Source organism: Pseudoalteromonas sp. SMS1 (assembly GCF_021530565.1).
GTDB lineage: Bacteria > Pseudomonadota > Gammaproteobacteria > Enterobacterales > Alteromonadaceae > Pseudoalteromonas.
This window is the reverse complement of sequence record NZ_JAKGBI010000014.1, coordinates 57,672-115,342: the sequence shown is the minus strand read 5'-3', so window position 1 is coordinate 115,342 and position 57,671 is coordinate 57,672. Positions and strand designations below refer to the sequence as shown.

The 57,671-nt window shown below is 44.5% G+C and carries 51 protein-coding genes and 1 riboswitch (2 of these 52 cut by a window edge); of the genes, 20 read left to right on the top strand and 31 right to left on the bottom strand.

The genetic code is table 11. The features are described 5' to 3' along the window. A protein-coding gene (locus L1286_RS15560) for a sensor domain-containing diguanylate cyclase (RefSeq protein WP_235407970.1) crosses the window boundary here: on the top strand, positions 1-1,952 show its 3' portion. 619 nt of this gene lie to the left of the window's left edge; only the last 1,952 of its 2,571 coding nucleotides appear in the window; its start codon lies off the left edge, out of view; the stop codon is at positions 1,950-1,952. On the opposite strand, the gene rep is transcribed toward L1286_RS15560, so the two are convergent. Then, positions 1,941-3,953, bottom strand: coding sequence for a DNA helicase Rep (rep, locus tag L1286_RS15555; RefSeq protein ID WP_235407969.1), 2,013 nt, complete (start codon positions 3,951-3,953; stop codon positions 1,941-1,943). The two genes, L1286_RS15560 and rep, sit on opposite strands and share 12 nt — an antisense overlap. Before the next feature lie 180 nt (positions 3,954-4,133). On the opposite strand from rep, the gene ubiK reads away from it, so the two are divergent. Then, complete coding sequence (ubiK, locus tag L1286_RS15550) at positions 4,134-4,397, top strand: ubiquinone biosynthesis accessory factor UbiK (protein ID WP_235407968.1); 264 nt, start codon at positions 4,134-4,136, stop codon at positions 4,395-4,397. A gap of 68 nt (positions 4,398-4,465) precedes the next feature. Here the strand turns inward: ubiK and can are convergent, their stop codons facing one another. From can to ilvG, 8 genes are all read right to left on the bottom strand, one after another. Beyond that, a complete protein-coding gene (can, locus tag L1286_RS15545; protein ID WP_235407967.1) occupies positions 4,466-5,146 on the bottom strand; it encodes a carbonate dehydratase in 681 nt (226 codons plus the stop codon). Next, complete coding sequence (locus L1286_RS15540; protein ID WP_235407966.1) at positions 5,103-6,347, bottom strand: methyltransferase; 1,245 nt, start codon at positions 6,345-6,347, stop codon at positions 5,103-5,105. The genes can and L1286_RS15540 overlap by 44 nt, the downstream gene beginning before the upstream one ends. A 95-nt stretch (positions 6,348-6,442) precedes the next feature. Continuing rightward, positions 6,443-7,495 carry an ABC transporter substrate-binding protein gene (locus L1286_RS15535; protein WP_235407965.1) on the bottom strand — a complete coding sequence of 351 codons (1,053 nt, stop codon included), beginning with the start codon at positions 7,493-7,495 and terminating at the stop codon, positions 6,443-6,445. A 60-nt stretch (positions 7,496-7,555) separates the two neighbouring features. After that, positions 7,556-9,097, bottom strand: a complete 1,542-nt coding sequence (ilvA, locus tag L1286_RS15530) for a threonine ammonia-lyase, biosynthetic (protein ID WP_235407964.1) — start codon at positions 9,095-9,097, stop codon at positions 7,556-7,558. Between the two features lie 2 nt (positions 9,098-9,099). Continuing rightward, on the bottom strand, positions 9,100-10,956 hold the full coding sequence (ilvD, locus tag L1286_RS15525; RefSeq protein ID WP_235407963.1) for a dihydroxy-acid dehydratase: 1,857 nt from the start codon (positions 10,954-10,956) through the stop codon (positions 9,100-9,102). Positions 10,957-11,034: 78 nt separating this feature from the next. Next, complete coding sequence (locus tag L1286_RS15520) at positions 11,035-11,958, bottom strand: branched-chain amino acid transaminase (protein WP_235407962.1); 924 nt, start codon at positions 11,956-11,958, stop codon at positions 11,035-11,037. A gap of 21 nt (positions 11,959-11,979) precedes the next feature. Then, the gene (ilvM, locus tag L1286_RS15515) at positions 11,980-12,222 is read right to left on the bottom strand and encodes an acetolactate synthase 2 small subunit (protein ID WP_063356859.1); all 243 of its coding nucleotides are present in this window, start codon (positions 12,220-12,222) and stop codon (positions 11,980-11,982) included. Beyond that, positions 12,219-13,868 (bottom strand): acetolactate synthase 2 catalytic subunit, encoded by a 1,650-nt coding sequence (gene ilvG / locus L1286_RS15510; protein ID WP_235408013.1) that lies wholly within the window; start codon positions 13,866-13,868, stop codon positions 12,219-12,221. Before ilvG ends, ilvM begins: the two co-directional genes overlap by 4 nt. A 513-nt stretch (positions 13,869-14,381) precedes the next feature. Here ilvG and L1286_RS15505 point away from each other — a divergent pair. Continuing rightward, positions 14,382-15,260 carry a TraB/GumN family protein gene (locus L1286_RS15505; RefSeq protein ID WP_235407961.1) on the top strand — a complete coding sequence of 293 codons (879 nt, stop codon included), beginning with the start codon at positions 14,382-14,384 and terminating at the stop codon, positions 15,258-15,260. A gap of 128 nt (positions 15,261-15,388) precedes the next feature. Beyond that, positions 15,389-16,000, top strand: a complete 612-nt coding sequence (locus tag L1286_RS15500) for a hypothetical protein (RefSeq protein WP_235407960.1) — start codon at positions 15,389-15,391, stop codon at positions 15,998-16,000. On the opposite strand, the gene L1286_RS15495 is transcribed toward L1286_RS15500, so the two are convergent. Continuing rightward, positions 15,990-17,738, bottom strand: coding sequence for a response regulator (locus tag L1286_RS15495; protein WP_235407959.1), 1,749 nt, complete (start codon positions 17,736-17,738; stop codon positions 15,990-15,992). The two genes, L1286_RS15500 and L1286_RS15495, sit on opposite strands and share 11 nt — an antisense overlap. A 168-nt stretch (positions 17,739-17,906) precedes the next feature. Then, a riboswitch (Lysine riboswitch) is annotated at positions 17,907-18,083 on the top strand. 118 nt (positions 18,084-18,201) lie between these two features. Between L1286_RS15495 and dapA the strand changes: the two genes are divergently transcribed. From dapA to L1286_RS15475, 4 genes are read left to right on the top strand one after another with little or no spacing between them, the layout of a single operon-like run. Continuing rightward, positions 18,202-19,086, top strand: coding sequence for a 4-hydroxy-tetrahydrodipicolinate synthase (gene dapA / locus L1286_RS15490; protein ID WP_235407958.1), 885 nt, complete (start codon positions 18,202-18,204; stop codon positions 19,084-19,086). A gap of 10 nt (positions 19,087-19,096) precedes the next feature. Further along, positions 19,097-19,837: a 2,3,4,5-tetrahydropyridine-2,6-dicarboxylate N-succinyltransferase gene (locus L1286_RS15485; RefSeq protein WP_235407957.1), complete on the top strand. Its 741-nt coding sequence runs from the start codon at positions 19,097-19,099 to the stop codon at positions 19,835-19,837. Continuing rightward, complete coding sequence (locus L1286_RS15480; protein WP_235407956.1) at positions 19,837-21,042, top strand: PLP-dependent decarboxylase; 1,206 nt, start codon at positions 19,837-19,839, stop codon at positions 21,040-21,042. Before L1286_RS15485 ends, L1286_RS15480 begins: the two co-directional genes overlap by 1 nt. Before the next feature lie 2 nt (positions 21,043-21,044). Beyond that, complete coding sequence (locus tag L1286_RS15475) at positions 21,045-22,157, top strand: succinylglutamate desuccinylase/aspartoacylase family protein (RefSeq protein ID WP_235407955.1); 1,113 nt, start codon at positions 21,045-21,047, stop codon at positions 22,155-22,157. Between the two features lie 266 nt (positions 22,158-22,423). On the opposite strand, the gene trpS is transcribed toward L1286_RS15475, so the two are convergent. The 3 genes from trpS to rpe are packed head-to-tail and all read right to left on the bottom strand — an operon-like array spanning position 22,424 to position 24,801. Continuing rightward, a complete protein-coding gene (gene trpS / locus L1286_RS15470; protein ID WP_235407954.1) occupies positions 22,424-23,428 on the bottom strand; it encodes a tryptophan--tRNA ligase in 1,005 nt (334 codons plus the stop codon). Between the two features lie 9 nt (positions 23,429-23,437). Next, positions 23,438-24,112, bottom strand: a complete 675-nt coding sequence (locus L1286_RS15465) for an HAD family hydrolase (RefSeq protein ID WP_235407953.1) — start codon at positions 24,110-24,112, stop codon at positions 23,438-23,440. Further along, positions 24,112-24,801 (bottom strand): ribulose-phosphate 3-epimerase, encoded by a 690-nt coding sequence (rpe, locus tag L1286_RS15460; protein ID WP_235407952.1) that lies wholly within the window; start codon positions 24,799-24,801, stop codon positions 24,112-24,114. Before rpe ends, L1286_RS15465 begins: the two co-directional genes overlap by 1 nt. A gap of 172 nt (positions 24,802-24,973) precedes the next feature. On the opposite strand from rpe, the gene L1286_RS15455 reads away from it, so the two are divergent. Continuing rightward, positions 24,974-25,270: a hypothetical protein gene (locus L1286_RS15455; RefSeq protein WP_235407951.1), complete on the top strand. Its 297-nt coding sequence runs from the start codon at positions 24,974-24,976 to the stop codon at positions 25,268-25,270. Positions 25,271-25,297: 27 nt separating this feature from the next. Next, complete coding sequence (locus L1286_RS15450; RefSeq protein ID WP_235407950.1) at positions 25,298-25,489, top strand: DUF2970 domain-containing protein; 192 nt, start codon at positions 25,298-25,300, stop codon at positions 25,487-25,489. Positions 25,490-25,497: 8 nt separating this feature from the next. Here the strand turns inward: L1286_RS15450 and L1286_RS15445 are convergent, their stop codons facing one another. From L1286_RS15445 to L1286_RS15405, 9 genes are all read right to left on the bottom strand, one after another. Further along, complete coding sequence (locus tag L1286_RS15445) at positions 25,498-26,331, bottom strand: Dam family site-specific DNA-(adenine-N6)-methyltransferase (protein ID WP_235407949.1); 834 nt, start codon at positions 26,329-26,331, stop codon at positions 25,498-25,500. A 46-nt stretch (positions 26,332-26,377) separates the two neighbouring features. Beyond that, entirely contained in the window at positions 26,378-27,802 is a 1,425-nt protein-coding gene (locus L1286_RS15440) for an SPOR domain-containing protein (RefSeq protein ID WP_235407948.1), read from the bottom strand. Next, positions 27,802-28,872: a 3-dehydroquinate synthase gene (gene aroB / locus L1286_RS15435; protein WP_235407947.1), complete on the bottom strand. Its 1,071-nt coding sequence runs from the start codon at positions 28,870-28,872 to the stop codon at positions 27,802-27,804. Before aroB ends, L1286_RS15440 begins: the two co-directional genes overlap by 1 nt. A 27-nt stretch (positions 28,873-28,899) precedes the next feature. Next, positions 28,900-29,418 (bottom strand): shikimate kinase AroK, encoded by a 519-nt coding sequence (gene aroK, locus L1286_RS15430; protein WP_036975093.1) that lies wholly within the window; start codon positions 29,416-29,418, stop codon positions 28,900-28,902. Between the two features lie 152 nt (positions 29,419-29,570). Further along, positions 29,571-31,598, bottom strand: a complete 2,028-nt coding sequence (gene pilQ, locus L1286_RS15425) for a type IV pilus secretin PilQ (protein WP_442961738.1) — start codon at positions 31,596-31,598, stop codon at positions 29,571-29,573. Positions 31,599-31,610: 12 nt separating this feature from the next. Next, positions 31,611-32,147: a pilus assembly protein PilP gene (locus tag L1286_RS15420; protein WP_235407945.1), complete on the bottom strand. Its 537-nt coding sequence runs from the start codon at positions 32,145-32,147 to the stop codon at positions 31,611-31,613. After that, positions 32,144-32,749: a type 4a pilus biogenesis protein PilO gene (locus tag L1286_RS15415; RefSeq protein ID WP_235407944.1), complete on the bottom strand. Its 606-nt coding sequence runs from the start codon at positions 32,747-32,749 to the stop codon at positions 32,144-32,146. The genes L1286_RS15420 and L1286_RS15415 overlap by 4 nt, the downstream gene beginning before the upstream one ends. After that, positions 32,746-33,348 carry a PilN domain-containing protein gene (locus L1286_RS15410; RefSeq protein ID WP_235407943.1) on the bottom strand — a complete coding sequence of 201 codons (603 nt, stop codon included), beginning with the start codon at positions 33,346-33,348 and terminating at the stop codon, positions 32,746-32,748. The genes L1286_RS15415 and L1286_RS15410 overlap by 4 nt, the downstream gene beginning before the upstream one ends. Beyond that, on the bottom strand, positions 33,336-34,415 hold the full coding sequence (locus L1286_RS15405) for a pilus assembly protein PilM (RefSeq protein WP_235407942.1): 1,080 nt from the start codon (positions 34,413-34,415) through the stop codon (positions 33,336-33,338). The genes L1286_RS15410 and L1286_RS15405 overlap by 13 nt, the downstream gene beginning before the upstream one ends. 226 nt (positions 34,416-34,641) lie before the next feature. On the opposite strand from L1286_RS15405, the gene L1286_RS15400 reads away from it, so the two are divergent. Then, positions 34,642-37,089: a penicillin-binding protein 1A gene (locus tag L1286_RS15400; protein WP_235407941.1), complete on the top strand. Its 2,448-nt coding sequence runs from the start codon at positions 34,642-34,644 to the stop codon at positions 37,087-37,089. Positions 37,090-37,171: 82 nt separating this feature from the next. Here L1286_RS15400 and metL read toward each other — a convergent pair whose 3' ends face one another. Together metL and metB are read right to left on the bottom strand one after the other, a co-directional pair. After that, complete coding sequence (metL, locus tag L1286_RS15395; RefSeq protein WP_235407940.1) at positions 37,172-39,520, bottom strand: bifunctional aspartate kinase/homoserine dehydrogenase II; 2,349 nt, start codon at positions 39,518-39,520, stop codon at positions 37,172-37,174. Positions 39,521-39,525: 5 nt separating this feature from the next. Next, entirely contained in the window at positions 39,526-40,749 is a 1,224-nt protein-coding gene (gene metB, locus L1286_RS15390; protein WP_235407939.1) for a cystathionine gamma-synthase, read from the bottom strand. A gap of 331 nt (positions 40,750-41,080) precedes the next feature. On the opposite strand from metB, the gene metJ reads away from it, so the two are divergent. Further along, positions 41,081-41,401 carry a met regulon transcriptional regulator MetJ gene (gene metJ, locus L1286_RS15385; protein ID WP_235407938.1) on the top strand — a complete coding sequence of 107 codons (321 nt, stop codon included), beginning with the start codon at positions 41,081-41,083 and terminating at the stop codon, positions 41,399-41,401. 60 nt (positions 41,402-41,461) lie between these two features. On the opposite strand, the gene L1286_RS15380 is transcribed toward metJ, so the two are convergent. Both L1286_RS15380 and rpmE read right to left on the bottom strand, forming a co-directional pair. Beyond that, positions 41,462-42,703: a malic enzyme-like NAD(P)-binding protein gene (locus L1286_RS15380; protein ID WP_235407937.1), complete on the bottom strand. Its 1,242-nt coding sequence runs from the start codon at positions 42,701-42,703 to the stop codon at positions 41,462-41,464. Positions 42,704-43,304: 601 nt separating this feature from the next. Beyond that, positions 43,305-43,520, bottom strand: coding sequence for a 50S ribosomal protein L31 (gene rpmE / locus L1286_RS15375; protein WP_235407936.1), 216 nt, complete (start codon positions 43,518-43,520; stop codon positions 43,305-43,307). A gap of 256 nt (positions 43,521-43,776) precedes the next feature. Between rpmE and priA the strand changes: the two genes are divergently transcribed. The 5 genes from priA to L1286_RS15350 all read left to right on the top strand — a co-directional run bounded on the left by priA (position 43,777) and on the right by L1286_RS15350 (position 48,838). Beyond that, a complete protein-coding gene (gene priA, locus L1286_RS15370) occupies positions 43,777-45,948 on the top strand; it encodes a primosomal protein N' (RefSeq protein ID WP_235407935.1) in 2,172 nt (723 codons plus the stop codon). 6 nt (positions 45,949-45,954) lie between these two features. Beyond that, a complete protein-coding gene (locus tag L1286_RS15365) occupies positions 45,955-46,491 on the top strand; it encodes an SPOR domain-containing protein (RefSeq protein ID WP_235407934.1) in 537 nt (178 codons plus the stop codon). 75 nt (positions 46,492-46,566) lie between these two features. Then, positions 46,567-47,085 (top strand): ATP-dependent protease subunit HslV, encoded by a 519-nt coding sequence (hslV, locus tag L1286_RS15360; RefSeq protein WP_235407933.1) that lies wholly within the window; start codon positions 46,567-46,569, stop codon positions 47,083-47,085. Between the two features lie 11 nt (positions 47,086-47,096). Beyond that, positions 47,097-48,425: an HslU--HslV peptidase ATPase subunit gene (gene hslU, locus L1286_RS15355; RefSeq protein ID WP_235407932.1), complete on the top strand. Its 1,329-nt coding sequence runs from the start codon at positions 47,097-47,099 to the stop codon at positions 48,423-48,425. Positions 48,426-48,463: 38 nt separating this feature from the next. After that, positions 48,464-48,838 carry a gamma-butyrobetaine hydroxylase-like domain-containing protein gene (locus L1286_RS15350; RefSeq protein WP_235407931.1) on the top strand — a complete coding sequence of 125 codons (375 nt, stop codon included), beginning with the start codon at positions 48,464-48,466 and terminating at the stop codon, positions 48,836-48,838. A gap of 88 nt (positions 48,839-48,926) precedes the next feature. Here the strand turns inward: L1286_RS15350 and L1286_RS15345 are convergent, their stop codons facing one another. The 3 genes from L1286_RS15345 to L1286_RS15335 form a co-directional block, all read right to left on the bottom strand. Continuing rightward, the gene (locus L1286_RS15345) at positions 48,927-50,807 is read right to left on the bottom strand and encodes a methyl-accepting chemotaxis protein (RefSeq protein WP_235407930.1); all 1,881 of its coding nucleotides are present in this window, start codon (positions 50,805-50,807) and stop codon (positions 48,927-48,929) included. 107 nt (positions 50,808-50,914) lie between these two features. Beyond that, positions 50,915-51,961, bottom strand: a complete 1,047-nt coding sequence (locus L1286_RS15340) for an MJ1255/VC2487 family glycosyltransferase (RefSeq protein ID WP_235407929.1) — start codon at positions 51,959-51,961, stop codon at positions 50,915-50,917. After that, positions 51,958-52,482 (bottom strand): phosphatase PAP2 family protein, encoded by a 525-nt coding sequence (locus tag L1286_RS15335; RefSeq protein ID WP_235407928.1) that lies wholly within the window; start codon positions 52,480-52,482, stop codon positions 51,958-51,960. The genes L1286_RS15340 and L1286_RS15335 overlap by 4 nt, the downstream gene beginning before the upstream one ends. A 157-nt stretch (positions 52,483-52,639) precedes the next feature. Here L1286_RS15335 and rraA point away from each other — a divergent pair, with 157 nt between their 5' ends. Both rraA and L1286_RS15325 read left to right on the top strand, forming a co-directional pair. Beyond that, positions 52,640-53,149: a ribonuclease E activity regulator RraA gene (gene rraA, locus L1286_RS15330; RefSeq protein ID WP_235408012.1), complete on the top strand. Its 510-nt coding sequence runs from the start codon at positions 52,640-52,642 to the stop codon at positions 53,147-53,149. Between the two features lie 88 nt (positions 53,150-53,237). Next, positions 53,238-54,293, top strand: coding sequence for a formimidoylglutamase (locus tag L1286_RS15325; protein WP_235407927.1), 1,056 nt, complete (start codon positions 53,238-53,240; stop codon positions 54,291-54,293). Here the strand turns inward: L1286_RS15325 and L1286_RS15320 are convergent. Continuing rightward, the gene (locus L1286_RS15320) at positions 54,290-56,137 is read right to left on the bottom strand and encodes a GGDEF domain-containing phosphodiesterase (RefSeq protein ID WP_235407926.1); all 1,848 of its coding nucleotides are present in this window, start codon (positions 56,135-56,137) and stop codon (positions 54,290-54,292) included. The two genes, L1286_RS15325 and L1286_RS15320, sit on opposite strands and share 4 nt — an antisense overlap. Before the next feature lie 25 nt (positions 56,138-56,162). Next, positions 56,163-57,341, bottom strand: coding sequence for an imidazolonepropionase (hutI, locus tag L1286_RS15315; protein ID WP_235408011.1), 1,179 nt, complete (start codon positions 57,339-57,341; stop codon positions 56,163-56,165). Positions 57,342-57,495: 154 nt separating this feature from the next. Between hutI and hutC the strand changes: the two genes are divergently transcribed. Then, positions 57,496-57,671, top strand: partial view of a histidine utilization repressor gene (hutC, locus tag L1286_RS15310; protein ID WP_235407925.1) — the 5' portion only. Its footprint extends 535 nt past the window's final position; only the first 176 of its 711 coding nucleotides appear in the window; its start codon is at positions 57,496-57,498; its stop codon lies beyond the right edge, outside the window.

Here is a 57,671-nt window from a genome sequence, read left to right as displayed (position 1 = left end):
GTGCTCTGATGCAGAGTAATGATGCGCTCAATAAAGAAATTGAGCAACGCAAACGGGCGCTAGAGCGCCAGCAAATTCTTTTCAAAATTTCAGAATTGGCAACCCAATTCAGTGATATAGATGACGTCTACAAGCAAGTTCATAAAATTATTCGCTCTATTACCTTTGCCAATAACTTGTATATCGCATTGCATGATAAAAGTTCAAATTGGTTAAGCTTCCCCTATTGTGTCGATGAAGTAACCGAGTATCGACCAAGGCCCTTTGCAAAAGGCTACAGTGAACTGGTCATCACTACGGAGCGGAGTCAGCTGATAGACACAAAAAGAGCAGGTGTGCTAATTGAAGGCGGCGTGGTCAAAAGGCCACCAGACTATGATGATTTAGAAACCGCAACCAGTTGGTTAGGTGCTCCCTTAAAAACAGCGCAAGGCGTCATTGGGTTAATCGCTTGCCAAGCTTACAATCATGAGTACGAGTATAACCATGAAGATGTCGAGCTGATTTCATTTGTATCAAATCAAATTGCCTCGGTGTTACAAACCCATCTTGCCAATCAAGCATTAAAGGCCAGTAACCAAGAGCTCGAACACCGTGTCGCAGAAAAAACCAAGGCGCTTAGGCAAACCAATTTGCATTTACAAATGCAAATAGAAGAGCGGAAAAAAATCGAGCAGCAATTGTATCATGATGCACACCACGATCCGCTCACCAGCTTGCCAAACCGCAGTTTGTTTTTGACGCAGCTCGAAAAAACGTTACAAAAATACCAACGCTATCCAGAGCATAATTTTGCCGTATTGTTTATCGACCTCGACAAATTCAAAATCATCAATGATGAATTAGGGCATCAAGCGGGCGACCAGTTTTTGATCTGGGTAAGCAAAGCGTTCTCAGAATGTATTCGCGAGCATGACTTGCTTGCTCGTTTGGCTGGGGATGAGTTTGTGATCTTGCTTGATCATCTCACGGACAAGCAACAAGCAGAAGACGTTGCTAAACGCTTGATCAGGGTCATGCAACAACCATTTTGCATGAAAGGTGTCTGTATGCAAAGCGGTGCCAGCATAGGGATTACTTACAGCAATAAAAACTATAAAAATACCGATGAAATCATTCGTGATGCCGATGCGGCAATGTACTACGCAAAAAATGCCGGACGTGGACGTTACGAGTTCTATCACCCACTGCTTACAGCCTCCACCAGCACCACCAATAAGCCGACTGAGCGCCACCATCTGACCGCTTTACCGACACACTTTAGAAGCACAGAAATAGTTGATTTTGGCAACCAATCTCAACAGATCATTACACTCGAAGCATTTGGCGAACATCCGGTACTCGGTAGTACGAGTTTTGATATTTTGAAAAAATTTGCCGCAGCCCAAGATGAGCACCTTGATATAGAGTTAGACCTGTTACGCAAAGCCCAAGACATTGCGGTCAATTATCACCAAGATGTCCTATTTGCTTGCTCAACCATCATTCTTGAAACTTCTGCTTTTCATTTGTTGAAACAACAGCTCAGCCAAATTAGTTCGCGGTTATGCCTAGTGTTTGACGAAAATGAGGTGCGTTATGCATCCAGTGTGCAAATAGAAAATTTAAAAGAATTGACCCAGATGGGAGTGAGCATAGGCCTCAACGATTTTGCAAAAGACCGCTGTGATTTGGCTTTTTTAAGTAGTATCGACTTTAAGTACGTGCTGCTTAGCTCAGTATTCAGCAAGCGCGTGCTGCAACAAAACAGTTATGATATTCAGTTACAAGGGATTTTAGCGATCACCCAATTAAAAGCCATTCAGGTCATCGCTAAAGGGCCTGCCATCCTTAACTTCAGAAGTTTACTTGAAAAACATGGGTTGCAGCTATTTTTTGGTAAGCAGCAAACCCTCAAAGGCGCATTTAAAAATGACAACAAGGTCGATGAAAAAGAAACGCTAACGTTTTAACATCGCACGCAAGTTTGCGACTCTCGCTTGCCCTTTTTCCATGCGTTCTGATTGCGAAACAACGGCTTTCTTCCCTTCAAATTCCAGATCATCTTGCGGTAACTCTTGCACAAACCGACTCAATTCAGGCGTGATCTGTTCACCAAATTGACGGCGACTTTTCGCATACGTCAAAGTCAGAGTCTGCTGTGCTCGTGTGATACCAACATATGCCAGGCGACGCTCTTCTTCTACGTTGTCTTCATCAATGCTCGTTTGATGCGGCAATAGTCCCTCTTCCATGCCAACCATAAACACATGAGGGTACTCCAAGCCTTTTGAAGCATGCAATGTCAGGAGCTGCACTGCATCGCTTTCATCTTCTTCTTCGTTGCGCTCCATCATGTCTCTGAGTGTTAACTTGGTGACCACTTCAGCCAAGGTCATAGGAGGGTTATCTGCGTCACCAGTCAACATATCACTGATCCAACGATATAATTCGGAGACATTTTTCATTCTCATTTCAGCAGCTTTCGCACTGGTCGAAGATTCATAGAGGTACGTTTCGTAGTTGATCTCTCTGATCATATCTTTCACTGCTTCTAGCGTGTCTCCACGTATAGCACGGTCACTCAGTTCAACAACCCAACGCGCAAATCCACCTAACGCATTAAACCCTTTGCCTGTTAGACGTTGTGTCAGCTCTGGATCAAAACAGGCCTCAAACAAACTAATGTGTTTATCATTCGCGAGGCTACCTACTTTTTCTAATGTCACAGGACCAATTTCACGCCTCGGCGTATTCACAATGCGAATAAAGGCGTTGTCATCATCTTGGTTAACCAACAGCCTTAAGTAGGCCATGATGTCTTTAATCTCACTGCGCGCAAAAAACGACATGCCGCCACTTATTTTGTAAGGGATGCGGTTAGCCATAAGTGCTTTCTCAAACACCCGGGCTTGGTGATTACCCCGGTATAAGATTGCATAATCTTTATAACTCGTGCGCTTCATGAACTTGTGCGAAATGATCTCTGCGACCACACGCTCAGCTTCATGCTCTTCATCTCGCGTTGCAATGACTCTCAACGGATCACCATAGCCTAATTCACTGAATAATTTTTTATCAAATTCATGGGGATTATTGGCAATCAAAATATTGGCAGATTTCAAAATACGCCCTGCACTTCGATAGTTTTGCTCTAATTTGATTAATCGAAGTCCAGGAAAGTCTTTGCTCAGTAATACAAGGTTTTGAGGCTTCGCCCCCCGCCAAGAATAGATAGACTGATCATCATCCCCTACCACGGTAAAACGAGCGCGCTCACCCACCAATAACTTAACCAACTGGTACTGACTGGTGTTGGTATCCTGATATTCGTCTACCAGCAAATACCGAAATTGATCTTGCCAACGCCCCCTCACTTCAGCTGAGCTACCTAACAGCAGCGTTGGGATCATAATTAAGTCGTCAAAATCCAACGCATTATATGCACGTAATTGAGTTTGATAGCGGGCATATAGTTGTGCAAAAAGTGCTTTTTGTGGTTCACGGGCTTCTTGAATTGCGCGCTCGGGCAAGATCAGGTCATTCTTCCAGTTACCAATTTGCATTTTCAACAAATTCAGTAAATCTTTATCCTTTTCGAGCTCTTTCTCTGTCAGCTCAGCTAATAATTGCCCAGTATCCTGATCATCAAACAAGGAAAAGCCTGGCTTGAACCCCAGTGTTTTCACCTCTTTTTTTATGATTTGTAATCCTAATGTATGGAATGTCGAAATCCATAACCCCTTTGCATCTTGCTTGCCAAGCGTTTGAGCAACACGCTCTCGCATTTCTTTGGCAGCTTTGTTTGTAAAGGTCACCGCTGCAATATTACGTGCTTTGTACTCACATTGCTGCACAAGATAGGCAATCTTGTTTGTAATTACACGGGTTTTACCTGAACCTGCGCCTGCTAAAACGAGGCAAGGACCACTGATATATTTAACGGCTTCATCTTGCTTGGGATTAAGTTTCATAAAAGGTGTACACACTGACCAACTAAGCCGCTTAGTTTATCGTATAAAACCTGTAATACCAATTTATACCCTTTACCGTATGACCTTAATCAAGATGCCAATACAGTTCTTTAAAAGGCGTTTAATGGTCAATGACTTTGCGGTAAGATACAAACAATCAACCAGCTACGAGGTCCACTCATGATTAACCCTGCAAAAATCGAAGAGATTGCAAAGCAAATCTCAAGCAATATGCCGCAAGGTGTACGCAATTTAGCAGAAACGTTTGAAACAAGAACCAAGCAAGCCATTCAGGCAAAACTAACTGAAATGGATTTTGTCAGTCGCGAAGAGTTTGATATTCAGAGTAAAGTCTTGATAAGAACACGTGAAAAATTAACTGAACTTGAAGCTAAAGTGGCGGATTTAGAGGCGAAATTAGCGCAGCAAAATAACGCTGACTAATGAGTATAAACCAGCCCAATGAGCAAGCGACACAAACACGCTCGTTGCTTGCTCTTGGCGAAACATGGTTATTTAGACAAGCCTTGACTTCGTGTCAGCAGAGACACCATCGCCTGCTCATATTTCGAAATGACAGACTCTTCACACCCGACAGCATGAATGAGTTCATGTAGTAGCCCATCTGCCAACCCATATACCCAACCATGCACCTGAAGTGTTTGCCCGCGCGCCCATGCATCTTGCACAATCGCTGTCCGACACACATTGCGTACTTGCTCAATGACATTTAGCTCACACAGTACATCACTTTGCTGTGACTCTGACATGTCACGCAACACCGCTTGATGCTTCTCTTTCACATCGACGACATGTCGTAGCCAATTGTCAATCAACCCAAGTTTTACACCATCAAGCGCGGCTTTTACACCGCCACACCCGTAATGACCAACGACCATGATGTGCTTTACTTTTAACACTTCGACGGCATATTGCATGACCGATAAACAGTTGTGGTCGGTATGTACCACCACATTAGCCACATTGCGATGTACAAATAGCTCACCAGGCATTAAATCCACGATTTCATTGGCGGGTACGCGAGAGTCAGAACACCCAATCCATAGATAGTCCGGGTTTTGCTGCATCGATAGAGTTTTAAAGAACTCAGGATCACGCGCTTGTGTGCGACTCGCCCATTGTCGATTATTATTCAGCAGATGCGCTAGATGACTCTTCTCCTGTTGACACATTTTCCTCTCCCACACTGTGTTTCTGTTTTGCAGCTTGGATCAATAAGTTCCTGGGTGTTAGAGACTTTTCACAAAACTGCGTGAGCGCCACTTCGTATCCAAACTCCTGTAAATACAACGCTCTGTCTAACACTAGCCACATTTCTATTGCACGCCTAAACGCATGGCGTACAAGCTCGATACGTTCGGTTATTTGCTGCCTTTGACGCGCGGCTTCTAAATAAGCCGCGTAATCAATATATGCCGGTAATCTCACCCCTTTTTGCTCAGCTGCCCAAGCACAAAACGCTTTAAATTCACCAGAGAATATTGCCTTATTCACGGACGGTACACTGATGTATTTATCACTGCCTGTCACGTCACGTCTTATCGCATCGAATGCTAAGCGCCATAACACTTCCTTTTTACGTACTTTAGCCACTCTCGATGGTGCCGTGACCGTTTCCTGAAGTGCCAGCTTCATATCATTGTGCGTCAACGTTATTTGACTTCGCTTTGCCACTTCACTCATTGGCGCATATTGCGCAGGGGTAAATAAGTGATAGCAGCAAGGCGATAAACTAATTTTTTCACAACCAGCTTTGGCCGCTTCAGTCATAAAGTTTTGATGCAATTGACCACATGCATGTAAGGCCACCGCATGCTGTTGTGGTTTAAAGTAGTGCGCCACTGGATCTTGTAAGACGTCTGCACAGTGAAAGGTCATCGCCAACCCTTGCTGCTGAGCACTGTGCGCCCCTTGCGTACACAAATGCGCTTGTAACTCGACACTATCTACATGGGGTACACCCGTAAAAGCCAAGATACGACCTAAATGTCCCTTGCCAGCACACCATTCCAACACCGGAAGGTGTTGCTCATTTAAAGCCCCAACAAAATCTTGCAGCTGATTGACCTTACGCCCTTTAATGCCATTACTCAACCAAAATGGGAGTGTTGGCCGTCTGGATCCCACGGTGTCTACCGCAATCAAGGCCGAAATTTCGTTAAGCTGTGGGATATAGTTTGCAAGTGCATGCTGTAACGCACTTTGATCCATATCTAATGCACTTAAGTTTAAATCACTCAACCCGGTTAGATAAGCGTCTAATTCTGGCCATGGCGTACACAGGTGATCAAATGCCAAGAGCTGCCAATACTGACGTGTTTCATTGAGTAATTGGTCCAGAGCCTGGAAGCGTGTTACAAAGTTAGAGGTCATAAGCGTATAGAGTGACTACATTTGGGTGTCCATTGTAATCCATCCAAGCAACCTTGGAAAACACCCCAATAGATTACCATGCTGTTAAAACTCACCTAGTTGATCATAAAACGTTTTTTCTTGAATAATACGAGATGCACATACATGGGTATACAAAGCAAACTGAGTACGATTGCCAAAAATAGCATCCATGACCAATTCACTTCTACCTCGCTATCATTCGAATAAAGGAAGGTACTTTTATGGTCATGAAACCCCGTTATATCTAGGTGGTAAAGCTGTGCAATCCATTGCCAGCGTGCTGCTGACATATTGCCCAATGGGATCCCTGGCGCTTTAATAAAAGGCAACAATTTGTCCGCTTCATTGGCTAACTCTTCAAAACTTTTATCGGCCGCATAATATTTGGTGACCTGCAAGGCTTCGTCTAGGTTCGCCAATGCATAACGCCAACCCCGTAAACTGGCACTGCGAAATTTTGCGACCATGTCAGGGCGATACTTATACACATCTTCAGATGTAAATAAGATATCCGCATACACATTAATACCATAGTGCTTTGGGCAGATCTGACGAGTGGTAACACCCTGTTGGAACATTTTATATGGCTCATTTGAAACATATACTTGCAGGGCATCAAATTTTCCAGCTTTGAAATCTGTCAATGGTGCTAGTCCCGAGTAAATAGGCAGCTTTGTTACATCTATACCAGCACGCTCTAACATTAAAACCAGTTCAGCGCCTTCACTGCGCCCTAAGTGGCTAATTTTTTTGTTTTGAAAATCTTTAGGGAGGTAAATGTCACTGTCAGCACGAACCATCCAACAATAGGGAGAAGATTGAAATATCGCAGCCAACGCTACCAACGGCTTACCAAGTAAACGTTGCTCGAGAATGCCTGAATGGGTTATACCAAACTGCGCTTGACCAGAAAGAACCTTAAATTGCTCATCAGGATTATGCTTTTGTGCAGGCACGATATTGACATCTAACCCAGCCTCTCGGTAAAACCCTTTATGCTTTGCAAGATAATACCCTGCGAATTGAAACTGATGCACCCACTTTAACTGCAAAGTAACCGGCTCAAGCGCAAACGCGTTTGAATTCAGCAAAGCAATAAAAACAAACGAAAGCAGGCGGTGTTTCATAGGCAGTCCTTTGAATACATACCCACACTATAGAAGCCGAAACACCGATTGAAAAGCGCCTTACCCTACTTTACGAGTATATTCCTCACTAGATTGCAAATACTGAGCAAAACACGGGTTATTTGTCTCATCCTGATAGCTATATCCAAGTCGTGCTAAGTGCTCTTCAAACTTAGGACACTCCTTCGCGCCCATTTGAAATCCAGCCAGTACTTGGCCTTTCGCAGCGCCATGATTTCGGTAATGAAACAAGGTAATATTCCACTCGCTCCCCAATGTTTCTAGGAAGCGAAGCAGTGCCCCAGGGTACTCTGGAAACTCAAAACGTAACAAACGTTCTTCCAGTGCGACTGGCGGCTTGCCGCCAACCATATACCGGATATGGAGCTTGGCAAGTTCATTGTCGGAGAGATCTGTAAACGTGTAGCCATTGTCTGCCAAATCGGCTTGCAGCTCATATTGTTCCTCTTCTCCACCTCGCAGTCCAACGCCGACAAATATTTGCGCTTCACTCCCACCAGCATAACGGTAGTTAAATTCTGTGATAGACCTGCCACCAAGCATTTGGCAAAATTGCTTGAAACTGCCCTTTTGTTCATCAATGGTTACACCAAATAACGCCTCACTTTTCGCACCTAGTGCTGTCCTTTCAGCAATATAGCGTAGCCTATCAAAGTTCAAATTCGCACCAGATAGCACAGCAGCCAATGACAGTCCTTGTGCTTTATTGTGCTCGCACCACTTTTTTAAACCAGCCAATGCGACCGCACCAGACGGCTCAGCAATTGCGCGGGTTTCTACAAAAATATCTTGCACCGCAGCACAAATTTCATCCGTAGAGACCACCACAACCTCATCACAGTATGTTTGTGCTAAACGGAAAGTTTCTTCGCCTATTTTTTTCACGGCTATGCCATCTGCGAAACTGCCCACTTGCGCTAGCTCAACAGGTTGCCCTGCTTGCATCGCCGCATGTAGGCAAGCACTTTCTACCGCCTCCACTCCTACGATGCGAATATCAGGGCGCAAAGACTTGATGTATACCGCCATCCCAGCCAACAAACCTCCCCCACCAACTGGAATAAATACCGCATCTAACTTATCCAGCTGTTGCATCATTTCACGCGCCACGGTGCCCTGTCCGACAATGACATCTTTGTCATCAAACGGGGGCACAAATACCCCTGACTCGCGCTCGCATAATGCTTGGGCATAGCTGTTCGCTGCATCAAAATGATGACCATGCAATACCACATGCCCGCCTAAGTTTCGGACCGCATTGACCTTGATTTCGGGTGTGGTCACCGGCATAACAATGGTTGCTTTGTGTCCGAGATGGGCCGCACTTAGCGCCACACCTTGAGCATGATTTCCAGCTGATGCAGTAAACACGTGAGCATGCTCAGGTAGCTTGCGCAATTTGTTAAAAGCACCACGCAACTTAAACGAGTATACTGGCTGCTGATCTTCACGTTTCAGCCAGACTTGATTCGCTAATTTTTTTGACAGTCCAGTTAAACTACTTACTTCCGTATGTCTCACCAAAGGCGCCATATTTGCTTGAATGATGGCTCTGAAATAGTCTAGCTCCTGTGCCACCATCGCTAACCGAGCTCCTCTAATTTTGCCAGATCGCGTACAGCCCCTTTATCCGCACTGGTCGCAAGCAATGCATACGCTTTCAGTGCATAAGAGACAACCCGCTCACGATTACGTGGTTTGAATGCCGCTTTGCCACGTGCCAATTGTTTTTCTTTACGCAGTGTCAGTTCAGTGTCATCAAGTAACACATCAATAGAGCGAGCATGAATGTCTATTGCAACTAGGTCCCCATTTTCAATGAGCGCCAAAGTGCCACCACTTGCCGCTTCCGGAGAAGCATGCCCAATAGATAAACCAGAGGTACCACCAGAAAAACGTCCATCGGTGAGCAGTGCACAATCTTTATCTAAACCCATCGATTTGAGATAACTGGTCGGATAAAGCATCTCTTGCATCCCCGGCCCACCTTTAGGCCCTTCGTAACGAATGATAACCACATCACCCTTTTTAACTTCGCCCCCTAAAATCCCTTCAACCGCATCATCTTGTGATTCATACACCACAGCAGGTCCTGTAAATTGCAGCATCTCATCAACCACCCCCGCGCTTTTTACAATACAGCCATCTGGTGCTAGGTTGCCCGTGAGTACCGCAAGTCCGCCATCTTGACGAAAGGCATGCTCAACGCTGCGAATACAGCCGCCTTCACGGTCCAAGTCTAGCTCATCCCAACGGCATTCTTGACTCATCGCTTGCGTGGTGCGAATGCCTGCTGGGCCAGCACGATAAAAAGTCTGTGCGCGTTGATTACTCGCATCGGTAGCATCCCAACGACGGATCACTTCCCCCAGCGTGCCCCCTGCAACATGACCAACGTTCAAGTCCAGTTTACCTGCTTTTGCCAGTTCATTGAGAATCGCCATGATGCCACCAGCTCGGTGTACATCTTCAATATGATATTGTTGTGTAGCGGGTGCCACTTTACAGAGAAACGGCGTTTGGCGTGATAGTTGGTCGATGTCATCCATATCAAAGTCGACACCGGCTTCTTGCGCTGCCGCCAGTATGTGGAGCACTGTATTGGATGACCCCCCCATCGCGATGTCTAATGTCATCGCATTGGTAAATGCGGCCTTATTCGCGATGTTACGTGGTAGTACCGCCTCATTATCTTGACGATAATATTCATCGCATAACGCCATGATGCGTTTCGCAGCGCCATCATATAATTGACGACGATCTTTGTGTGTTGCCAAGGTCGTTCCATTGCCAGGCAGCGCTAAGCCAAGAGACTCCAGCAAACAGTTCATTGAATTTGCTGTAAACATACCCGAGCACGAGCCACATGTTGGACAGGCTGAACGCTCAACTTGATCTGAGTCCTCATCGCTCACAGAGGGGTCCGCCCCTTTAACCATGGCGTCAACCAAATCGAGTTTCAGTTCGATATCAGCAAGACGTGTCTTGCCTGCTTCCATCGGACCACCCGAAACAAAAATCACGGGAATATTGAGACGAAGCGCCGCCAGCAACATACCAGGGGTTATCTTGTCACAGTTTGATATACATACCATGGCATCCGCACAGTGTGCATTAACCATATACTCCACAGAATCTGCGATCAGGTCACGTGAAGGCAATGAGTACAACATACCGCCATGCCCCATCGCTATACCATCGTCGATGGCGATGGTGTTGAACTCTCTTGGAACGCCACCTGCCTCACTGATAGCTTCAGCCATCAGCTCGCTCAGTTGGTTAAGGTGAACATGGCCAGGCACAAACTGTGTGTATGAATTTACTACCGCAATGATCGGCTTATGAAAATCTTCATCTGTCATTCCTGTTGCACGCCATAACGCACGCGCTCCAGCACGTTGACGACCTTCTGTTGTAGTTTTACTGCGTAACTTAGCCATGTTGACCCCTTAACCTATTTTATTAGCCGTTAAACGGCTTTTCCTCATTCCCAAAAATATCGATACTGTGCGTATGGTTTAGTTATTTACGAAATCTAGCCAACCATTCGGATCGTCAGCCTGACCTTTCACTAAATCAAAGTAAGCTTGCTGAAGCTCCGCCGTAATTGGCCCACGTTTGCCTTCTCCGACTTGGATCTGGTCAACGCTTCGTACGGGTACAACTTCCGCGGCAGTTCCAACCATGAAAAATTCATCCGCAAGGTATAACGCTTCTCTTGCGATAGGCTCTTCACGTACTTCATAACCACGCGCTTGGGCTAAATGAATAATCGTATCGCGTGTTAAACCAGGTAAAATACACGCTGTTGTAGGTGGGGTATAAAGCACCCCTTTTCTTACCACAAAGAGGTTTTCACCAGCGCCCTCACTGAGGTACCCATTGACATCCAGTGCAATACCTTCAACATAACCATTGCGCTTTGCTTCTCCGGAGATAAGTTGCGAAGATAGATAATTTCCTCCCGCTTTCGCTGCAGTTGGCATCGTATTCGGCGCTAAACGACTCCAAGAAGACACACATACATCTACACCCTCAGCGAGGCTTTCATCGCCTAAATACGCACCCCATTCCATGGCTGCCACGGTGACATCTGCAAGGTGAGATTTCGGATTGAGGCCGAGCCCTACGTGACCTAAAAATGCAAACGGACGAAGGTATGCATTCGTGAAACCGTTTTCTTTTACCGCTTGCTTACATGCCGCCATGATCTCTGCTTTGCTGTAAGGAATTTCCATACGGTAGATTTTTGCTGAATCAAATAATCGTTGAATGTGATCATCTAACCTAAAAATAGCCGGTCCATTCGGCGTGTCATAGGCACGGATCCCTTCAAAGACCGAGCTACCATAGTGCAACGCATGGCTCAATACATGTGTCGTTGCTTGTTGGTAAGGGATCATTTCACCGTTGTGCCAAATAAATTCTGAAGTTTGTGTCATTATTTTAAAACCTTAATATTGTTATATTGCCTGCTGCTGTAATGTGTGCAAATCAACTGATTGCACATCTACTAGCTTATTTAATTGTGATGTTAATAGATAGATCGGCTTGTCACTATCCACGGTCATTTTGACGTGAAACAGTTCATCTTGACCTTCTAGCTGCAATTGCATTAGACGAAATCCTCTGTGGCGTGCCACACGCAGAAAACGCTCGACAGCGACGCTTTGATTTTTTACAGCCACAGTTAATTGATGTTTCATTGAGTGTTCTCCGTTATCATTTCATCGTTTGCCGCACCCGGCGGAACAAGAGGCCAAACATTTTCTTTATCATCAATACAGGCATGTAAAATGTAAGGTCCTTCACTGGATACTAATTTATTGATTGCCTCATCCACTTCTGAGGCATGTGTTATGGTCTGACCTGGGATCCCAAACACAGCAGCAAGTTGCACAAAATCTGGGTTATCAGATAAGTTTGTTTCGCTATAACGTCCCGCAAAAAAGAGCTCCTGCCACTGCCTTACCATGCCTAACCTTTGATTATCTAAAATAACAATTTTGACTGGTAAGTTGTTTCTGCGGATCGTCGCCAGCTCTTGGATGTTCATCATGATTGAACCATCACCAGATACAGTAATAACCGTATCGTGTGGGCGTGCTATCTGAGCGCCAATTGCTGCCGGTAGGCCAAACCCCATCGTGCCAGCGCCCCCACTACTTAAATGATTGCTTGGGTGGCTGAACTTCATATGCTGCGCAACCCACATCTGATGCTGGCCCACATCACAGCACACAACCGTTTGCTTGGGCATGTCACGGCTTAACTTGTTTAATAAATAAGGCGCAAAAACCTTTTCACCGGGGTAGTCATATCGCCACGCATAGTCGCGTTTCATTTGGCTTACATGTTCCCGCCAAGGCAGTGCTGTTGTGCACCCATCAAGTTGGGGCAACGAGATTTTTAAATCTGCTATCAGTGATGCCGCAGCAGGCTTTCTCTTACCAACTTCAGCTGCATCGATATCCAAATGAATCACTTTCGCTTTCGCCGCAAATTTTGCTAGGTTTCCGGTCACACGATCATCAAACCTCGCCCCGATACAGACGAGTAGATCACATTCTTGTACAGCTAAATTGGCTGCTTTTGTGCCATGCATGCCCAACATGCCTAACTCATATTCATATTCGGGTAACACGCTACCTAACGCTTTCAAGGTAGATACCGCGGGCATTTGCGTACGTGCCAAAAATGCCATCAACTCGTCTTGTGCATCCGCACTTTGTACACCACCTCCCACATATGCAATCGGCCTTTGTGCAGCTTTTAAAAGTCTATTTGCCACCTCTAATTCATCCATAGAGGTGTGTTCACTCGTCTGTGAATCCGCCAGCCATGGCATGAAAGGAACTTGGCCCTGTTGGATATCTTTCGGGATATCAACCAAAACAGGTCCTGGTCTGCCCGATGTCGCTAGGTGCATTGCTTGCTGTAACACTTCAGCCAAATCTTCTGCTCGCTCAACCATAAAGCTATGCTTGGTACAAGACAGTGACATCCCGAGTACGTCCACCTCCTGAAATGCGTCTGAGCCTATTGCCGCAGTCGGTACCTGCCCTGTGATTGCCAGCAAGGGAACTGAATCCATCATCGCATCGGCCAATGAGGTCACGAGGTTAGTCGCCCCAGGTCCTGACGTCGCAAAACATACCCCAAGTTTACCTGTACTGCGTGCATACCCCACGGCAGCAAACCCCGCTCCCTGTTCATGTCGAGTCAGATAATGCTTGAGCGGCGCACCATACAATGCATCGTAAATCGGCATAATCGCACCACCGGGATAACCAAATACGTCTGTAACACCCTGCTTTACAAGGATGTCTATTACCATTTGTGCGCCTGTCATTGTTTTGCTCATTGCCCTTTGCTCTGTTTTTTAGCCCTAAAACGAAAGAGCCCCCCGAACTTTTCAGTGCGGGGGGCTCTTAGCTGTTATTTTCTTACAGCACTAACCAGCCCCCGCGGTAATAATAATCACCACGTTGATAATCACGACTAGTAGAGTTGCTGTATGTAACATAAATTCTTAACCTAATTTCTTAGTCTGTACTGCTAAACAATATTGGGCCTAAAGTCTGTGTGCCCGTTCTTATTCTATTAGTAACCCGCGCATGCCACCAAGTCAACCATAAAATCTATGCTTTATTAAAAGCAAAAACCTAAAACAAAGAAATATAAAACCCAAAAATAATCAAAATAAGAAAATATATTCCAAACTTTTAAAAAAACTACCATCTAGAGTCAATTCATGCCTGAATAAAAAACAACTTTATGCATGACATTTTTGATTATTAAATTTTTGTGATTTACATCCTGATTTGATTATGATGTTTATTCAAACCTCAATAAGGAACCCATTGTGAAACTAAAATTAGCCACGTTTCAAAGCCTATTCATACTTATCGCGCTGTGCCTAAGCGCATTCAGTCAAGCCGCGCCCGCACTTTGGAGCGTAGAGAAAAATGGCGTGACATCGTATATATTCGGCACTGTCCATGTGGGTGATAAAAGTATGGAAGGCCTTCCTAAATTCATTAAAAATGCCATTCACCAGTCAAAATACACTGTGGTAGAGTTAGATATAAATGCTCTATCTCCCCTCGATATGCAGCGTAAAGTTGCCCACTTTATTGCAAGCTCCCAAAACATACCACTGCAAGAAGCACTCTCTCCTTCTGTGTACAAGCAGCTTCAAGCTTACTTTACCAAACGCGGGATCAACATTGACTTGTTTCGTGGTCAACCGGTTTGGATGGTGATGCTCACAATGATCCAACTTGAATACCAAAAAGCAGGTTACAGTGATGAGTTTGGTATTGATAAACAAGTGATTGCCTACGCCAAGCAGCTCAACAAGCCAATCAAAGCACTCGAAACATTTGAACAACAGCTCTCAATGTTCAGTAAAGTTTCGACAATGAGCGATGAAATGATGGGCCAAACTTTAGCGCAAATGGCGGATGCCAAAAGCTTTATCAATGACATGATCGGCGCTTGGAAAACCGGAGATGACGCCCGTTTGAAAAAGTACTACAAGTTGAGTTTTGATGATACCCAATATGCGCGTCTTGCAGAGCAAATATTACTTGTAGAGCGCAACCATGCCTGGATTAAAACACTCGCGCCAGCAATGGCTGAAGAATCGCATTTCATTGCTGTTGGTGCACTCCATTTACCCTTAGAACACGGCATCATAGCAGGCTTACAAGCGCAAGGGTTTACCGTAAAAAGGCAATAACCTCCTCCATAAACGCGTTTTTTCAGGTGCGCTTAGCACCTGACTATTCACGTCAGTTTTATTTTTAAACCTTTTGCACATTGTGTGCGACCAATTAGTATATCCATGCAATATGAAAGGACGTTTTTATGCGTAAATTACTGTGGTTGCCCTTATCTTTGAGCCTCGCTTGGCAAGCCCAAGCCGAGCAAGCTCACACCATTAAAGAGCAGTTTTCTGCTACACCCCATCAAACTTTGGAGATTTCATTTCCAGTAGGCAAACTCACTGTCGAAACCTATGAAGGCGAGTATATTCACGTTGAGATCGAATTGCGTGAAAATGATCAGAGCTGGTTTGGCAATACGGAACTCAGCGCCATTCAACTCGAGCAAAAACAGCATAGCAAGGCGCTTTATCTCACCATCGATGAGAAGGATGTTGACCAAGTTTGGCATATAAAACTGCCCAGCTCACTGGCTTTAGAAGCGGAGCTCGGTGTTGGTAATATCAATATTGACACACTACGTAATCACGCTGAAATAGAAGTGGGTGTCGGCAATGTCAAAATCCAAAGTGCACTGAGTGACTATCAAAGCATCGATTTAGAGTCTGGTGTTGGTAAAACTAAACTCACGCACTTTGCTGGTAAATCAACGTATGAACAATCCATGGTTGGTTCAAAGACAAAATACAAAGGCGCAGGCCAGTACGCATTGGAGATCGATGTTGGTGTTGGCAACATTAAAGTTACTCACTGAGTGCCGTTGGTATTAGCAGCACTTCGACTTTTTCCTGAAGTGCTGCAAAATCAACAGGTTTGAATAAATGTGTATTTGCCCCTAACTCGTAAACCCTGGCAATGGATTGCTCGGATGTATTAGCCGTCAATACTAATATTGGTAACTCTAACCCCAACGATTGCCGGATTAATTTAATCGCTAAAAAGCCGTCCATAATTGGCATATTCAAGTCCATAATCACCAAAGAAAACTCTTCATTTTGTAATGCACTGATCGCTTCTTGGCCATTTATTGTGTGCACCACACTGAGTTTCAGCTTTTCAAGCATCGAGATGACTATCCGAGCATTCAGTAGGTTGTCTTCAACAAGCAGCACTTTTTGTGTCGCATCCTGTTGGTAAAAAGAGGCCCTTTTTTGCAATATCAGGTTAACCGGCAACTCCAACCTGACCTTTGTTCCGCGGGGTTCACAGTCGCTAAACATCAACTGTCCGCCCATCATACTCACCAATAATCGCGCACGAGCCAAACCCAACTGCATACCTTGATAGTTTTTGTTTTCTTTTTCATACGCTTGAATACTCGCAATACCAGGGCCGGTATCGGATATTTCACACACAAAGCTGGCCCGTTCATTGACCCCAAACACACCGTGGGCAACGACGTTCACTGAACCATGTTCGGTAAATTTAACCGCATTATTCAATAACTCCTCTACCAGCCACGCTATACGGTTATGATCGCACTCAACCACTTGTTCCAACTCACTACCGAGTTCACGCCGAAAGTCTAAATGTTTATTTTTCGCCGCGCCCTCGTAAGTTGAAATCGGCAAAGTCAAAGTATCCAGCAGTCGCGCTACTTTATTTTCAAGCTTAATATTTTTCTGCTCGGATAACGCATTATAATCATCAATAGATGACAGCAAAATATGGAGTTGTTGTGCACTTTGGCTAACAATATCTAAGTGCGACTGGTGTTTAGTCTCACGATATAAATGCAAATACCCTAGAATAGCTTGTAATGGTGTGCGCATTTCATGACTTGCGCGGGCAAGAAACTCACCTTTGCTATGTTTTAAACGATTAGACTCTTGACGCATACGTTGAAGGTGGCTGATTTTGTTTTTAATACTGATTTCCATTGGATAAAAAATCCAACGCACTTCAATGGCTAAGATTAACAATCCAAGTATCCAGATAAGCAGTTCGACATTTTGTAAAGTGTTCACTTTATCGGTGGCAAACGCTTCATGTAATGAGACAGCTTGGTCCAAAACCTGTAAAAGTAGTTGCGACTGGGCATTGACTTCCTCAAGTGTTTCAATATTCAATTGATTGGCCAATACTTGATTGTGCGCTGCTTGCAACATCGTAAGATAGTTGTTTACTTGGGCCTCTAAGTTAACAGGCTCATGAAAGTAAAATGCCACCAAGGCTGGTGACAGGTGGGCGTATCCATCTGTTTTTTTTGCGACTAAAAACGCATGGTTTGCGCGCATGTGCTCGAGTGTTTCTAAAAACGCCTGCTCGCGTGATAGCTGCCCTGTTTGCTCACGAATAAATTCATTCCCAAGCAACAAAGCCGCCTTTTGAGACAGCATCCTTTGCATACCCGCGGTGTTGATTACATTCGCACTAATTGCTTGCTGGGATAATAAAACCTGCATAGTAACCATGGTCGTTGTAATCAAAATCGCCATAATAGAAATGGCCAACACATAACGTAGCCTAAAGTTTTTCAAGATTTTCAACAACCGTTAATCTCCCTACACTCCACATGCACCGCCAGTCTCAACTTTTATCAATCATTTTAGTCTAGCTTATATTTAATCTTTTACCTTTTGAAGCTTGACACCTAGATGGCCAAAATGTTTCAATCCTCCTGACCCTATTATCGCAAAATAGCACATTGTGCTGTTTTGAGGGCTGGAAGAGGTGCGTTATTCAGGTAGCTAAGTTGAGGAGAGCAAACTCCGTAGACACTGAGTGAGGGGAATTAACGCCGAGAAAAATCCGCATTTGCTTTGTGGCTTTTTCGGGCGCTTGGGCTGAATCCCAACGACTGTCACCAACATACTTGGTGGAGAGCTTCTGGTCTTAGAAAGGTAAGGCCAGCCTTACGCTTTTTTAAGTCCATTGCTCTTCGAATTTTAATTGTTCGAGAGATGGGCTGCTCACACGCTCCCTGCTATCGAACAGCATTTAAGTTCGGTAGAGATGAATTCTAACTATACCTTATCTGACTACCCATTGTGGACGGCATTAGTCACGCCGTTTGATGACAATAATCATGTTGATTTTGCGACTTTAGAGTCTTTGGTTAACGCGCAACAAGCCGCTGGGAATGGCATACTTTTGCTCGGCAGTACTGGCGAGGGCCTGGCGCTTTCACAGATTGAGCAGCGTGAAATTGTTGACTTTGTATGTAACTTATCACCATCAGTGCCTTTAATGGTTGCGGTTGGCGGCTGTGATTTAGCGCTGCAACTGGAGTGGGTGAATTACTGCAATAATAAGCCGATCGACGCGTTTTTACTGGGCTCCCCGCTCTACGCAAAACCGGGGAATGTTGGCCTAACCCATTGGTTTAAAACCTTACTGGACGCCAGTGATGTTCCATGTATGTTGTACAATGTACCTGGACGTAGTGCCGTTTCGATCAGCCCTAATGTCATCGAAAACCTGTCCTCGCATCCAAACTTATGGGCACTCAAAGAAGCCAGTGGTGACATTGCAACATTTGAATCTTTTCGTAAAGCTTCACCTGACTTAGCCATCTTTAGCGGTGATGACGGTCTGATGCCTTACTTTGCGCAAGCCGGCGCTACTGGCTTAGTTTCTGTTGCCGCCAATGCATGGCCGAAGCAAACTGCGGAGTTTGTACACCGCTCACTTGCAGGCACATTCCCTAATTTATTTACCACATGGACCGATGCAGTAAACAGTTTATTTAGCGTCGCAAACCCTATTCCGGTCAAGGTCCTAATGCACCTTCAAGGTCAGCTTTCAACGCCTCGTTTGCGTCCACCGCTGACTCACTTAGAACTGACCGATACAACTTTTATAAAAACAGCAAATTCAACAATTTTATCTTGGAGTTAAGGAAGTAAACATGAGCTGGTTAACCCTATTAAACAATCTCGAAAATGGCACTGTACGTGCGGCAACACAAGATGACCAAGGCAACTGGCATGCGAATGTCGAAGTCAAAGAAGGCATTTTAGAAGCTTTTAGAAATGGTACAAATACAGAGTACCCAGGTGGTTTTGTCGATAAAGATAATTTAGCGCCTCAAGGCTTTGCAGCTGAAGCTGGCGTGAGAATGGTACCAGGAGGAAGCAGTGTACGCCGCGGCGCATACGTGGCAACCGGCACCATTATCATGCCACCGGCATACGTCAATATTGGCGCGTATATCGATGAAGGTACAATGGTAGACAGCCATGCATTGGTGGGGTCTTGTGCACAAATTGGTAAAAATGTACACCTGAGCGCTGCTGTCCAAGTAGGCGGCGTGCTCGAACCCGTTGGCGCCAGCCCTGTGGTTGTCGAAGACAATGCCTTTATCGGTGCAGGCTGTGTACTCGTAGAAGGAGTGGTCATTAAAAAAGGGGCGGTACTTGCACCTGGCGTGCGTTTATCTGCCAGTATTCCCGTATATGACTGCATTAACGAGCGTGTACTAGATAAAGGCGAAGCGATTCCTGAGAATGCAATCGTTATCCCAGGGTCACGCCCTGCTAAAGGTGAATGGGCACAGCAGCAAGGTCTTAGCCTCTCTTGCGCTTTGATAGTTAAATACCGTGACGAACAAAGTGATGCAGCACTTGAATTAGAAGAGGTGCTTCGCTAATGCAAACCTTGAGTACGCCTATCAAAGCAGCGATAACTGAACTAACAACGACGCAACATGAGCCATTTTATCTGTATGACTTGGACAAGCTGGCTCAACACTTACAAAGTATCAATGACCAGTCGATTGTTAAGCTATGGTACGCAGTCAAAGCCAACCCACTTTCGAGTATCATTCAAACACTAGATAACGCTGGGTTTGATTTTGATGTTGCAAGTAGTGGAGAATTAAAGCAAGTACTGTCTCAAGGTATCGACGCGAAACGCGTACTCAACACTGGACCTGCTAAATCAAAACGTCAAATAGAAGAATTTCTAAGCCTAGGCGTTACGACGTTTGTTGCAGAAAGCGTCAATCAAGTTATTTGGTTGCAAGACGCTGCACGCAGACATGACACCCAACTACGCATTTTATTGCGTGTTCAATTACGCTGGCCGAATAATGAGAAAAACCCACTTGGCGGTGACAGCTTAACGCCTTTTGGTTTAGGCGCTCAAGCGTGGTCGGCATTGTGTTTGTCAGACTACCCAAACTTAGATTTTGCAGGTCTACATATTTTCCAATGGGGAAATTTACTTGATGCCAGTAAACTGACCTCCCTTTGGCAACAAATGGTCGAGCCGCTCGTGGCCTTAGCAGGCCAGTTAAACATGACTTTGCGCATTCTCGACCTCGGTGGTGGTTTGGGTATACCTTACAACCATCAACAAGCACCCATCGATTGGCAGGCTATTTTATCTAGTCTAGAGCAATTTAAAGTTCAAACGAATATTGAGGAGCTCTGGATGGAGCTCGGCCGTTATGCAGTTGGAGAGTGTGGATATTACGCAAACCCTGTAATAGAGCAAAAACAAAACTATGGTACACGCCAATTAATTATGGCGGGCGGGATCAACCACTTATTACGTCCAGCCGTAACAGGCCAAGCTTTTCCTGCCAGTTGCCTACGAAGCAGTCAAGCAGCGACAGCGTCATTTGCATTGCACGGTCCACTGTGTACCGCATTAGACAGTTTAGGCGAACATCAGCTGCCTGATGATATAAATGAACACGACTGGCTTGTCTTCAGTCAATGTGGAGCTTATGGGTTTACGGAGAGTATGCCTTACTTTTTATGCCATGCGCTACCCGCAGAATACACCTACCAAGCAGGCGAAGTACGCTGCGCACGCTCGAGCCTAACACCACAAGCGTATTTGAGGTAACGATGAACCAGATCACACAACATACAATTCAAGTCGGAGAGCTTGCGACCGGCCAGGCCCTTACCATTCCAGTCTTTACAGTTGGAGAACAAGGTGATGGCCCTCACGTGTATATTCAAGCCAACATGCATGGCGCTGAAGTACAAGGCAATGCCGTGATTTATGCGTTACTTGAAAAATTAAAATCGGTGCCGCTTGCAGGCTCTATTACATTGGTGCCTTATGCTAACCCGATTGGTTGCAATCAAAAATCAGGTGAATTTACGTTAGGCCGTTTTGATCCGATTACAGGCGAAAACTGGAATCGGTTATATCATGATCACAGCCACCTTATAGCGGAGTTTGTCACGCACTTTAAGGATGAGCCTGAAGAAACCATTCGCCGTGAATTTAAAAAGCGATTGATAGAGCAAACACAGGCATTAATTGGTGGACCACAGCACCGATTAAAAACAGGCAAGCGCATTGCCCTGCACCTTCAACATTTGGCACATCAAGCCGACTTCGTATTAGATTTGCATACTGGCCCTGTATCCTCAAAGCATCTCTACTGCCCTGAGTATGCCCAAGAAAGTGCAAAACACTTTGATATTCCGCATACTTTGCTGATCCCCAATGAATTTGATGGCGCGATGGATGAAGCTTGTTTCTGTCCATGGTGGCAATTAAGTGACGCTTTTGCTGCGCAAGGTCGTGAACTCTCGACCTTGGTCGAAGCCTTTACCGTCGAACTGGGGTCGCAAGAGCACATTGATCTGAAAGAGGCCGAGCATGATGCCAATAGTATTCTTAGTTACCTCACACACAAAGAAGTTGTGCTTGGAGGAGGCTATCAACCACGGTCGATTACCCGATATGCCTGTTATTTAAAAGACTATGTCGCGGTCTATGCCCCTATGGGAGGCATGGTCGACTACCACGCATCATTGGGTTCTCATGTCAAAGCCGGTGATTCACTCGCAACCATGTTACGTTTGGACAAATACAGTGAAGGTGAGGCACTCCAACCCGTCCCATTTGCACAAGATGGCATCGCAATTTTACATTTTGCATCCGCCAGCGTGAACCAAGGCACAGAGCTGTACAAACTATTTACCAATTACTTCGAATTATAAGACCCACTTCTGCCAACACCAGAAATGGGACCAGCGCATTGCGTGAGAGTAGGTAGGTCTATGACTTACTTGCTAAGGTGTGGTGACTTTGTCACCCCCTTTTTTAATGCTATTTTGCTAACATAGATAGTCAGTAAAATGCGCACAATTCATCACTTAATCAAATCACAATACTCACATGATGTACGTAGTTAGCCTCATCTATCAAGCACAAAAAAGCCAAAGCTTTTAAGGCTTTGGCTTTTTAAATTGCATCAAAATAGCGGTTAAGGGCGAGGGATAAAGCCTACCGCATCGAATACTGATTTTAATGTTTTCTCAGCACGCTCACTGGCTTTTTCTGCACCACTGCGCATAATATTTTCCAGTAAAGTTTGATCTGCTCTAATCTCCTGGAAACGAGACTGAATAGGCGTCAGCATTTCAACCACGGCTGCTGCGGTGTCCTTTTTCAAGTGACCATACATTTTGTCTTCGTACTCTGGTACCAATGCTTCCACCGAGCGACCTGTAGCGACTGAAAGAAGAGTCAGTAAGTTAGACACGCCAGGCTTTTCTTGACGATCAAAATAAATGCGTGCTTGCTCATCAGAGTCTGTTACTGCTTTTTTCAGCTTTTTCTCAATTTTCTTTGGCTCGTCTAATAACAAAACAAAGCCATTCGGATTATCATCTGATTTAGACATTTTCTTCAGAGGGTCTTGAAGACTCATTACACGCGCACCCAACTCAGGAATATACGGTTCTGGGACTTTGAAAACGTCACCGTAAATATTGTTAAAGCGGGTTGCAATATCACGTGTTAGCTCCAAGTGCTGTTTTTGGTCATCGCCAACCGGGACTTGATCTGCCTGGTATAGCAGGATATCAGCGGCTTGTAACACGGGATATGAAAACAGCCCCACATTGACGTTGTTTGCATGCTTTGATGATTTATCTTTAAACTGCGTCATGCGGTTTAATTCACCCATCTGAGCATAACAGTTAAGCACCCAACCCAATTGCGCATGTTCCGGTACATGAGATTGCACAAAAAGCGCTGATTTTTCAGGATCAATGCCACATGCCGTGTACATGGCAATACCATCTAGCACACGTTCACGCATAGCCGCAGGGTCTTGACGCACAGTGATGGCATGAAGATCAACCAGCATAAAGAAACAATCGTGATCTTCTTGTAGCTTAAGCCACTGGTTTATGGCACCTACGTAATTGCCTATTGTCATACCACCGGTTGGCTGAATGCCACTTAATACTACTGGTTTAGTCATCTTGTTCCTTTATTTCAATTCTGATTTATTTAAAACAGGGATTATATCTAAGAACCTATCGTAGAGGTACTCTGGTTTCAACTCCTGCAAGTCGAAGCCTTGATTGTACCCATAGGTTAATGCGATTACTGGCATACCCGCATTATGTGCAGCCAAGATATCACTTTTTGAGTCGCCAACCATAATTGCTTGTTGTGCGGTGAGGCCAAGCTGTTCGCAGGCAACATGCAGCAGTTCTGGATCTGGCTTTTTGTTTCCATCATCACCACATACAATAACATCAAAGCATGTATCAATGTTAAGTTTTTGCAACAAGGTTAAGGTAAATACTCTATTTTTATTGGTGACCACTGCTTTGGGTACATCCGAAAGCTCTCTGAGTACACTTTCAACTTCAGGATACAGTTGGGCATATTCACCAACGAGATGTTGGTAATGCAGCTTAAATTGTTCGATGGCCTGTGCAATAAGCGTGTCTGACAAATCTGGACTCACCTCAAAGTCACAACTGAGTCCACGCATAACGAGTTTATCAATGCCGTTGCCTACCCAATGCCTAACTTGTGCTTCAGACACTACAGGAAACGCCACGTCAGACAGCGCTAAATTCAGGGCTAAATGCATATCTTGGACGCTGTCAACTAACGTTCCATCTAGATCAAAAATAACACCTTGATAACTCATTAGCGCGCCTTTGCAAGTTCTTTACGCATTGCATCAATAACCGCTTTGTAATCTGGCTGATTAAAAATTGCTGAACCTGCTACAAACATATCAGCACCGGCCGCCGCAATTTCAGCAATATTATCAACTTTCACACCACCATCCACTTCTAAGCGGATCTTTCTTCCAGACGCGTCGATACGCTCTCTCACTTGTTTTAGTTTATCTAAAGTCCCAGGAATAAAGCTTTGGCCGCCGAACCCAGGATTGACTGACATCAATAATATTTGATCAACTTTATCCATTACATAATCAAGATAATGCAGTGGCGTCGCAGGATTAAGCACCAAACCGGCTTCACAACCATGTTCTTTAATTAATGCTAGGCTGCGATCAATATGCTCACTGGCTTCAGGGTGAAAGGTAATGATATCCGCCCCAGCCTTGGCAAAACTCGGGATTAAAGAATCCACCGGTTTTATCATTAGGTGAACGTCAATGGGAGCCGTAATACCATAGCCTCTAAGCGCTTCACAGATCATTGGGCCAAATGTAAGATTCGGCACGTAATGATTGTCCATAACATCAAAGTGCACAACATCAGCGCCGGCATTTAGAACACGTTCAACATCGCTTCCCAGACGTGCAAAGTCTGCCGATAAAATAGATGGCGCAATTAAAAATTCAGGCTGTGAACTAGCTAAAGACATGGGACCCCCTTCAAGTAAAATGTCGACGCTACTTTAACCCAAATTGTGCTCAATTACACGACTAACACAGGTGCAATTTGCGAGTAAATGACAGTAATCGTAGATAAAGCGATTGTTTAATAAACATCCATAGTGTAGTATTAAAAGATAGCTCATCGCTGAGGGGATAGTTATGGCAACATGGCTTAAAACACGGACGGTATTGTTTGCAGCAGCTGCTGTGGTTTCAGTAGGTGTATTCTCAATTGGAAACGAAGAGATTGTGGTTACAAAGTACGAGCAATGTCAGTGCACCAATTCTAACTATAATAATTACGATATTCCGTACTGTAAACGTGAAGCACATACAAGTTGGTTTGCTTGGTTGACTGGTGGCAGCAGTAATGCACAGTTTCACTACTTAGACTTGTTAGAACTATTGATTGGTTCTGATGACAAGCAAGACACTTCGTCGATTTCACAATTCTAATGCTACGCGCAGCTTGGACGCTTAAAGATGACTTTTATTAATCTCATTCAAAGCGTCCTAGCAGCGATGTTTGGCGTCCAAAGCAATAAAAAATATCAGTTCGATTTTCAACAGGGGCGATTCTGGCATTATGCCGTGGCAGGAACCATTTTTGTTGTTCTGTTTGTGGTCTCACTTATCTTCTTAGTCAACGGCATTCTCGATACACACCATCAATAGCGGCTAAGTTACTTAGCGCTGTACAAGGCCATTAATTCGTTTACTTTATTCCGTGAGTTTCCTTTGGGACTAATGGTTCTCTTTACTTGGATAACATCCAGTTTAGCCTGACTGTAGATTTTCCGAGTCCACACTGTGTCATGATTGGAAATCAAAACAGGCTTACCACTCTTAAATGCCGCTTTTTCTGCTAAGTTCGCGAGCTCGGCTTGATCATCCAGATTGAATCCCCCTTTGGCATAACTGGTAAACGAGGCAGTTTTACTTAAAGGTACGTATGGAGGGTCGCAGTATATTACCGAATTTCTGGGCAACGCATTAAACACTTGCTCATAGCCTACGCAGGTAAATGTGGCTTGCTGTGCCTTTTCCGCAAAGTAGTACAGTTCATTTTCAGGGAAGTAAGGGCGTTTATACTTACCAAATGGGACGTTAAAAATCCCCTTTAAGTTGTATCGACAAAGCCCATTGTAGCCATGACGATTCATGTATAAAAATAAAATGGCGCGCTCGTAAACATCCACACACTCATTGAATTGCTTACGATATTCATAATAGGCTTCAGGGCAGTTATTTTGCTCAACGAAAAGCTTTTTCGCATCGCTGATAAACTCATCAGGAGCGCGTTGTAATTCTTTGTATAAGTTGATCAAATCCGCATTGATATCATTGAGAATATAGCGTTTAAAGTTGCTATTCAGAAACACAGAGCCAGCACCAACGAATGGCTCGACTAACGTGTCAGCCTCATGGTTAGCACTTCTTAATCGCTTAGTAATGTCTTCTACTAAACTATATTTTCCACCTGCCCATTTGAGAAAGGCTCTGGTCTTTTTTTGCATGATCGATCTAATTACCCAAAAGTAGCGCGATTTTACACTATTTTTCCTATTGTGACTGTTGGATTTGTTGCTTTATTTGAGAGATCTGCTTAAAAAATGGTTTTGCAGCTAACAATTCTATGGGTAGATTGGCGCGCGCGTTTTTTGCGTCATCTAACTGTTCGAATGGCGCCAAAGTAACAAACCACCATGTTTTCCCATTCCGTGTTACTTCTGCAACTTTGAGATTGTCCCGTGGATGCGCTGTAATGAACTCATCAACCACCTTCCTATCTGTCACAGCCAACAATTGAATTGTCCATTCGGTATTTGGACGAGACATAAACCAAGCGTTATTATTGCCCGATTCAATAGATGGCAGGGTTAACTCAGATACTTCGGTATGTGCTTGATGGGTAAAGCTCTGTGGCTGTTCAGGGATCGGTACAACCGCCTCTGCGGTCTCTTTTGAAGCCATGGTCTCGTCTTCCTCGGGAAGGTCGATGCGCTGCGGCTCAGCGTTTTCTATTCCGGGTTTTATATGGTTAGCAGTCTCTAATGGTGTTAACAATGCTCCCAATACAGCCGAGACTTGGCCAGACTCAGCATTCGCAGGCTCCTCTTTACTGACAGCCGCAGTTTGAGACTCACGACCCACCTCGTTGGATTCCTTATTGCTTAATACTTGCTCTGCAACCAACACGGTTGGTTCAGACAATACGGAAGTACTTGGTTTGGCGACACTCTGACGCTGTTCAAACATATTCAACAACTGCTTGTTATACAACACAGCCACCAAACACAAAGTCAATATGACTGAAAACGCGGCAATAAAATAGTGCTTCTGTTTACTTTTAACCGTGGGTTTGGCTCTGAGATCCAAACTTTGACTCTCTTTTTGCCAATCTAGTAGCACACTGGGATTGCCATGGGCTTCGGCAACAAAAGTGCTAAAAATAGGATCATCCTCGGGCGGCAACGCTTTGAAGAACATTTTCAAAAGTTGTTTTGACTCTGAAAATGTCAGAGGCTCAAGGTGAATATCCAGTGCCCCCGGCAACATACCCGCAGATTGCGCCGTGAGCAAAATATACAAGGTACTAGGCGCTTTAATGGCCAAAATCTGAAGCTCAGCAACGAGTTCATCACTGAGATGGCGAGCACCATCAAGGACCCACAAACATGGCTCAGCGGGTTGCTCACCATGCAATACAAAAAAGTTTTCAGATAAAGAGAGTTTTTGATCAACCACAGGAGAACGAAATGTGTGCTCCATAAGTTGACGGATGATATCAACATCTTTGCTTTGCGCGGAGAGCTGAATAAAGGCTTTAGAGAAATCTTCGTACTTGTCTGTTATGAAGCTTTCCGCCAAATAGCTTTTACCTAGACCGGAGTGACCTACCAAGCAGATTAAGCTCTGACCGTACTCGAATTGCATTGCAATTCGATCTACCAAGGCAGCTCGGCTTGGTAATATTTGAGACTGCATTACTGCCCTATTAAATTACCAACACTTTCATCAGAAACATCATCGACCAATGCACATACGCCCAAAGCCGTCGGGACGATAAAACGAATTTTACCTCGTTTGTTCTTTTTATCTTTGCGCATGTGATGGATAAACTGCTCAGCCGTCATCGTACTTGGTGGCGTAATAGGTAACTGATACTGAGCAAGTAGTGTACGCACGCGATCAACTTCTTGAACCGTAATATCACCGCGATGATGGCCTAATACCATTGCAAGCACAATACCGGCAGAAACCGCTTCTCCATGCAGCCAATTCCCATAGCCCATTTCGGCCTCTATGGCATGACCAAAGGTATGACCCAGATTTAATAGTGCTCTTAGTCCGGCTTCTTTCTCATCTTTGGCAACAATCTCAGCTTTAATCTCACAACAACGGAAGATCACTTGATTCAGCGTGTCCGTATCCAAAGCCGTCAGTTGTTCTGATGCACCTTCTAGGATAGCTAAAAACTCAGCATCATAAATAAGCCCATATTTAATGACTTCAGCCATACCAGCCGCAAATTCACGAGGCGGTAAAGTGCGTAACGTATTCGTATCAATGAAGACGGCCTTAGGTTGGTAAAACGCACCGATCATGTTCTTGCCAAGCGGGTGGTTAACTGCTGTTTTCCCCCCGACGGAAGAGTCCACTTGAGAAAGCAATGTGGTAGGAATTTGAATAAACGGCACACCGCGTTGATAAGCGGACGCCACAAACCCAGTTAAATCACCGATCACCCCGCCACCGAGTGCAATAAGACAAGTATCGCGACCACAGTTATGCTCTAGCAAAAAGCCACATATCTGTTCAAACCACTCTAAGGTCTTAAACTGCTCACCGTCTGGAATAATAAAGTGTAAAGGGGAGAGATCATTTAACTGCTCTTGTAAAGCCGTCAAATAAAGAGGTGCAATGGTTTCATTGCTGATGATCACAGGACGACTACTGCCAATATGTTGCCTAAGTCGCCCCTGATCGGACAATAGATTTTGACCAATATAGATGGGATAGCTACGCTCGTTCAAATCCACATTTAATTCAAGCATCACCACTCCCTCCTTTTGTATTGGATATTAGAAATCTAGTTTGTCGATAATTTGATTTGCAACCACTTTAGCACTTTGCTCATCAGTGCGCACAACGATGTCAGCAACTTCGCTGTACAAATGATTACGTTGCTCTGCCAAATCTTCTAAAATCTTTCTTGAGTCTTCACCAGTTTGCAACAGAGGTCGGCGCTTATCTCGCTGTGTTCGTGCCACTTGTTTTTCAATTGGCGTTTCTAAATACACGACTATCCCACGAGCTGACAGTTTGTTGCGCACTTCTTTACTGATCACTGAGCCACCGCCTGTTGCCAGAACGATGCCCTGTTTTTCAGTCAGATCTGAAATCACAGTTTCTTCACGCTTACGGAAACCTTCTTCTCCTTCAATATCGAATACCCAAGCGATATCGGCACCCGTACGGCGCTCAATTTCTTGATCCGAATCGAAAAATTCAAGGTGTAACTGATCGGCAATGTGACGACCAATTGTGCTTTTACCAGCCCCCATAGGGCCTACTAGAAATATATTACGTTTCTCAGCCATATCTTATTTAGTACAAACGAACTCTAAAATTTGAAATAAAACCCCGCCTAACGACCTGGCCCCAAAATTAAGGAGGGGATTATCTCAGTATTCCATTCGAAATTTCAAGTCCAAAGGCGCAAATTCCACCTTTATTTGTTAATTTCTCGTCATTACAAATTATCATTCATAATTCTAGGTGTGACAAAAATCAATAACTCTCTCTTTTCATTGATTTCTTTCGTGTTTCTAAAAAACATGCCTAAATAAGGCACGTCACCCAACAGTGGAACTTTACTGACTGCATTGGTTGTTTCTTGCTGATAAATACCACCAAGCACCACGGTTTGTCCATTGTCGACTAATACTTGAGTCTGTATTTGTTGGGTGTTTATTGCCACCGCAGGACCATTTGCGGTCTGTACTGTATCACCTCGCGTATCTTGGGTGATAATTAAATCCAAAATTATTTTATTGTCCGGTGTGATTTGAGGCGTGACTTCAAGGCTTAAAACCGCCTTTTTAAACTCCACCGATGCCGCACCACTGGACGTTGCTTCTACAAACGGGATCTCAGTACCTTGCTCTATACGCGCTGTCTTTTGATTCGCCGTTGTGATACTGGGCGTTGCTATGATTTCGCCTTTATTTTCCTGCTCAAGCGCTGTCAGTTCTAAATCAATTAACGTGCCGTCAGAAAGTTTTGCGATATGCATACCAATACTGGCCGCTGTGCCTTGCACTGGCAAGTTCACATTGAGTCTATCCGATAACTGCGGGATAGTACCACCGGACAACAACTCCGTCGCGGTCAAATTACCTGAAATCGCATCAGTTCCCTGCTGGTCACTAAACCCCCAACGGATACCGAGATCTTCTTGTACGTTGTCTGTCACGGTCACCATACGTGACTCAATACGTACTTGCTTAACTGGTACATCCAGTTTTTCTACCATGCGCCGCACATTTTCAATACTCCGCGCGGTATCTTTGATTAATAACGTGTTTGTACGTACATCCACAGACACACTACCACGTAAGCTAATGATAGAATTAACATCTGTTTTCAATAAATCAGAAAATTCTTGTGCCTTAGCGTAGTTGAGCTGGATATATTCAGTATAAAGCGGTTCTAGCTCTTCTACTTGCTTTCTGGCTTGTAACTCTTTTGCCTCACGTGCACTCAACTCTTCTGAAGGCGCAACCATTAGGATAGAACCTTCCATACGTTTATCCAGTCCTTTCACCCGTAAAACCACATCTAATGCTTGATCCCACGGTACACCATCAAGACGAAGTGTAATATTACCCGATACAGAGTCACTGGTTACCAGGTTAAAATTATTTGTATCAGCAATTATCTGTAATACAGATCTTACCGGAATATCTTGGAAATTTAGCGTAATAGGCTGTCCTTGATAGGACTTTTCACCGCCAAAACTAAATTCATTTGTGTCTTTTTCGACTGTGAGCGTAAAAATGTTTTCCAGCTGTTGGTAATTAAACTTAAAAGCAGCATTAGGCTCAATGACAATTCGTGTTTTATTGTCTTCTCTAAATGTTTCAATTTTACTAACAACAGTACCAAAATCTGTGACATCTAACTCGTATAAGTGATCATCAGCAATACTAATATGATGGAAGTCAGCAATGATTTTATCGCCAACTTGCTGTACATCAATTGCACTTTGAGACGTATTTAGAAAAGCCAGGATTTGCGCAGCGCCCTTTTCAGTTCTTTTGAAGTCAATACTTTGAATGCCATTTATATATTGGTTCTCAGCAGCAGTTGCATTGGGGTCTGGGATCGGTTGATCTGAAACTTGTAGATAAACTAAATTGTTTTTTACCGTGGTTTTATACAACTTGAGTGCATCTAAAGCGATGCTTATTTTAAAACCACCATCTTCCATATAACTGCTGATAGACTGAATACCAGCCTTATTGATTGTTAATTGTTTAAGGCTTTCTTCAAACTCAGCATCGGAAAAAAAGAGCTCCAATCGTGCTGGGTCACTTAATACTTGTACCTGAGGCTCGATATCAAGCTGCTCATCAAATACCAACTGTAATTCAGTTTCACCAGAAGGGACTGGATTGTATCGAATATCGTACAGCATAGGGATTGCTTGTGAGAGCATTGAAGCCCCAAGCAGTGCTCCACCGATAAGCGTTTTCGCTAGATTGCGCGTCATAGTCATTTCACCTTTTTATTATTCGCTCGCGCCAATTTCATCAGCTTCTGGCATTTCTATCGTAGTAAGACGTTCTTTCCAACAACCTGAGCCATCCGGGATGAGCTCCATCAACTCAACTCGATCGGAAAATACGCCGACAACTTCTCCGTGGTAAAGTCCCATGTATTGTCCTTCTTTTATTCTATATAGACCCTGATCCGCGGCTTTAATCAACGCCCACGTAGAGGCATTTGTCGCAATAATCCCTTTCATAACTAAATTATCTAACGGAAATTTTTCCAATGGATCTCGTGCTCTTTCTGGATCAGGGTGCAAGCAGTTTTTTATCTGCACCAGTCGATTCTCAATGACTTCAGGCTCAGGTGCCACAAATGGACTACGCAAATCGGAAGCCTGGTAAGCAAAATGCTCAAAATTCATCATTTCAGGGATCGGCTCTATGTAAGGTGTCGCGCTCGCTTGCACCTTATCTATGTACTCTTTTTGTTCCGCCGTGTCGTCATTACACCCAGCTAACAACACAATTATGAATGCCGGTGTGAGCCATTTCATTGGCTTTCCCCTTGCTCATACCGATATGTTTTAGCCACCACGCCAAATACCAATGCATTGTTACCCGCATTCTCAATTCTAAAATCATGTAGACTGACAATTCGAGGAAGCTGCGCAACTTTACTGACAAACTCGCCAAATTCATGGTAGCTTCCAACGACTTCCAAATTAATAGGAAGTTCCGTATAAAACTCTTTTTTAACTTCAGGCAACCAGCCAATTTTCAAAAACGTTAAACCGCTCGATGTCCCGACATAAGTTAAGTCATCCAGTAACCCCGGCGTTTCATTCGATGTTGGCAGTTTGCGTAGCAACTGAGAAAACTGGTCTTCCATATCGAGCATTTGCTGACGATATAGTTCCAAGTTATTAGAACGACCATACTTGATACGATAGCTCTTGCGTAATTCCTGTTCTTTCCTTACAGCCCCTTCATACCGATCGATAGAAGAGGAAACCAACATAGTGTAACCCACAATCAGCATGATGAGCACAACCATGGCACAGCATAAAGCTTTAACGGGTAAGGGCCACTCGCCAATATTATCTAGCTCTATTTCATTCCAGTCTATTTCTTGTAGTGCTTTTACATCCAATTTCATGTAGCAGGTACCCCAGACTTCGTGTCATCTCCTTGCTGACGCTCTTGTTCCATTTGTTCAAACGACTTAACGTAAAAGTGCATCATAAAATCGCTTAATAGCCTGTCGTCGTTACTCCCTGCTACAATACCTTGAATAACGGGGCGTTCTAGCAGGTAAGATGATTCAACTGCACGGAGCATCTGCGACAGGCGATTATTTGATTCACTTCGCCCAATCACTTTAATCATATCCCCAGAGCGTTCAAGGCTTGTCAGATAAACACCCGCGGGTACCACCCTTGCCACTTCGTCGATGATTTGAGTGCCCAAGTTTCGGTTGCTTTGCAACACTTCGATTAAGCGAATACGCCTTTGTAGATTCTCTTTTTGTTTGTTCAAGCCTTCAATTTCACCAATGCGCTTGTCGAGTTTGACGATTTCGCCCTGCAAGTAACGGTTTTTTATTTCTTGCCCTTGACGCAATCCGTCATAAAAAGTGCCCATCAAGTACATCAGTGCCAAACTGCTTGCCACAATCACAGCCAAAATCGTTAAAAACTTTTGTTGTGATGCTTGGCGCTGTTGCTCACGCCAAGGCAAAAGGTTTATATGTGGCATGTTGAAAAGCTCCTCAAGGCCAATCCAGTGGCTATCGAAAATTGCGAGCGGTGTCTATTGAGTACACTTCTATCGACCTTAGGCGCCACTTCCATATTCGCAAATGGATCGCCAATAATACTATGTACGCCCAACTCATCTACCAACAATCGATCCAATCCTTCTACTAACGCAGTGCCACCCGTTAAGATAATATAGTCAACCTGATCATGACCACTGGTTGTCATAAACATCTGTAACGCTCTTCTGATTTGCTGCAACAGAGAGGTTTGAAAAGGTGCCAACACTTCAAATGTGTAGTTGGGTGGCAAATCACCTGTCGTTTTCGCAAGTTCAGCTTCATCGAAAGTTTTATTGTAGTACGCAACAATGCTGTTCGTGTACTGTTCGCCGCCAAATACTTGATCTCGCGTATAAAGCGTTTTACCAGACTGGACAACACTGATCAAAGTAACAACAGCACCGATATCAATAATAGCAACAACTTTGTCATATGCATCAGAGGGCAATTGCTCGTACAATACGTCTACAGAACGCGCTAATGCATAACTTTCAACATCCACCACCTTGGCCTTGAGCCCTGATTCTTCCAAGGCACCAACTCTCGCTTGCACACTTTCAGTTCGAGCCGCAGATAAAAGGACATTCACTTTGGAGGGGTCCGCTTCATTCACCGAGAGCTTTTCAAAGTCTAAACTGACTTCATCCAGTGGGTACGGGATTAAGCTATCCGCTTCAATGGCAATTTGAGATTCCAATTCAGCATCTGTTAAAGACACATCCATAAAAATCATTTTGGTGATAACTGTTTGCCCAGATACCGCAACCGAAGCGTACTGTGTGCCTTTTGGTAGACGTTTTTTTAGTTTTGAAATGATGCGCCCAATTGCTTCGATATCTTGAATTGCACGCTCTTTCATGGCGCCTTTTGGTAAGGGTTCAATTGCAACCGCTTCGACTCTAAAACCAGCACTGGATTCTGCGAGAAGCACCGCCTTGATGCAATGTGACCCAATGTCGATCCCAACCATTAGCGGGGCGTGCTTTTTAAATATTTGATCAAACATGCAATTAACCCAAATATCTTATTAAGTAGTTATCTTGGCGTTATCTGTTAGAAGTTAACATAAGATACGCCTTAAGTATTATGCATTATACTTACCAAACAACTTCGGTGCATCTTTTAACACCTGTCCGGGCAGAAGAATTTACGTAAAAGTTATTAATCGTTTTTTAATCAGGATATACTAACAGTGTCCAATAGCAATTGGGAGTCTAAGTAGGGATAAATTCGTGAATTTATTAAAAAGATTATTACAGACTGTTTTCGTTTTTGGCCTTTTTGGCGTATTGATTCTAATCGGCTTGTACTTCTATGTGAAATCCGACATTCCCAGCGTCAAAGTGTTAAAAGACGTACAGCTACAAACCCCAATGCAAGTATTTACACGGGATGGCAAGCTTATCAACCAATTTGGTGAAAAGCGTCGTATCCCTGTGCAAATTGCGGATGTCCCCGAACCACTGTTAAATGCTTTTCTTGCAACAGAGGACAATCGCTTCTATGACCATTTTGGCATCGACCCCATTGGCATTGTGCGTTCTTTCATCGTTTTGGTTAGCACAGGCCAGAAAAAGCAAGGCGCCAGTACCATTACGATGCAGTTGGCAAGGAACTTTTTCTTAACCAGAGAAAAAGCCTACATCCGTAAGGTCAAAGAAATTTTCATCGCCCTACATATTGAAAGGTTACTGAGCAAAGACGAGATTTTAGAACTCTATCTCAATAAAATTGAGCTGGGTCACCGCTCGTTTGGTATTGGTGCTGCCGCACAAGTATATTATGGCAAAGAACTACACCAATTAACGCTCCCTCAAATGGCAATGATTGCAGGGTTACCAAAAGCGCCTTCTGCGCTCAACCCTATACGTAACCCTACCCGAGCTAAAGCGAGAAGAAATGTCGTATTAGGTCGAATGCTGGCTGAAAAGTATATTTCACAGTCAGAATATAATGACGCGGTGAACGCGCCTATTACAGCAAAGCGCCATGGCGCAGAAATCGAACTCTATGCACCGTATATTTCAGAAATGGTGCGAGCGTACATGGTCGAGAAATACGGTACAGATACTGCCTATAACTCTGGGTTCAGAGTATATACAACGATAGATGCTGCAACTCAGGCTGCCGCGCAAAAAGCCCTCATAGATAACCTTCACGCCTATGACAAACGCCATGGTTTTAGAGGCCCTACCGCGACCTTTTGGCAAGAAGATGAACGCCCTTGGTCTCAAGAAAAAATTATTGCGCGCTTGCAAAAAGTCAAAGCAATCGCCCCTTTGCACGCAGCTGTCGTCACCGCTACCGAAGCACAAACTGCATCGGTGTTGCTGCGTAACGGTGAAACCATTACGCTTGATTGGCCAGCTCTGAGCTGGGCAAGAGCTTATATCAATGAAAAACGTCAAGGTAGAGCGCCAAAAGCCGCATCTGAAATACTCAAACCTGGCATGCAAATCTGGGTCAGAAACGTAGACGAACACTGGCGATTAAGCCAATTACCACAACCCTCAAGCGCGCTTGTATCATTGAACCCTCAAAGCGGCCAGATCAAAGCGCTGGTTGGGGGCTATAGTTTTAAGCAAAGCCAATATAATCGGGCAGTACAAGCGAAACGTCAGGTTGGCTCTAATATTAAGCCCTTTATTTATTCGGCAGCGCTAGAGTCAAACTACACATTGGCGACCATCATCAATGATGCACCTATCAATCACTGGGATAAAAGCCTTGGTGTTGCCTGGCGCCCGAAAAACAGCCCCGATGTTTACAGTGGACCTATCCGAATTCGGCGAGCTCTCGCGCAATCTAAAAACGTCGTGTCAGTGCGATTGATGCGCGGAGTGGGCTTAAATGATACCGCTGATCATATCCTCAAATTTGGCTTCAAAGACGAAGACGTTGTGCGCAGTGAGTCTTTAGCCCTTGGCAGCGCGGCGTTAACGCCACTTGAGATGGCAAGAGGCATGAGTTCATTTGCCAACGGCGGGCACTTGATCGAGCCCTATTTCATTGAACGAATGACCGATTCATTCGGTAATGAACTGGGCACTGCCAGCCCACTCAAAGTATGCAATGAGATAGAACTGGAGCGCGACCCATATATTTGTGCCCCGCGAATCATCTCAGAGAAAAACGCTTTCTTGGTTGCCGATGCACTGAAAAGTGCCATTTGGGGTGGCGGAAGCTGGCGCCATAAAACGGGTTGGACGGGCACAGGCTGGCGCGCACAGTCTTTAAAACGCAAAGATTTAGCTGGCAAAACAGGCACCACAAACAATGCCGTCGACACATGGTTCACAGGTTTCAACCGCAATGTATTAACCACGGTTTGGGTTGGCTTTGATGATGCGAGCAAACCTCTTGGCCGTGCCACATACAATAGTAACCTAGGCAAACAACAAATTGTTGGGGGAGAAGCCGGTGCAACCGCAGCACAACCCGCTTGGGTTCAATATATGCGCCATGCACTCAAAGAGGAGCCTCTAGCTCCCATCGACCCACCCCCAGGTTTGGTTTCCGTGCGCATTGATTTAAAAACGGGCCTGTTGAGTGAAAAAAATGACTTCACCAGCCGTTTTGAATATTTTGAACGAGGTACGGCCCCCACCAAATATGTATTGGACTCAGGCGGAAGTACGCCGTTTGAAGACTCACTACCCGCCACAGAAGAATTGTTCTAAAAAGAAAAAAGGCCATGCAATGCATGGCCTTTTTAGTCGGCAAGTTTAACGTTCGACATTCGTTAAAAACACGCCCGAATCTCTATTTTAAATTCTGGGTCAACCAGTATAGATCGGAATGAATACCGGCGGCTGTCACTTCTTTTCCGGCACCAGGTCCTTGTATCACAAGTGGATTTTGCTGATACCACTGACTGGTGATCACAAAAATATTGTCACCCGGTGTAAGATTAGCAATCGCACTGCCATTATCGACATAGGCAATGCCTACTTTTGCCGTTACTTTACCTTGTTCATCAAGGTCTAACGCACCAGTATAACGCAACGCCTTGCCATCACGCTGCGCCTGCTCTGCACGTTCAGCATAAAACTGGTCAAGGTCCTGCCTGTTAGCAAGAAATGTATTCCAATCCCCCTCAGCTAGGTGTGCCGGCATTAAAGGTTCAAGTGCAATGTCTTCCACATCCAGTTCAATGCCTAAATCTCTAGCCAATATCAATAACTTGCGCTGCATATCTCGGCCGGACAAGTCCTCTCTAGGATCCGGCTCTGTATAACCCATTTGTTGAGCCTGAATCACCAAGTCAGAAAATGGCTGAGCTCCATCATAGCTGCTGCACAACCAAGATAATGTACCCGAAAAAACCCCTTCAATACGCGTTATTTGATCACCGCTGTTTTGCAAGTCAGCCAATGCAAAGTTAACGGGCAAGCCAGCACCGACACTTGTGTTATAGCGCCAATGCAAATTGCGTTCTTGTAACTGCTCTAGCAGTGTCTCATACCAATCACGCGGAGCTGTTCCGGCATATTTATTGGCACTGATCAAATGACAGTCCTGCGCTATAAAGCTTGGGTACATATCACTGAATACGTCACTGGCAGTGATATCTATCACCACTTTGTGCTCATAATCCAGTTCACTGATACGCTCAAGCAACTCAACTTGCGTGTACTGTTGAGACTCACTGCGCCACTGCTGCTGCCAGTTGCCAATGCTGATCCCACTCGGGCAAAATAGCATCTCTTTTGAGCGTAAAAGCGCCACGATTTTCAAATCGAATACAGTTTGTAGTTTCTTGACTTGCGCTTGACACTGCTCAACAAAGACCTCACCAACGTTGCCGAGGCCAGCAATAATGACCGCTATCTCGCGGCCTTTGTTGACCAGTTTGTCGTGTAATATTGCAAGCACATCGCTGTCAATCGATTGATCTGTCAAAAACAGGGCATAATTGCTGCCACTGTGGGTAAAGCGGACCACGACATCTTGATGCTCTAATTCTATCGCCGCTTGCTGACTCAGTTGCGCCACTTCATACTCTGGCGCCACCAATGCAACTCCCCTTAGGTGTGTTTCAACGATATTACTGCGTCCTTGTAGGTGAGTGATCACAGCATGAGTATCATTACTGGGCACTAATAAGTAATCTTCACCACCTTTACTAAAGTGGTGAATACTGTGTTGAATAAGCTGGCTTAAGGTTCGTACTTCACCATGAAGTAATGCTTCAACACGGATTAAATCAAGCTCTTCAAACGTGGTAATAAAGCGTTTCTCTTTGCTATAGCCCTGTTTAACAATCTCGGTCCCGATCACTTCTGGGTCATAGCTACTACGCACTTGCAACTTAATATTGGTATCTTTTAACGGAGACAAAGTCTTCGCGTGCAATACAGGGTTACCCAAACGCGCTAATAAATTTGCTTGCACTCGACACACTTTCGGATATTTTAAAGCTGAACTGACCTTGCGCGGATCAGTGCTGAATACACCTTGTGTATCTGTCCATATCGACACGGCTTCTGCATCAATATAATTGGCTAACAGTGTCGCACTGTAATCACTGCCATTGCGCCCAAGCGTGATGGTGTTTTCATCACAATCTGCAGCGATAAACCCTGTTACAACATTAATTTTGCTGGTATCGATTTTCGATAAACACGCTTGTTTATTTTGGGCATGTAATAACTGACCTTGATGCTGGGTAAACAATCCACGCGCATCCACATCTGACGCCGCAACATTAAGCGTATTTAGGAGGTGCGCTAACAACCTTGCTGACCACACTTCACCATGAGCCAGTAAAGTCGCCTCATGCAAGGTACGCGCATGGGCAGACTTAGCAATGGTTACTAATTCATCTTGCAGTTGACTGCGAAGTGCCTGAGCAGATTGCTCTGAGAATAGCTCGCTCAGTAACTGGCGTTGATGGTTTTCTATTTGCAGTAATATATCGTTAAATGCTTTTTCATCCTGCTGTTCGTAACTTTGCCACAGTTTTACCAATGTATTGGTCGTTTTACCAGCTGCAGACACAACAACACAGTCACCGGCTTGACACTGACCAAGCACGATATTCGCTACCGCTTTATACCTTGTGGCTGAACTTAAGCTAGAGCCACCAAATTTATGTACTACTTTTGTCATTTTAATTACCACAATACCGTATGAGCAGGAGAGAGCTTAAAGTCTTTAGCGCTATCAGAATCACCGTGTGTAGCTGACTGGATCTGTTTAAATGCTTGTTCAATATCACCAAGCAAATCCGCTACATCTTCAATCCCAACTGAAATACGAATTAGCGTATCACCTACACCTGCCTCTTTACGTGCCTGTGCATCCATGCCTGCATGAGTCATTGTTGCCGGATGACAAATCAAACTTTCAACGCCTCCTAACGATTCAGCCAAGGAGAACTGAGTCAATGAGGTGAGGAATTTAGCGGAGTCCTCAAGGCCTCCCTTAATATCAAAACTCACCATACCGCCAAAGCCATGTTGTTGCTTTTTAGCAAGCGCATGCTGAGGATGAGAGGCTAGACCGGGATAATACACCTGCTCAACAAAAGGTGACGCCTCTAGATACTTTGCAATTTCCAAGGCATTTTGCTCATGTTGTTTTAAACGCACTTTTAGCGTTCTTAGCCCACGTAAAGTTAGGTAGCTGTCAAATGGAGAGCCTGTTATACCAATATTATTTGCCCACCAAGCGAGCTCTTCACCCAACTCTTGCGTACGGGCAATCACTGCGCCGCCAACCACGTCTGAATGTCCATTGATAAATTTGGTCGTGGAGTGCACAACAATGTCCACGCCAAACGCAATTGGATTTTGAAGTGCTGGAGATAAGAACGTGTTGTCTGCGGCAACCAATGCACCACAGCCATGTGCCGCGTTTACAACGGCCTCAATATCCGTGAGCCTTAAGATAGGATTACTTGGTGTTTCTATCCAAACTATCTTCGGCGCGATCTCTGCTATCTGTGCAAGGCTTTCAGGCTTAGTCAGATCTAAAACAGCCACTTTTAATAAACCGCGCTTTTCTAAGGAAGTAAACAGACGGTAGCTACCACCATAACAATCATGTGGGATCACCAACGTATCATCATGATTGAGTAACTGAGTAACTAGGTGCACCGCAGCCATGCCCGTTGCTGTGATGATACCCTTTTCGCCACCTTCAAGCTGCGTCAGCGTGTCGGCTAAAATGTCTCTATTCGGATTTCCACTGCGCCCATAATCGTAATCTCGTTTCTTATCAAAATCGGCAAATGAGTAGGTAGTAGAAAGATAAAGAGGCGGCACAACTGCGCCATGGTGCTTGTCGGCATCAATGCCATTTCTAACTGCGATAGTTGACTTGTTGCTTTGGCTCATAGGTCACCTAGATACTTGGATGTTTAGACGTCTAAAAGGTTAGATGAACAAATCAAAGAAGTCAAAACATTTATACTTCTATATGGCTAAATAACTAGTATTTGACTATCTTATTCAAACCGATAAAATTTCGCCACTAAGCGATCTCGTATGTAAATAAGACTGAGTCTTTGACCAAATATGGCAAAAGACGTGTTGTTCTGCCACTAATGTATAAAGTGACACTTTTCTTGAGTTGATCCACTTTAACGATACCGTCTGCAGTTCACCCTACGTGCAAAAACACAGTCTTATTTGCATCCCAAGTAAACACTGAGGCAAGTACAGAATTATGGCTAAATGGAACGGTGAGTATGTTCACCCTTATGCAGAACACGGTAAAAAATCGGAGCAAGTGAAAAAAATCACTGTCTCTATTCCTCTGAATGTGCTTAAAGTACTAACAGATGAAAGGACTCGTCGCCAAGTAAATAACTTACGCCACGCGACCAACAGTGAATTATTGTGTGAAGCATTTTTACATGCCTTTACAGGACAGCCTTTACCAAATGATGAAGACCTAAGAAAAGATAACCCTGAAAAAATCCCTGCCGAAGTACGTCATATTATGGAAAAAATGGGCTTGGATATTCCAGAGATCAACGAAGAATAAAATTACGCTTCGTCATCAAACAAAAAAGCCTCACAATGTGAGGCTTTTTTCATATTACGATTACGCCATGTAATTTTCTGGCATCTCGATTTGTGCAACCCCTGAATCTATTGCAGCTTGTGCAACTGCTTTGGCGATTCGAGGTAAAAGGCGTGGGTCCATAGGCTTAGGAATAATATACTCCGAACCAAATTCTAAGCTTTCGACCTCAGCAGCGACAAGGACCTCTTGTGGTACAGGTTCTTTGGCAATACTGCGAATTGCTTCCACAGCTGCAATCTTCATTTCATCATTGATGGCCGTTGCACGTACGTCCAATGCCCCACGGAAAATGAATGGGAAGCACAGTACGTTATTCACCTGGTTTGGATAATCCGAACGCCCAGTTGCCATAATCAAATCATCACGTGCGCCATGCGCAACTTCTGGACTAATCTCTGGATCTGGGTTCGAACATGCAAATACCACTGGCTTGCTTGCCATGAGTTTAAGATCTTCTGGCGATAACAAGTCAGGACCTGACACACCCACAAACACATCAGCCTCCGCAATAACGTCTTGTAAAGTGCGCTTGTCGGTGTTGTTTGCAAATAACGTTTTATATTCGTTCAAGTCATCGCGACGTGTATGAATAACACCTTTACGGTCAAGCATATAAATGTGTTCACGCTGCGCGCCACATTTGATCAGAAGCTCCATACAAGCAATCGCCGCTGCACCCGCGCCTAAGCAAACAATAATCGCTTCTTTGATATCTTTGCCTTGGATCTCAAGTGCATTCAACATACCAGCAGCCGTCACAATCGCGGTGCCGTGCTGATCATCATGAAATACAGGGACATCACATCGTTCGATCAACGCTTTTTCAATTTCAAAACACTCTGGTGCCTTGATGTCTTCGAGGTTGATACCACCAAATGTGTCAGCAATATTTGCAACAGTATTAATAAAATCTTCTGTAGTGCGATGCTTTACTTCAATATCGATTGAATCTAAACCAGCAAAGCGTTTAAACAGGAGTGCTTTACCTTCCATCACAGGCTTCGAAGCCAAAGGACCTAAGTTACCTAGGCCTAAAATAGCTGTACCGTTACTGATTACAGCAACCATATTGCCTTTACCAGTATAACGATAGGCATTAGCAGGATCTGCTGCAATTTCACGTACAGGTTCTGCAACACCTGGACTATAGGCAAGCGCAAGATCTTTTACAGATTCTGCTGGCTTTGTAAGCTCAACACTGATTTTACCTGGGACGGGGTGAGCGTGGTAATGTAATGCTTTTTCACGTAAATCTGACATGACGCGATTTTTTCCTACGAGAAGTTAATAGTGAGAGTGAGATAAAAATTCGCTAACTGTCTTCACAATACCTTTTTTGAAAATTAATTCAAGCACAATCAGGTCTATCCTGTTCAAGGATATTTTTTAGAATTTAGCGACTTTTACACGACTTTTCATCCAATTTTTTGCCTATCAAATAACTCAAAATTCGCCCCCTAAGGGGCTTTCTGAGTAATTATTATGCAAAAGTTAACAGACATACAACCCGTCGAAAATTAAACTCTACATCAACGCATTTTAACTAAAGATAACGACATTTGACGACATTTGAATGAATTTAACCTAAACAAAATTAAATCACTACAGCATAAATATTCAAAACTAGAAATAATTTAAACACTTCGCAATGCACCACTAACGACAAAAAGCAATGTCTGCCGGGCTGCTAAGCTACGCTTATGCTATACAACAAATATGGCAACTTTTTAATACAATACCAAATTGAGATAATTTTAAGTCTTCTGAGGAAAAAGACACACAATGAAAGCGGGAAGAAAATTGATGTGGTATAACGAAAAAAAGCACCCGTAGGTGCTTTTTTGCATGACCAAGCTGCTGATTAGCGCTTAGTAGAAAGCGCACCGAAGCGCTTGTTGAAGCGATCAACACGACCACCAGTATCAAGGATCTTCTGCTTACCAGTATAGAATGGGTGGCAAGAAGAACAAACATCTAGGTGAATGTCTTTACAAAGTGTTGAACGAGTCTCGAATTTGTTACCACAAGAACACGATGCTGTGATCGTCTCGTACTTAGGGTGAATACCTTCTTTCATAGGGAACCTCTAATTAAGGCCGTATCGCTCTCCAAACCCGAAGTCTGGCACCATACGTCGTTATACAAATAAATTGGACGCGTATTTTAGGGCGAATATGCTCAAACTACAAGCAATAAATCGACCTATTTAATGATTTATCTTATTCCTTTTATAATACCAGCAATTTACGACTACATGCGCTCATTGGATCGGGTATACTCAAAGCCGTTATGAAGTCTTTTCAACAGCAATCGGCTTACCCATTGGAGAAAAAATGCCATTCGCAGCTGTCGCAATAAAAGTCCCCTTACATAGAACTTTTGACTACACCTACGAAAACGACCAGTCCCCTTGTGTTGGCGGTCGCGTGTGGGTTAAATTTGCCAATCGTCGCTGCGTTGCCGTGGTTACGGCACTAAAATCACACAGTGATGTGCCAGAAAATAAGATCAAAGCCATTGAGTCCATTATTGACGAAACGCCAGTCCTCAGTCAGCCACATTTGGATTTTTTGCGCTTTGCAAGCCAGTATTATTGCTATCCGTTTGGCGATACTATATTTACTGCGCTACCGGGTGCCCTTCGAGATGGTGATAATATCGATAAAACACAGACACCCATTTTGACCCTCACTGAATTAGGGCATGCAACCACTCAATTACGCGCCAAAAAGCAGTTAGCCCTCATAGAGCAACTGCGCAGCGCCGGGGATGCTACAGGCACAGAGTTAAAAACCCTTGGCTTTAGCCAAGCGCAAATAAAATCGTTGTTAGAAAAAGAGCTCATTCGCGAAGAACTCCGTCAGGATACCTCGTGGCAATCAACACCTCTACAAGTCGGTAGTAAGCCCACTTTAAATCCCGAGCAAGCCACTGCATGCAGCGCAATCAATCACAGCCATGGATTTCGCACTTTTTTGATAGAAGGTGTAACAGGTAGTGGTAAAACAGAGGTGTACTTGCAATGTTTGGAAAAAGTGCTTTCAGCGGGACAGCAAGCATTGGTGTTAGTGCCTGAAATAGGCCTTACACCGCAAACCGTAAATCGCTTTAAGCGTCGTTTCCCAGGATTGCCCATCGACCTATGGCACTCAAATCTGACGGATAATGAGCGACTCCATACTTGGCGCAGGGCCCAGCAAGCAACCACCGCACTCGTTATTGGCACCCGCTCGAGTATTTTTCTCCCTTTTAAGTCTTTGGCTATGATCATCGTGGACGAAGAGCATGACCATTCTTTTAAGCAGCAGGACAGCCTGCGATACCATGCTAGAGACCTTGCCGCTTTTCGTGCAAATCAAACGCAGATCTCGCTGGTGCTGGGGACAGCCACACCGGCCTTGGAGACTTTAAAAAAAGCACTAGATAATAAATATCAGCTCATTACACTCAGTAAACGTGCGCAAACGAGCCAAGATAATAGCTTTCACCTTATTGATATGAAAGCGCAACAAACCCAAGCTGGATTTGCCAGCAGTAGCTTACAAGCGATTAAACAAACCCTCTCTGTCGGTAAGCAAGCTATGGTATTTCTTAATCGTCGCGGCTTTGCACCCACCTTGATTTGTCATGAGTGTGGGTGGTTAAGTAACTGTGAGCGCTGTAGTACCAGCGCAACTTATCACAAAAACATGCAACGCCTCGTTTGTCACCATTGTGGCGAGCAACAATTTGTACCACATCAGTGCCCAGATTGTGGAAGCACACAGATTATGCCCACAGGCCTTGGTACCGAGCAACTAGAAGAGTTTTTGACCAATGAGTTCCCAGATACGCCCATCAGTCGTATCGACAGAGATTCTACACGCCGTAAAGGCAGCTTAGAAAACGCATTAGAACGGATTCACCAAGGGGGCGCGCAAATTCTCATTGGGACACAAATGCTCGCCAAAGGGCACCATTTTCCTGATGTCTCGCTGGTGATCATCCTTGATGTCGATAGTGGGCTTTATTCCTGCGACTTTAGGGCAACCGAGCACATGGCACAGCTGGTGATCCAAGTAGCAGGTCGCGCTGGCAGAAGTGGCGAACCAGGTACGGTACTGCTACAAACTCACTTTCCAGAGCATCCGTTATTGCAAGATTTGGTGAACAATGGCTATCAAGACTTCGCTCGCTATGCCTTAACCGAACGGCAAGAAGTACAACTTCCTCCGTATGCGCACCTCGCAATCGTGCGAGCCGAAGCGACCTCTGCACATTTAGTTATGACATTTTTATCTGATCTGGTTCCAGCACAACCATTCTCTGGTATACAATTGCTTGGGCCAATTCCTGCACCAATGGAGCGTTTGGCAGGAAAATATCGCTATCAACTACATATACAGGCAATACAACGTAATACTTTGCACCAATATCTAATGCAGCTTAAGGATTATATTAGCAGTCACACGTTAGCATCGAGAGTACGTTGGAATATTGATGTGGATCCGATGGATACCTTTTAAACTATTATGGCACAACACGATTATATAAATAAAACCCCAAAAAAAGGCCAAAAGAAGAAGCAACCAGCAGCTCAAAAGCCTTTCCCCACTGTACTCGCAGTTTTTGCGCTATTGCTGATCGGCGGGTTTGCTTATGGACTGTGGTATATCAAGCAAAATGCTGATCCGGTGAAAGTGAAACACGCTCAGCAACCCGCCAAAGTCGAAGCGCCTGTTGAAGAGAAAAAAGCCCTGCCAAGGCCGCCCACCTTTATTAAGGATATGGAGCGAGCCACGGTAACCGCTGAAGTAAAAGAAATAAAATCCAAAGGTCCTTTTCAAATGCAATGTGGTTCGTTTCGTACTTACGAACAAGCAGAAAAGCGCAAAGCACGCATTGCGTTTGCAGGACTCATTTCTGAAATTCGCAGAACAGAAGGCAGTAACGGTGTTTGGTACCGCGTGCGCCTTGGACCATATGACAAAAAACGCGCGGCAGAAAGCGACAAAAACCGCCTAAAACGCATCAAAATTGTCGATTGTGGAATTTGGGGCTGGACTTGAAATTAGCACAGTCGCCCTCATCTAAGCATTTATTGATATAATTATCCGAGGCAAAGGCCTCTTTTAAGGAATACTATGACTACTATCGTAAGCGTTCGTCGTGGTGACAAAGTTGTTATCGGCGGTGACGGCCAAGTTTCTCTTGGCAATACGGTGATGAAAGGCAATGCAAAAAAAGTGCGTCGTCTATACAACGGTAAAGTACTGGCAGGTTTTGCTGGCGGTACTGCCGATGCATTTACACTGTTTGAACGATTTGAAACTAAATTAGAAATGCACCAAGGCCACCTTACCCGCGCAGCTGTCGAAATGGCCAAAGATTGGCGAACGGATCGCGCCCTAAGAAAGTTAGAAGCCTTACTGGCCGTCGCTGATGAAACCGCATCCTTAATAATCACCGGTAATGGCGACGTTGTGCAGCCTGAGCACGATCTTATTGCCATTGGTAGCGGTGGCAACTTCGCTCAAGCCGCTGCAACAGCGCTGATCGAAAATACCGAACTCAGTGCACGCGAAATTGTTGAGAAAAGCTTGAAGATCGCAGGTGATATCTGTGTGTTCACGAACAATTTCCAGACCATCGAAGAATTGTAATAGGAAAATCCATGACAGCAATGACACCCAGAGAAATCGTTCATGAGCTAGACCAGCACATCATTGGTCAAGACAAGGCTAAAAAAGCGGTTGCTATCGCACTTCGTAACCGCTGGCGTCGCATGCAACTTAATGACGATCTTCGCGCTGAAGTCACCCCAAAAAATATTCTGATGATTGGTCCAACTGGTGTAGGTAAAACCGAGATCGCTCGTCGCCTAGCAAAGCTGGCCAACGCGCCTTTTATCAAGGTTGAAGCGACTAAGTTCACCGAAGTGGGTTATGTGGGTAAAGAAGTTGAGACGATTATTCGTGATTTAGTCGAAGTGTCTTTTAAAATGACACGTGAACAACAGACTAAAAAGCACAAACACCGCGCTGAGGAAGCCGCTGAAGAGCGTATTTTAGATGCGTTACTGCCACCAGCAAAAGATGCTTGGGGCGAAGCGCAACCTGCTGAAAACAGTTCAACACGCCAAGTTTTTCGTAAGAAGTTACGCGAGGGGCAACTGGACGACAAAGAAATCGATATTGATATCGCTGAAACCTCGCCACAAGTTGAAATTATGGCTCCGCCAGGCATGGAGGAAATGACCAATCAACTTCAGGGCATGTTCCAAAACCTATCTGGCGATAAAAAGAAAAACCGCAAGCTCAAGATTAAAGAAGCATTTAAGCTACTTATCGAAGAAGAAGCTGCGAAGTTGGTCAACCCAGAGGAGCTTAAAGAGCAAGCAATCTTTGCCGTTGAACAAAATGGCATCGTATTTGTCGATGAAATTGACAAAATCTGTAAACGGGGTGAGGCGTCTGGTCCAGATGTTAGCCGCGAAGGGGTGCAGCGAGATCTATTGCCTTTAATTGAGGGCTCTACAGTCAGCACAAAGCACGGCATGGTAAAAACAGACCATATTCTCTTTATTGCGTCAGGCGCGTTCCAGATGGCAAAGCCGTCAGATCTTATTCCTGAACTCCAAGGCCGTCTACCAATTCGTGTTGAGCTGGAAGCATTAACAGCCAAAGACTTTAAGCGTATTTTAACCGAGCCTCATGCTTCTTTAACCGAGCAACAACAAGCACTGCTGCAAACTGAACAGGTCGCCATTGCATTCACAGATGACGCCATTGAGCGCATCGCCGAAGCGGCTTGGCAAGTTAATGAAAAGACCGAAAATATCGGTGCACGTCGTTTACATACGGTAATGGAAAAGCTGATGGAAGAGATTTCTTTCGATGCATCTGATAAAGCCGGTCAGTCATTGACTATCGATGCGAAATACGTTGAACAACATTTAGATATGTTAGTAAAAGATGAAGATCTCAGTCGCTTCATTCTTTAATTAAGGACAGGGCCAGCATAAGCTGGCCTTACTTTTATATGTATCAAGTTACCAAATTACATTACCACCGTATCAGTAAAGTGCTCGACATCCACTTTGATGATGGTTTAGCTACCACACTGAGCAGCGAGTTTTTACGTACCCACTCCCCCTCAGCCGAAGTACAAGGCCATGGCCCATCACAACAACAGTTGGTCTTGAATAAAGAAGATGTACAAATTTCCCAGTTAGAGCCAGTTGGCCACTATGCAGTGCGATTGTGCTTTGACGACGGACACAATTCTGGGCTGTTTAGTTGGCAGTATTTACGTAAGCTCTGTACAGAACATCAGACTTTGTGGCATGCCTATCAACAACGCGTTGAAGCACACCTACAAAGTAAAGACAGCGTGCCCATCAAATTTATACCTTAGTCAGAGTGGGCAGCTAAAATGACATGCCTCAAAGTATGTTCAGTCTGTGAAGTGCCTAAAACGCATATTTCAGGCACTGAGTTCACAGTTAAACTTTGTACTTATCAATTGCCATATGTAGCGCTTTTGCTTGCTCAGATAATTCTTCACTGCTTTGCGCATTAGATGCGGCATGTTCCGAGGCACCTTGTGCGATGTCCCTTATTTTCACAACATTTTTATTCACTTCAGAAGCAACTTGATTCTGTTCATCAATGGCTGTCGCGATATGCGTACTCATATCCATAATGTTTTGTACATCTTCGGTGATAAGGCCTAGCAGTTCACCAGCTCTTTCTGCTTGCTCCACACTTTCATTACTTTGACCGCGGCACTCTTCCATAATGCTGACTACATCTCTTGTGCGCTGCTGTAATGTTGAAATGATACTTTCAATCTCTTGGGTAGAATCCTGTGTACGCTGTGCCAAAGAACGTACTTCATCAGCAACCACGGCAAAGCCGCGCCCTTGTTCTCCTGCTCGAGCAGCTTCAATCGCAGCATTCAGTGCCAATAAGTTTGTTTGCTCAGCAATACCACGAATGACATCCAAGACTGACCCTATGGTTTCACCATCACGCTCTAATTGCCCAACCACTTCTGAAGCGCCACTCAACGAATGAGATAACGCCATAATATGATCGATGGTCGAAGTCACTTCGCTGCGTCCTTGTTGCGCATTATTGTTGGTGGATTCAGCTTTTTGTGCTGCCGCTTCGGTATTGTGCGAGATATCTTGGATGGTCGCTTGCATTTCTGTCGCGGCGGTTGCCACCATATCGGCTTCATGAAGTTGTTCATTCATGCCTGCGCTGGTTTGCGCTGTAGTTTGCGATAAATGGTCGGTCGCGTCATTGATGGTCATTAGTGCTCGATTAACATCCGCAATTAGCTCTTTGAAATCACCAATCAAGCTGTTGAAATCTCGAGTCATGACCGTAATTTCATCGTTGCCAGTTTGCTCAATAAAGATGCCCAGATTGTTTTCCCTTCTTATGCGTTCAATCGTTTGATACACACGCTCTACTGGACGAATAATCGAGCGACTGGTAGACCAGACTAAAAACATCACAACGACACCTGCAACAATGAAAATCACAATTGCGACATATTTTGCAAATTCCGCATTATCATGAATTTCTTGTTTAGTTTGATCGACAATCGCAGCCACCACGGCATCGCTCTTTTGGACCGTCCGTTTCATTTCTCCCAACGCACCGCTGTCAAGATCTACACCTAGCTTCACCTGTGCATCAACTAAGCCTTTAAACTTGTTTTGATACACATTGAGCAAGCTGATCAATTCCTGCTGGTAACTACCGCTATGTGGGGACGCTTTGATTTGTGTTTCAAAGGTCTCTATCTGCTTATTGAATTTACCAAGATATTTTGTATCTAGGCGCAGCATAAAGTCTTTTTCAGCTCTTCTAAGCTGTAGCATCGTCGTCAGCAGCTTATAGTCTTCTTTTTGCTTAAGTAAAGTTTCTACGCCATGTACTGCTTTGCGCAGCTCCCCATAGAGTGCATCTTTTGGATGCAAACCAATGGTTCTTTGCAATGATACAACATGGTTAAATGATTGATGGTACTGCTTAACCAATTCATCAAACTGTGCCAATTGCGCCCTTTCGATATTAAACTCGATAAAAATCTCGTTTAATAATGCTTTTTTTGTTTGTAACTGGCGATATTCGCTTTCAAACTTGTCCAACGCATCAACATCTTTATAGAACAAGAAATTCTTTTCGTACTTGCGCATTGAGAGTTCATGAATATCTAACTCTTCAGCGTACTGAATTGTTTCATTTAAGCGGCGCATTGTATTGGCTTCGATGATTATCACCGCCAACATCACAATCAATGCTACACCCACAACCACTGCGTTTATCTGCAAACGCCTTTTAATGGTGAGATTTTCAAGTAGAGCCATACAGTTACCTAATTATTACAGAACCTGCAATACAGTATAGCCAAACTCGCCTTGCGTCGGAATTCAATCTACAACTTTAAGCAATTTTTTTTCAAAATGCTCATCTATCATGCAACTTTGTTCCTATTTTCAAGGATCGGATGCCATAAACTATCGTGAAGCGCGCCGTAATCTTGCCATTGGCCCCTCGCCAACCAATTTGCCAAAGGCGTTGCATCAGATGGAAAATCAATGACCTGACCTTCCGGATACTCAAGCCATTCCGCCAATGCTTCTGAGTTTAAATAGTTCATCACACTGGCCAGTCCCAATGACTCTAACGTCAACGCATTACTCTGCTGTTCAAACTGTCCCTGCAACGGCTTTAATAGTAATTTTTTGCCATATTTAAGCGCTTCACTCGAGAGTTCGAAGCCTGCATTGGCAACCACACCAGATGCGCTGGCTAAGTCCTCTAAAAAGCCCTGCCTTGAAGGCGCGCGCAAATGAATATGATTGATAGATTGATCTGCTGCATCGGGGTGGTAACAATAAAACTCTCTATCAGGAAAGTCTCCCAATAATTCAACAATGCTATTCAGGTCTTCAAAAGGGAGGTAAACCAACACTTTATTTGGAATAGAAGCATGATGACCCCCATGATAAGCAATGAATGGCGGCACAATATTTTTTGCAAACGGCTGCCAATGAACGCCTAAAAAGACGTCAGCTGGGGCAAACCAGCGAATAAGCGCACGCTGCATAGTACCAGCACCAAAGAGCGGGACTTCAGGTGATAAAAATGCCGCTTGATGACTCATCGCGACAACCGGTACCTTCGCCAACTTGGCAGCCCACGCAGAAATAGGCTCAAAATCATTAAAGACCATATCGTAACGTTTGATATTAAGTGCCTTGACGTCTCGCACACATGTTCCAAACTTGAGTTGTTTGGCTGTTTCTCGATAGTTTATGCGCCCACTTTTAGAAATGAAGCTCATCCCCGTCCGCGTTTGAAACTCACCAAAGACATCCATATCGAAGTACTGATCTGCTGGGCGACCAGAAAACAAATAGTCAACTTCAATGTTCATGTTTTTGAAACATTCAGCCATCACACGTGCGCGCGTAATGTGGCCATTCCCTGTTCCTTGGATACCGTATAATATTTTCATAATTCTCCTAAAATCCCGATTGCCAACACGGCACACCCGCTTCCCATTAATGCCCCTAAAATGACATCAACTGGATAGTGGACCCCCACCAGCACTCGTGATAGCGATACCCCCGTCGCCCAAATAATTAAGGGGACTGTCAAAACAGGGTAAACTTCCATTAAGCAGGTTGCATATAGCCACGCGCCCGCACTGTGTCCCGATGGCAAGCTAAACTTATCACTGGGTGTGAGCATGGCTTTAACAGCCAAACAATCACACGGTCTCACTCTCGCGAAATGTTTTTTCAACACGAAATACAACGGCCTTTCGATAGCAAAAGCCACCAATACCGTTTGAATAAAAGTGACACCTACCTTTCCCATAAAGTAGCCATTGAGTAGCGCGAGAATAACGTATAGACCCCCATTGCCACTTTTTGACAACATCAACATGAGCCACTTGAACCATGGCCCTCGCTTCGGCTTATATAGTGCAAAGTAAAGCGCCGTATCCAGCTTAATTATTTGTGCTTTCATCATAGTTGCTTACATTTGTTCACAATTTCAGCATAGAAGAGCTTAATAACAATCCCACGACATTTTTGTTACACAATTATGTAAGTTGATTCAAAGCATTGCGCCGCCTCTCAATGGGAGTATACTGACAACAGTTTAGCCATTCTCTGAGGATACTATGATGGATTACAGCACTTCTGATCTGTGCGATCACTTCGCCGATGCCATTGACGTACTTGAGCCGATGTTCATTAACTTTGGCGGACAAAGCGCCTTTAGTGGACGTATAAAAACCGTCAAGTGCTTCGAAAACAATGAAATGATTGCTGAAGTACTACAACAAGACGGTACGGGCAGAGTTTTATTAATCGATGGCGGAGGGTCGACAAGACGTGCATTAATCGATATCGACCTTGCTGAATTAGCAACCGATAACAATTGGCAAGGTATCGTTGTATACGGTGCTGTTCGTCATGTAGAAGAGCTGGAAGAATGCGAACTTGGCATTCAAGCCATAGCATCTATTCCTGTCGCCGCAGATAGCGAAGGCGCTGGTGAGCAAGGTGTCCCTGTGAACTTTGCCGGCGTCTCATTTTTTGATGATGACTTCCTGTATGCTGATTCCACCGGCATCATTATTTCAGCAGAAGAGCTATTACTTGAAGTCGATGACAACACGGCTGACGACTAACACTAAACAAGCCTGAGCTGACACTCGAAACGAGAGCAGCTCTGCTATCTTCTATAGAATTACCTGCACTGATAAACACCCGAATACCATGACTGTAAATAACTGGATTAAAATTTATAACGAATCGCATATCAACGAGTTCACCGCAACACGCGACAATGAAACTCGCTTTTGGCAAACCCTGTCATTTTTGCAAGTACAAAATGAATTCTCTCAGGCACTGAAAGACGCGGCACAGTTTGGAATTAAATATGTACTTGTCGCGATTAACGAAGATATCGGACCGCGAGGTAACTGCGGTAACGGTGGGGCTACCGATGGCTGGTTCGCTTTTTTGAAACGGTTTTTAAACTTGCCATGCAATCAATTTTTGCAACCAGACAACGTTCTGCTGTTAGGTGAAGTAATTACCGTTGATTTACAGTCACAAAGTGAAAAGATTGATAATCACAGTGCCACTGGATTGGCGCAACTGCGTACATTGTGCGCGGAACTTGATCAACGTGTCAGTGGGGTTTTAAAAGCCATCTTTGACGCTGGTCTTGAACCGATTGTTATAGGAGGAGGACACAACAACAGCTACGGGCTTTTAAAGGCGCTGTCGCAAAGTCAAAGTGTCCCCTGCCAAGCCATTAATTTTGATCCACATGCTGACTTCAGAGCATTGGAAGGACGACATTCGGGGAATGGTTTCAGCTATGCACATCATGAAGGCTATTTAGATGATTATCACGTCGTCGGCATGCACGAACAAAAAAACAACGACACCATTGTCAGTGCACTCACAGACGCAGGGTTTACCTTTAGTAGTTACCAAGACATTTTAGTATCACGAAAAATCAACTTAACCGATGCCATTGCACCCGCGCTAAAACGCTTCGACAAGTCTCGCCCGCTGGGCATTGAAGTGGATGTTGACGCGATTTCGGGCATGCCAGTCAGTGCCTTTACAAACTGCGGTTTCAGTGTGAACGATGCTGAACACTTTGTGTATTTAGGTGCACTGCAGCCGAATGCTCGATATCTGCACCTATGCGAAGCGGCGCCGGCTAATCACCCACAAGGTGTGGCACAGGGTCATATTGAAGCAGGCCAAGTACTATCGGGGCTAGTGTGTAGCTACCTCAGAGCTAAACACACCTAGTGCGTTCCATCTGTGGCACTCGGTGTATCGTCTACCGGGTGCTCCCAACGCCATTGCTTAAGCCAACTAATCATGCCAACACTGCTCAAAGGTCGGGTAAACAAATACCCTTGTGCAGCGAACGCATTTAAGTTCTGCGCAAATTGTAATTGTTCTTGGGATTCGACGCCTTCACAAATCACTTTACACTCTTGTACGTTTTGCATTTCAACGATTCCACGAACAACCGCTTTAAAATTTCCTTGGTTTTGATTTGGTGTCGTTAACGAGCGACCTAGTTTGACATAATCCACTTCTAGCTTTGGCAGCTTCGCTAACAGTAAAGGCGACTCGCCAAATCCATCCACACACAACCTCACCCCCATAGTGCGAAGTCTCGCCACCATGGCGATACCCTGTGGATCAAGCGTAGTAAACATTTGTGAAGGGCACTCAATAATAATATCCTGTGGCAATAGCTGGTGCTCGACTAAGACCCGATCAACGAACTCGATAAACTCTTCATGCAGCATCTCAGGGCCAAATAAGTTAATACCCAGCGGCATTTGAATACCTTCAACTCTGAGTGCCAGTGCAATTTCCGCGGCGCGTTCTATCACATATTGGGCCAATGGCAGTGCTAAACCAGCAATACGAATGTCATCGATAAATTTACTGGCCGCCAAAATACCTTGTTTTGGATGCTGCCAACGCAGCAATAGCTCGACATATTCGATGTCACCATCACCATTACGAACAATGGGTTGGAAGTACAATTCGAGTTCATTTTTAAAATCAATGTGTGCAAGCTCCGCCAATCGCGCCTGTTGCTCCAAGCGATCTATTTGCATCTTCTGCTCATAGGGTGCAATCACCTTTTCGGGCGAGCTATCTAGGGCAAGAAAAGCACATGTCAGCAAATCGTCAAATTGTCCTAGCTCTTCATCACAATTGACAAAGCTAGCACGGGCACTGACTTCAATGATGCAATTGCCTACATTAAAAGGCTTTAAAGTACTTTCGATGATCTCCGCACAAAGGTGCTCATGAAGATGTTTTTGGTTCGCTAAACTACACACAAAAACAAAGTGTAGGCCTCCTAAATGCGCCAACCTTGCCACGTCATTACCTAACGTAATTGGCATCACATCATGACTTTGCAGATACTGCTTCATGCGATTGGCCGATTGCGCAAGCAATAGATCCCCGAACTCCCTACCAAGGTGAAAATTGACTTGTTGAAACCCTTCTAGCCGGATCATAACCAGCATTGCCGTACCAGGTTCCCGAGCGCGGTACTCATTGAATGCCTCTCTCACACCTGCGCGGTCAGGCAAACCTAATATATCACTATTTGAGATTGGGTCAGGTTCCACAGTGGGGGGGAGGTCGTTATTTTCCGCATGTAGAAAAAGTTCACTAATAAAGATCGGTAAGGTGGCAGCAATGACGTAAATTTGCGGCCAATGCCACCAAAAATGAGAAATAATCAGTAAGGTAGCACAGACAGAAGACAGTGCCGCAATGACAATGTGCCAACCTTTACCGAGCTTATCACTTTGCCAGATATGTAGCAGTAATATAGCTACAAGGCCATACAGAGCCACGTCGCCCATACCAGCAAGTATGGCCAGGCACCCCGTCCCAAGCAGTGCATGGATAATTCTATTGGTTGCAAACTGCGAGCGGGCAATCGCGACCAAACTTAAGCTCATCACGACACCAGCAAAGAATGCATTGACAAGCTCAGGTTGCCAAGCGCCGATTAATGACGTGTCAAATAAAGTAGTATTTGCCCAAACTGGGAACCCCATACACGCTAAAATGAACGTATATATCCACTTCACAGACACCACTTTTGCCATTCTTCGACCACTTTTTACTTCGTTATTATTGAATAAGTCTACCCGATATCCACAGATTTAACAGATCGTTTACGCCAAATTGGTAACTTAATTCAGCGGGATGCTGAATTTGCCACATTGCGATATCCGCCTTAGCCCCTACTTTGAGAACACCGCGATCACTTAACCCCAGTGCTTGAGCAGCATGTCGTGTTGCACCCAATAGCGCTTCTTCGGGTGTCATTCGGAACAAAGTACATGCCATATTGAGCATTAAACGTACAGAACACAGCGGGGCTGTACCCGGATTAAAATCACTGGCAATTGCAATCGGCACACCATGTTCACGCAACAGTTCGATTGGGGGATATTGTGTTTCACGCAAGAAGTAAAATGCCCCGGGTAAGATCACAGCAACCGTGCCTGATTTTGCCATCGCCATCACCCCTTGCTCATCTAGATATTCGATGTGATCAGCAGACAGGCCATTGAACTCAGCCACCAATTCACTACCGTGTTGGTTAGATAGCTGTTCTGCATGACATTTCACTTTCAGTCCGAGTTCTGTTGCACGCTCAAATACTCGTTTTGTTTGAGCATGACTAAAGCCAACATTTTCACAAAAAACATCCACCGCATCTGCTAAGTTGCGCTCAGCAACTCGTGGCAGCATTTCGTCACAGACTAAATCAATGTAACCGTCACTGTTGCCTTTGAATTCAGGCGGTAGTGCATGGGCGCCTAAAAAAGTGCTTTGGATTTGAATTGGGTGGTGCTCATTCAAAATTTCATTGACTTCAAGCAGCTTTAATTCTGTGTCGGTATCTAACCCATATCCCGACTTACTTTCTACCGTCGTTACACCTTCACGTAGCAAGGCATTCAAACGCGCCTTTGCCGCAACAAACAAGGTTTCTTTCGATGCCTGTCGAGTCGCCTTTACGGTTGTCGCAATCCCCCCTCCTTGCTCTGCAATCTCTTGATATGAAACGCCGTTTAAACGTTTCTCAAACTCTTCAGCACGAGAGCCTGCAAATAAAATATGGGTATGGCAATCAATTAATCCCGGTGTTAACCACGCACCTTTTGCCGAAGTAACAGGAATAGATAACGCGTCAAACTCTGGTAGTTCGGACTCCTTACCAAGCCAAACAATGGTGTCGTCTTTAATCATGACGGCCCCATTTTCAATCACACCATATGCACCCTCAATTTGCGCATCCATTGTCGCAATATTCGCATTAGTTATCACTAAATCTACATCGATCACAGTCTATACTCGGTTGGATAAAATTAATACGAGTTTAGCAAGAATACTTGTATATACAAGATAACTGTGCCACCTTTATGAGTAACCTTAATTTTTGCGGCAGCGAATCGTGACTGAACAACCTAAGTTTGCACAGATAAAACAACACATTACTGATAAAATCCGCGCAGGCGATTGGCAAGAAAACCAACGGGTTCCGTCTGAAAATGAACTGTCTGAACAGTTTCAAGTCAGTAGGATGACGGCTAGACGTGCGCTCAGTGAACTGACAGAAAGTGGTGTACT

Excerpts from the sequence above, each read along its gene's own strand:
- rep (WP_235407969.1), bottom strand. The coding sequence starts at position 3,953 with ATGAAACTTAATCCCAAGCAAGATGAAGCCGTTAAATATATCAGTGGT.
- ubiK (WP_235407968.1), top strand. The coding sequence starts at position 4,134 with ATGATTAACCCTGCAAAAATCGAAGAGATTGCAAAGCAAATCTCAAGC.
- can (WP_235407967.1), bottom strand. The coding sequence starts at position 5,146 with ATGTGTCAACAGGAGAAGAGTCATCTAGCGCATCTGCTGAATAATAAT.
- L1286_RS15540 (WP_235407966.1), bottom strand. The coding sequence starts at position 6,347 with ATGACCTCTAACTTTGTAACACGCTTCCAGGCTCTGGACCAATTACTC.
- L1286_RS15535 (WP_235407965.1), bottom strand. The coding sequence starts at position 7,495 with ATGAAACACCGCCTGCTTTCGTTTGTTTTTATTGCTTTGCTGAATTCA.
- ilvA (WP_235407964.1), bottom strand. The coding sequence starts at position 9,097 with ATGGTGGCACAGGAGCTAGACTATTTCAGAGCCATCATTCAAGCAAAT.
- ilvD (WP_235407963.1), bottom strand. The coding sequence starts at position 10,956 with ATGGCTAAGTTACGCAGTAAAACTACAACAGAAGGTCGTCAACGTGCT.
- L1286_RS15520 (WP_235407962.1), bottom strand. The coding sequence starts at position 11,958 with ATGACACAAACTTCAGAATTTATTTGGCACAACGGTGAAATGATCCCT.
- ilvM (WP_063356859.1), bottom strand. The coding sequence starts at position 12,222 with ATGAAACATCAATTAACTGTGGCTGTAAAAAATCAAAGCGTCGCTGTC.
- ilvG (WP_235408013.1), bottom strand. The coding sequence starts at position 13,868 with ATGACAGGCGCACAAATGGTAATAGACATCCTTGTAAAGCAGGGTGTT.
- L1286_RS15500 (WP_235407960.1), top strand. The coding sequence starts at position 15,389 with ATGCGTAAATTACTGTGGTTGCCCTTATCTTTGAGCCTCGCTTGGCAA.
- dapA (WP_235407958.1), top strand. The coding sequence starts at position 18,202 with ATGAATTCTAACTATACCTTATCTGACTACCCATTGTGGACGGCATTA.
- L1286_RS15485 (WP_235407957.1), top strand. The coding sequence starts at position 19,097 with ATGAGCTGGTTAACCCTATTAAACAATCTCGAAAATGGCACTGTACGT.
- L1286_RS15480 (WP_235407956.1), top strand. The coding sequence starts at position 19,837 with ATGCAAACCTTGAGTACGCCTATCAAAGCAGCGATAACTGAACTAACA.
- L1286_RS15475 (WP_235407955.1), top strand. The coding sequence starts at position 21,045 with ATGAACCAGATCACACAACATACAATTCAAGTCGGAGAGCTTGCGACC.
- trpS (WP_235407954.1), bottom strand. The coding sequence starts at position 23,428 with ATGACTAAACCAGTAGTATTAAGTGGCATTCAGCCAACCGGTGGTATG.
- L1286_RS15465 (WP_235407953.1), bottom strand. The coding sequence starts at position 24,112 with ATGAGTTATCAAGGTGTTATTTTTGATCTAGATGGAACGTTAGTTGAC.
- rpe (WP_235407952.1), bottom strand. The coding sequence starts at position 24,801 with ATGTCTTTAGCTAGTTCACAGCCTGAATTTTTAATTGCGCCATCTATT.
- L1286_RS15455 (WP_235407951.1), top strand. The coding sequence starts at position 24,974 with ATGGCAACATGGCTTAAAACACGGACGGTATTGTTTGCAGCAGCTGCT.
- L1286_RS15450 (WP_235407950.1), top strand. The coding sequence starts at position 25,298 with ATGACTTTTATTAATCTCATTCAAAGCGTCCTAGCAGCGATGTTTGGC.
- L1286_RS15445 (WP_235407949.1), bottom strand. The coding sequence starts at position 26,331 with ATGCAAAAAAAGACCAGAGCCTTTCTCAAATGGGCAGGTGGAAAATAT.
- L1286_RS15440 (WP_235407948.1), bottom strand. The coding sequence starts at position 27,802 with ATGCAGTCTCAAATATTACCAAGCCGAGCTGCCTTGGTAGATCGAATT.
- aroB (WP_235407947.1), bottom strand. The coding sequence starts at position 28,872 with ATGCTTGAATTAAATGTGGATTTGAACGAGCGTAGCTATCCCATCTAT.
- aroK (WP_036975093.1), bottom strand. The coding sequence starts at position 29,418 with ATGGCTGAGAAACGTAATATATTTCTAGTAGGCCCTATGGGGGCTGGT.
- pilQ (WP_442961738.1), bottom strand. The coding sequence starts at position 31,598 with ATGACTATGACGCGCAATCTAGCGAAAACGCTTATCGGTGGAGCACTG.
- L1286_RS15420 (WP_235407945.1), bottom strand. The coding sequence starts at position 32,147 with ATGAAATGGCTCACACCGGCATTCATAATTGTGTTGTTAGCTGGGTGT.
- L1286_RS15415 (WP_235407944.1), bottom strand. The coding sequence starts at position 32,749 with ATGAAATTGGATGTAAAAGCACTACAAGAAATAGACTGGAATGAAATA.
- L1286_RS15410 (WP_235407943.1), bottom strand. The coding sequence starts at position 33,348 with ATGCCACATATAAACCTTTTGCCTTGGCGTGAGCAACAGCGCCAAGCA.
- L1286_RS15405 (WP_235407942.1), bottom strand. The coding sequence starts at position 34,415 with ATGTTTGATCAAATATTTAAAAAGCACGCCCCGCTAATGGTTGGGATC.
- metL (WP_235407940.1), bottom strand. The coding sequence starts at position 39,520 with ATGACAAAAGTAGTACATAAATTTGGTGGCTCTAGCTTAAGTTCAGCC.
- metB (WP_235407939.1), bottom strand. The coding sequence starts at position 40,749 with ATGAGCCAAAGCAACAAGTCAACTATCGCAGTTAGAAATGGCATTGAT.
- metJ (WP_235407938.1), top strand. The coding sequence starts at position 41,081 with ATGGCTAAATGGAACGGTGAGTATGTTCACCCTTATGCAGAACACGGT.
- L1286_RS15380 (WP_235407937.1), bottom strand. The coding sequence starts at position 42,703 with ATGTCAGATTTACGTGAAAAAGCATTACATTACCACGCTCACCCCGTC.
- rpmE (WP_235407936.1), bottom strand. The coding sequence starts at position 43,520 with ATGAAAGAAGGTATTCACCCTAAGTACGAGACGATCACAGCATCGTGT.
- priA (WP_235407935.1), top strand. The coding sequence starts at position 43,777 with ATGCCATTCGCAGCTGTCGCAATAAAAGTCCCCTTACATAGAACTTTT.
- L1286_RS15365 (WP_235407934.1), top strand. The coding sequence starts at position 45,955 with ATGGCACAACACGATTATATAAATAAAACCCCAAAAAAAGGCCAAAAG.
- hslV (WP_235407933.1), top strand. The coding sequence starts at position 46,567 with ATGACTACTATCGTAAGCGTTCGTCGTGGTGACAAAGTTGTTATCGGC.
- hslU (WP_235407932.1), top strand. The coding sequence starts at position 47,097 with ATGACAGCAATGACACCCAGAGAAATCGTTCATGAGCTAGACCAGCAC.
- L1286_RS15350 (WP_235407931.1), top strand. The coding sequence starts at position 48,464 with ATGTATCAAGTTACCAAATTACATTACCACCGTATCAGTAAAGTGCTC.
- L1286_RS15345 (WP_235407930.1), bottom strand. The coding sequence starts at position 50,807 with ATGGCTCTACTTGAAAATCTCACCATTAAAAGGCGTTTGCAGATAAAC.
- L1286_RS15340 (WP_235407929.1), bottom strand. The coding sequence starts at position 51,961 with ATGAAAATATTATACGGTATCCAAGGAACAGGGAATGGCCACATTACG.
- L1286_RS15335 (WP_235407928.1), bottom strand. The coding sequence starts at position 52,482 with ATGATGAAAGCACAAATAATTAAGCTGGATACGGCGCTTTACTTTGCA.
- rraA (WP_235408012.1), top strand. The coding sequence starts at position 52,640 with ATGGATTACAGCACTTCTGATCTGTGCGATCACTTCGCCGATGCCATT.
- L1286_RS15325 (WP_235407927.1), top strand. The coding sequence starts at position 53,238 with ATGACTGTAAATAACTGGATTAAAATTTATAACGAATCGCATATCAAC.
- L1286_RS15320 (WP_235407926.1), bottom strand. The coding sequence starts at position 56,137 with ATGGCAAAAGTGGTGTCTGTGAAGTGGATATATACGTTCATTTTAGCG.
- hutI (WP_235408011.1), bottom strand. The coding sequence starts at position 57,341 with ATGGATGCGCAAATTGAGGGTGCATATGGTGTGATTGAAAATGGGGCC.